This window comes from Streptomyces sp. NPDC045678, assembly GCF_056432085.1.
This window is the reverse complement of sequence record NZ_JBWKJS010000002.1, coordinates 621,209-678,879: the sequence shown is the minus strand read 5'-3', so window position 1 is coordinate 678,879 and position 57,671 is coordinate 621,209. Positions and strand designations below refer to the sequence as shown.

At 71.7% G+C, this 57,671-nt stretch carries 47 protein-coding genes (2 of these 47 running past the window's edge); 28 read left to right on the top strand and 19 right to left on the bottom strand.

From position 1 onward, the window contains the following. From AC07DO_RS09495 to AC07DO_RS09460, 8 genes are all read left to right on the top strand, one after another. Positions 1 to 505, top strand: the 3' portion of a protein-coding gene (locus AC07DO_RS09495) for an esterase (protein ID WP_479058133.1). 974 nt of this gene lie to the left of the window's left edge; only the last 505 of its 1,479 coding nucleotides appear in the window; the start codon falls outside the window, past its left edge; it ends in the stop codon at positions 503 to 505. A gap of 360 nt (positions 506 to 865) precedes the next feature. Continuing rightward, positions 866 to 1,906: a phytanoyl-CoA dioxygenase family protein gene (locus tag AC07DO_RS09490; RefSeq protein WP_479058131.1), complete on the top strand. Its 1,041-nt coding sequence runs from the start codon at positions 866 to 868 to the stop codon at positions 1,904 to 1,906. After that, complete coding sequence (locus tag AC07DO_RS09485; protein WP_479058129.1) at positions 1,888 to 3,207, top strand: DUF6271 family protein; 1,320 nt, start codon at positions 1,888 to 1,890, stop codon at positions 3,205 to 3,207. The genes AC07DO_RS09490 and AC07DO_RS09485 overlap by 19 nt, the downstream gene beginning before the upstream one ends. Then, positions 3,204 to 4,403, top strand: coding sequence for a type III PLP-dependent enzyme (locus AC07DO_RS09480; protein WP_479058127.1), 1,200 nt, complete (start codon positions 3,204 to 3,206; stop codon positions 4,401 to 4,403). The genes AC07DO_RS09485 and AC07DO_RS09480 overlap by 4 nt, the downstream gene beginning before the upstream one ends. Continuing rightward, complete coding sequence (locus AC07DO_RS09475; protein WP_479058125.1) at positions 4,400 to 4,981, top strand: GNAT family N-acetyltransferase; 582 nt, start codon at positions 4,400 to 4,402, stop codon at positions 4,979 to 4,981. The genes AC07DO_RS09480 and AC07DO_RS09475 overlap by 4 nt, the downstream gene beginning before the upstream one ends. Continuing rightward, positions 4,959 to 6,134, top strand: coding sequence for an MFS transporter (locus AC07DO_RS09470; RefSeq protein ID WP_479058123.1), 1,176 nt, complete (start codon positions 4,959 to 4,961; stop codon positions 6,132 to 6,134). The genes AC07DO_RS09475 and AC07DO_RS09470 overlap by 23 nt, the downstream gene beginning before the upstream one ends. Positions 6,135 to 6,320: 186 nt before the next feature. After that, entirely contained in the window at positions 6,321 to 7,235 is a 915-nt protein-coding gene (locus tag AC07DO_RS09465) for an AurF N-oxygenase family protein (protein WP_150182210.1), read from the top strand. Between the two features lie 45 nt (positions 7,236 to 7,280). Then, positions 7,281 to 8,942: an FAD-dependent oxidoreductase gene (locus AC07DO_RS09460; RefSeq protein WP_479058121.1), complete on the top strand. Its 1,662-nt coding sequence runs from the start codon at positions 7,281 to 7,283 to the stop codon at positions 8,940 to 8,942. Between the two features lie 39 nt (positions 8,943 to 8,981). On the opposite strand, the gene AC07DO_RS09455 is transcribed toward AC07DO_RS09460, so the two are convergent. The 7 genes from AC07DO_RS09455 to AC07DO_RS09425 form a co-directional block, all read right to left on the bottom strand. Beyond that, on the bottom strand, positions 8,982 to 9,710 hold the full coding sequence (locus AC07DO_RS09455) for a hypothetical protein (RefSeq protein WP_479058119.1): 729 nt from the start codon (positions 9,708 to 9,710) through the stop codon (positions 8,982 to 8,984). A gap of 295 nt (positions 9,711 to 10,005) precedes the next feature. Then, positions 10,006 to 11,385, bottom strand: a complete 1,380-nt coding sequence (locus AC07DO_RS09450; protein WP_479058576.1) for an aminopeptidase P family protein — start codon at positions 11,383 to 11,385, stop codon at positions 10,006 to 10,008. A 164-nt stretch (positions 11,386 to 11,549) separates the two neighbouring features. Beyond that, complete coding sequence (locus AC07DO_RS09445; RefSeq protein ID WP_479058117.1) at positions 11,550 to 12,062, bottom strand: glycine-rich domain-containing protein; 513 nt, start codon at positions 12,060 to 12,062, stop codon at positions 11,550 to 11,552. 32 nt (positions 12,063 to 12,094) lie between these two features. Beyond that, on the bottom strand, positions 12,095 to 13,315 hold the full coding sequence (locus tag AC07DO_RS09440; protein ID WP_479058116.1) for a phenylacetate--CoA ligase family protein: 1,221 nt from the start codon (positions 13,313 to 13,315) through the stop codon (positions 12,095 to 12,097). 168 nt (positions 13,316 to 13,483) lie between these two features. Next, positions 13,484 to 13,657 (bottom strand): hypothetical protein, encoded by a 174-nt coding sequence (locus AC07DO_RS09435; protein ID WP_268775972.1) that lies wholly within the window; start codon positions 13,655 to 13,657, stop codon positions 13,484 to 13,486. Positions 13,658 to 13,777: 120 nt separating this feature from the next. Continuing rightward, positions 13,778 to 15,322: a SulP family inorganic anion transporter gene (locus AC07DO_RS09430; protein ID WP_479058114.1), complete on the bottom strand. Its 1,545-nt coding sequence runs from the start codon at positions 15,320 to 15,322 to the stop codon at positions 13,778 to 13,780. Positions 15,323 to 15,375: 53 nt separating this feature from the next. Continuing rightward, positions 15,376 to 16,017: a carbonic anhydrase gene (locus AC07DO_RS09425; RefSeq protein WP_479058112.1), complete on the bottom strand. Its 642-nt coding sequence runs from the start codon at positions 16,015 to 16,017 to the stop codon at positions 15,376 to 15,378. A 423-nt stretch (positions 16,018 to 16,440) separates the two neighbouring features. Here AC07DO_RS09425 and AC07DO_RS09420 point away from each other — a divergent pair, with 423 nt between their 5' ends. The 3 genes from AC07DO_RS09420 to AC07DO_RS09410 are packed head-to-tail and all read left to right on the top strand — an operon-like array spanning position 16,441 to position 18,694. Next, positions 16,441 to 16,989, top strand: a complete 549-nt coding sequence (locus AC07DO_RS09420; protein ID WP_479058110.1) for an AAA family ATPase — start codon at positions 16,441 to 16,443, stop codon at positions 16,987 to 16,989. An 11-nt stretch (positions 16,990 to 17,000) separates the two neighbouring features. Continuing rightward, entirely contained in the window at positions 17,001 to 18,200 is a 1,200-nt protein-coding gene (locus tag AC07DO_RS09415; RefSeq protein WP_479058109.1) for a 4-hydroxybenzoate 3-monooxygenase, read from the top strand. Between the two features lie 56 nt (positions 18,201 to 18,256). Continuing rightward, complete coding sequence (locus AC07DO_RS09410; RefSeq protein WP_479058107.1) at positions 18,257 to 18,694, top strand: DUF4190 domain-containing protein; 438 nt, start codon at positions 18,257 to 18,259, stop codon at positions 18,692 to 18,694. A gap of 71 nt (positions 18,695 to 18,765) precedes the next feature. On the opposite strand, the gene AC07DO_RS09405 is transcribed toward AC07DO_RS09410, so the two are convergent. Then, a complete protein-coding gene (locus tag AC07DO_RS09405; RefSeq protein ID WP_479058105.1) occupies positions 18,766 to 20,541 on the bottom strand; it encodes a coagulation factor 5/8 type domain-containing protein in 1,776 nt (591 codons plus the stop codon). A 394-nt stretch (positions 20,542 to 20,935) separates the two neighbouring features. Here AC07DO_RS09405 and AC07DO_RS09400 point away from each other — a divergent pair, with 394 nt between their 5' ends. The 3 genes from AC07DO_RS09400 (at position 20,936) to AC07DO_RS09390 (ending at position 25,046) form a co-directional block, all read left to right on the top strand. Continuing rightward, entirely contained in the window at positions 20,936 to 22,012 is a 1,077-nt protein-coding gene (locus AC07DO_RS09400) for a DUF1996 domain-containing protein (RefSeq protein ID WP_479058103.1), read from the top strand. A gap of 131 nt (positions 22,013 to 22,143) precedes the next feature. Continuing rightward, complete coding sequence (locus AC07DO_RS09395) at positions 22,144 to 23,904, top strand: discoidin domain-containing protein (RefSeq protein ID WP_479058101.1); 1,761 nt, start codon at positions 22,144 to 22,146, stop codon at positions 23,902 to 23,904. Positions 23,905 to 23,975: 71 nt separating this feature from the next. Next, positions 23,976 to 25,046 carry a LacI family DNA-binding transcriptional regulator gene (locus AC07DO_RS09390; RefSeq protein WP_479058099.1) on the top strand — a complete coding sequence of 357 codons (1,071 nt, stop codon included), beginning with the start codon at positions 23,976 to 23,978 and terminating at the stop codon, positions 25,044 to 25,046. 187 nt (positions 25,047 to 25,233) lie between these two features. Here AC07DO_RS09390 and AC07DO_RS09385 read toward each other — a convergent pair whose 3' ends face one another. The 3 genes from AC07DO_RS09385 to AC07DO_RS09375 form a co-directional block, all read right to left on the bottom strand. After that, positions 25,234 to 26,238 (bottom strand): YdcF family protein, encoded by a 1,005-nt coding sequence (locus tag AC07DO_RS09385; protein WP_479058098.1) that lies wholly within the window; start codon positions 26,236 to 26,238, stop codon positions 25,234 to 25,236. Positions 26,239 to 26,247: 9 nt separating this feature from the next. Beyond that, entirely contained in the window at positions 26,248 to 26,826 is a 579-nt protein-coding gene (locus AC07DO_RS09380) for a dihydrofolate reductase family protein (RefSeq protein WP_479058096.1), read from the bottom strand. Between the two features lie 89 nt (positions 26,827 to 26,915). Continuing rightward, positions 26,916 to 27,062 carry a hypothetical protein gene (locus tag AC07DO_RS09375; RefSeq protein WP_479058094.1) on the bottom strand — a complete coding sequence of 49 codons (147 nt, stop codon included), beginning with the start codon at positions 27,060 to 27,062 and terminating at the stop codon, positions 26,916 to 26,918. A gap of 139 nt (positions 27,063 to 27,201) precedes the next feature. On the opposite strand from AC07DO_RS09375, the gene AC07DO_RS09370 reads away from it, so the two are divergent. The 12 genes from AC07DO_RS09370 to AC07DO_RS09315 all read left to right on the top strand — a co-directional run bounded on the left by AC07DO_RS09370 (position 27,202) and on the right by AC07DO_RS09315 (position 47,024). Beyond that, the gene (locus tag AC07DO_RS09370) at positions 27,202 to 27,768 is read left to right on the top strand and encodes a DoxX family protein (protein WP_479058093.1); all 567 of its coding nucleotides are present in this window, start codon (positions 27,202 to 27,204) and stop codon (positions 27,766 to 27,768) included. A gap of 88 nt (positions 27,769 to 27,856) precedes the next feature. Continuing rightward, positions 27,857 to 28,633 carry a heparin lyase I family protein gene (locus tag AC07DO_RS09365; RefSeq protein WP_479058091.1) on the top strand — a complete coding sequence of 259 codons (777 nt, stop codon included), beginning with the start codon at positions 27,857 to 27,859 and terminating at the stop codon, positions 28,631 to 28,633. Positions 28,634 to 28,683: 50 nt separating this feature from the next. Continuing rightward, the gene (locus AC07DO_RS09360; RefSeq protein WP_479058089.1) at positions 28,684 to 28,956 is read left to right on the top strand and encodes a hypothetical protein; all 273 of its coding nucleotides are present in this window, start codon (positions 28,684 to 28,686) and stop codon (positions 28,954 to 28,956) included. Between the two features lie 63 nt (positions 28,957 to 29,019). Beyond that, entirely contained in the window at positions 29,020 to 30,411 is a 1,392-nt protein-coding gene (locus AC07DO_RS09355; protein WP_479058087.1) for a mycothione reductase, read from the top strand. A gap of 185 nt (positions 30,412 to 30,596) precedes the next feature. Then, positions 30,597 to 30,836 carry a phosphopantetheine-binding protein gene (locus AC07DO_RS09350; protein WP_471429886.1) on the top strand — a complete coding sequence of 80 codons (240 nt, stop codon included), beginning with the start codon at positions 30,597 to 30,599 and terminating at the stop codon, positions 30,834 to 30,836. Beyond that, complete coding sequence (locus AC07DO_RS09345) at positions 30,833 to 31,684, top strand: siderophore-interacting protein (protein WP_479058085.1); 852 nt, start codon at positions 30,833 to 30,835, stop codon at positions 31,682 to 31,684. Before AC07DO_RS09350 ends, AC07DO_RS09345 begins: the two co-directional genes overlap by 4 nt. A gap of 103 nt (positions 31,685 to 31,787) precedes the next feature. After that, positions 31,788 to 32,783, top strand: a complete 996-nt coding sequence (locus AC07DO_RS09340; RefSeq protein WP_479058083.1) for an ABC transporter substrate-binding protein — start codon at positions 31,788 to 31,790, stop codon at positions 32,781 to 32,783. Next, positions 32,780 to 33,805, top strand: a complete 1,026-nt coding sequence (locus AC07DO_RS09335) for a FecCD family ABC transporter permease (protein ID WP_479058081.1) — start codon at positions 32,780 to 32,782, stop codon at positions 33,803 to 33,805. Before AC07DO_RS09340 ends, AC07DO_RS09335 begins: the two co-directional genes overlap by 4 nt. A gap of 74 nt (positions 33,806 to 33,879) precedes the next feature. Further along, positions 33,880 to 34,821: a FecCD family ABC transporter permease gene (locus tag AC07DO_RS09330; RefSeq protein WP_479058575.1), complete on the top strand. Its 942-nt coding sequence runs from the start codon at positions 33,880 to 33,882 to the stop codon at positions 34,819 to 34,821. Further along, a complete protein-coding gene (locus tag AC07DO_RS09325) occupies positions 34,818 to 35,603 on the top strand; it encodes an ABC transporter ATP-binding protein (RefSeq protein ID WP_479058079.1) in 786 nt (261 codons plus the stop codon). Before AC07DO_RS09330 ends, AC07DO_RS09325 begins: the two co-directional genes overlap by 4 nt. A 1-nt stretch (position 35,604) precedes the next feature. Then, complete coding sequence (locus AC07DO_RS09320) at positions 35,605 to 45,609, top strand: amino acid adenylation domain-containing protein (protein WP_479058077.1); 10,005 nt, start codon at positions 35,605 to 35,607, stop codon at positions 45,607 to 45,609. Beyond that, entirely contained in the window at positions 45,606 to 47,024 is a 1,419-nt protein-coding gene (locus AC07DO_RS09315; RefSeq protein WP_479058075.1) for an MDR family MFS transporter, read from the top strand. Before AC07DO_RS09320 ends, AC07DO_RS09315 begins: the two co-directional genes overlap by 4 nt. A 12-nt stretch (positions 47,025 to 47,036) precedes the next feature. On the opposite strand, the gene AC07DO_RS09310 is transcribed toward AC07DO_RS09315, so the two are convergent. From AC07DO_RS09310 to AC07DO_RS09290, 5 genes are all read right to left on the bottom strand, one after another. Then, positions 47,037 to 48,560, bottom strand: coding sequence for a catalase (locus tag AC07DO_RS09310; RefSeq protein WP_479058073.1), 1,524 nt, complete (start codon positions 48,558 to 48,560; stop codon positions 47,037 to 47,039). Between the two features lie 129 nt (positions 48,561 to 48,689). Beyond that, entirely contained in the window at positions 48,690 to 50,273 is a 1,584-nt protein-coding gene (locus AC07DO_RS09305) for an FMN-binding glutamate synthase family protein (protein WP_479058071.1), read from the bottom strand. Next, positions 50,270 to 50,845, bottom strand: a complete 576-nt coding sequence (locus AC07DO_RS09300) for a cysteine hydrolase family protein (RefSeq protein WP_479058069.1) — start codon at positions 50,843 to 50,845, stop codon at positions 50,270 to 50,272. The genes AC07DO_RS09305 and AC07DO_RS09300 overlap by 4 nt, the downstream gene beginning before the upstream one ends. Continuing rightward, entirely contained in the window at positions 50,842 to 52,026 is a 1,185-nt protein-coding gene (locus AC07DO_RS09295) for an alcohol dehydrogenase catalytic domain-containing protein (protein WP_479058067.1), read from the bottom strand. The genes AC07DO_RS09300 and AC07DO_RS09295 overlap by 4 nt, the downstream gene beginning before the upstream one ends. Before the next feature lie 70 nt (positions 52,027 to 52,096). Continuing rightward, positions 52,097 to 52,423 (bottom strand): plasmid stabilization protein, encoded by a 327-nt coding sequence (locus tag AC07DO_RS09290; protein WP_362720154.1) that lies wholly within the window; start codon positions 52,421 to 52,423, stop codon positions 52,097 to 52,099. Positions 52,424 to 52,659: 236 nt separating this feature from the next. Between AC07DO_RS09290 and AC07DO_RS09285 the strand changes: the two genes are divergently transcribed. After that, on the top strand, positions 52,660 to 54,057 hold the full coding sequence (locus tag AC07DO_RS09285) for an FAD-dependent oxidoreductase (protein WP_479058065.1): 1,398 nt from the start codon (positions 52,660 to 52,662) through the stop codon (positions 54,055 to 54,057). On the opposite strand, the gene AC07DO_RS09280 is transcribed toward AC07DO_RS09285, so the two are convergent. Both AC07DO_RS09280 and AC07DO_RS09275 read right to left on the bottom strand, forming a co-directional pair. Beyond that, positions 54,023 to 54,652: an alpha-ketoglutarate-dependent dioxygenase AlkB gene (locus AC07DO_RS09280; RefSeq protein ID WP_479058063.1), complete on the bottom strand. Its 630-nt coding sequence runs from the start codon at positions 54,650 to 54,652 to the stop codon at positions 54,023 to 54,025. The genes AC07DO_RS09285 and AC07DO_RS09280 overlap by 35 nt on opposite strands. Before the next feature lie 113 nt (positions 54,653 to 54,765). Continuing rightward, the gene (locus AC07DO_RS09275; RefSeq protein WP_268769525.1) at positions 54,766 to 55,026 is read right to left on the bottom strand and encodes a GlsB/YeaQ/YmgE family stress response membrane protein; all 261 of its coding nucleotides are present in this window, start codon (positions 55,024 to 55,026) and stop codon (positions 54,766 to 54,768) included. A 188-nt stretch (positions 55,027 to 55,214) separates the two neighbouring features. On the opposite strand from AC07DO_RS09275, the gene AC07DO_RS09270 reads away from it, so the two are divergent. After that, the gene (locus AC07DO_RS09270; RefSeq protein ID WP_479058062.1) at positions 55,215 to 57,260 is read left to right on the top strand and encodes a SpoIIE family protein phosphatase; all 2,046 of its coding nucleotides are present in this window, start codon (positions 55,215 to 55,217) and stop codon (positions 57,258 to 57,260) included. A gap of 37 nt (positions 57,261 to 57,297) precedes the next feature. On the opposite strand, the gene AC07DO_RS09265 is transcribed toward AC07DO_RS09270, so the two are convergent. Then, positions 57,298 to 57,671, bottom strand: partial view of a cellulose binding domain-containing protein gene (locus AC07DO_RS09265; protein ID WP_479058061.1) — the 3' portion only. Its footprint extends 1,048 nt past the window's final position; 374 of the gene's 1,422 nt are visible here — the last part of the coding sequence; its start codon lies off the right edge, out of view; it ends in the stop codon at positions 57,298 to 57,300.

The window sequence follows — 57,671 nt, the reverse complement described above, 5'->3', positions numbered from 1 at the left end:
CGAGGACGGCCTCGTGAACGAGGCCAAGTGGTGGACGCAGGATGCCGAGGGCGTGCCGGGTGTCGCCGAGCGCGGGGACGGCTGGGGCGCCGACCTGTCGGTCGCGGACACCGACGGCGACGGCTACGCCGACGTCGCGATCGGCGCGCCGGGCGAGGACATCGGGACGGTCGCCGACGCGGGCGCCGTCTGGGTGCTGCGCGGCTCGGAGAACGGGATGACGGCGAGCGGCGCCAAGTCGTTCGACCAGAACTCCGCGGACATTCCCGGCGACGCCGAGAAGGGCGACAAGTGGGGCGCGCAGGTGCGGCTCACGGACCCGAACCGCGACGGCCGCTTCGGGCTCCTCGCGGCCGCGCCCGGTGAGAACGCCGGGGACGGCGTGGTGTGGGTCCTGTCCGCGAACTCCGGCGGGGTCACCGCCGCCGGGTCCTGGACGTACGGCGCGGGCTCGCTCGGGGCGCCGGCCACGGGCGCGGCGTTCGGCGCGGCGATCGACGAGTAACAGCAGGCCCCCGAGGCGGGTCACCCCTGCCCGGGATTTCGAGAGGCGTCACCGCGTGCGGTGGCGCCTCTTTCGTTTTGGTCGGGACCAACTACCCGTCGGTAGACCAGAGTTGAGCTGCGGGATCTTTGCCGAATCCACATATGACGGGCGAGTGAACTGGGGGTAAATGTCGCGTTTTTGCCCCTCAAGGCGCCCAATTCAATTGTTGACACGAGGAGTTGGTCTAGTCCATTTTGGTGGGACGCAAGTTCGACAGGGGGCGGGTGTGAACGCGCTGCCCCGGCGGGCCGGCACGACCCGGCCCAACCGGCGTGGAGACCTGCCGCCGGAGATGAGAACCGATCCTTGGAGCACCACATGTCAGCGAGCGACCGCTACCTCCATCGAGCCCCCTCCGACGTCCCGTACTTCAGCTCGGACGCCGACACGTACCTGGCACAGACCCAGCTGCGCGACCTCAAGAAGACCCGGCCCCTGCGCGTCCTCTCCGAGGAGGACTTCGCCCACTGGCAGACGTACGGCTACATAGTCGTGAAGCAGGCGATCCCCCGCGAGGCCGCCAAGGACCTCCTCGACTTCGCCTGGGAGTTCCAGGGCCTGGACCGCGGCCGCCCCGAGACCTGGTACGAGGACCGCGAATTCCGCTCCGACCTGGACCGTGAGCTGCACGTCTACGGCTTCGTCGAGGCCTACCACCACCAGCTGATCTGGGACAGCCGCCAGTCGCAGCGGGTCTACGACGCCTTCGTCGACGTATGGGACTGCGAGGAGCTCTGGGTCACCCTGGACCGCCTCAACCTCAACCCGCCCAACGTCAAGAACCGCTCCCGCTCCCTGATCGCGCCCACCGAGCGCGGCTTCGACATCAACCTCCACTGGGACGTCGACACCACCCTCGGCGTGCTGCCCCAGCGCGTGCAGGGCATCATCGCCCTCGACGACACTCGCGAGGACCACGGCGGCTTCCAGTGCTGCCCCGAACTGTTCCGGCAGTTCGACCGGTGGAAGGCCCTCCAGCCGGACGGCCGCGACCCCATCCGCCCCGCGATCGACCGCGACGAGATGCCCGTCGTCCGGCCCGAGCTGGAGGCCGGCGACCTGCTGATCTGGAACGGTCTGCTGGCCCACGGCGTCGCGCCCAACACCTCGAAGGACGGCGTCCGGGCGGTCCAGTACCTCTCGATGATGCCCGCCCTGGAGTCCCACGAGGAGCTCCGCCGCTCCCGCGTCGACTCCTGGTCCAACCTGAGCACCCCCGAGTGGAACGCCACGCTGCTCGGTGACGCCCACAAGCACGAGTCGCTGCGGTACGGCACGGCCGCCCTCAACGACCTGGGCGCCAAGCTGCTCGGCCTCAAGTCCTGGAACGGGGAAGCCGCATGCGACGCGTCTGCCTGACCCTCCCCACCAACCGTTCCTGCCCCCGGACCATCGCGGCGATCGCCGAGGAAGCGGCGTACGCCGCCGCCCGCTTCGGCGTCGAGGCACACCTGCTGATCCTGGACTCCTCCGACACCGCCACGTTCGCCGACCACACCCGGGCCGTCGCCGCACTGCCCGACGTGCCCCACGTCGTCGTGCACCACCTCGACGAGGCGGCGCAGCGCGCCTTCCTGCGCGACGTGATCGACCGGGCCGAGGTCGCCAAGCCCGAGCTGATCCTCGACCTGATGCTCCCGGACCGCCTCTCCTACGGCGCCTGCACCAACCGCGCCTTCCTCGTCGCCGGCGCGCTCGGCTGTGAGTCCGTCCACCGCAGGGACTCCGACAGCCGCTACCAGAGCGTCGACGGCGAGCCCGTCTTCCCGGTGCACCACGAGCTCATGTCGCTCGGCAAGCCCGCGCGGGAGGCGGCGCACGGCGTCACGGAGAGCGCTCTCGAAGCGCGCCACGCCGACCGGCGCGTGGCCATGGTGGGCAGCTCCTTCGTCGGGGAACTCTCCGTGGACATCGGCGAGATCCAGCGCATCGACCCGGACGTCTACTACGACGTGGTCAGCCTCTGGGCGCCCGAGCACTGGTCCGACGCCGAGAAGCGGGCGCTGGTCGATGACTCCTTCCGGGGCGCGGGCACCGACCCGTTCGAACGCGACCACGCACTCCTCGGCCTCGTCGACCCGATGCGCGTCGACATGTGCAACATCAGCTTCCACGAGGTGCACGAGCGCGTGCCGCTGCCGCCCGCGACCGACACCATCGGCAGCGACTACTTCCTCATCCACCTGGTCCACGACGCCGCCCTGCCCGGCGTCCTGCACAACCGGAACATCGTCAACTACTACACCGGGGAGCGCAGGACCGACGCCGGTTTCCTCGCGTACCAGACGCGCTACGCGAAGTTCCTCCTGTCGATGCTCTACTTCAACCACATCTACGACCGCATGGCCGAGGCCGGCGAGGACCTGCTCGACGACAAGGGCCATGTGCGCCCGTCCGTCATCGCCGAGTTCGCCCGGCAGAGCACCACGCTCGACCAGGCGGAGAACGTCCGGCGCCTCGACCGCCTCGACGCTGCGCACCGCAAGCTCGGCGGCCGCTACGCGGACGTCGCCGACCACCTGGCCGCGCACCGCGAACGCCTCCTCGACGAGGCACGCGGCGACATCGAGGACTTCGCCCTGCTGACCGAGGCATGGCAGCCCCTGATGCGCGCGGCCCAGGACATCGGCCCGCTCCAGGCGACGGGAAGCCCCGCGTGAGCACCACGACGACGACGTACGAGCCCGACAGCGCCTCGCTCCTCGACGCCCTCGCGGCCGCCGCCGAGGACCAGATCGTCTTCGACCTCCCCGGCATCGAGGAGGGGTACGACACGCTGGTGCGCGAACTCCCCGGAGTCGCCGTCCGCTTCGCCATGAAGGCCTGCCCCGTCGACGAGGTGCTCGCCCTCCTCGCCCGGCGCGGCTCCGGCGTCGACGCGGCGAGCCCCATCGAGGTGGAGCAGGCGCTGCGGGCGGGCGTACCCATCGGGCGGGTGCACTACGGCAACACCGTCAAGTCCGACCGGAACATCGCCGACGCGTTCCGGCTCGGCATCAGGGACTTCGCCACCGACAGCCTGGAGGACGTTCGGGCGGTCGCGGACCACGCCCCGGGCAGCCGGGTGTTCTGCCGCCTCGCCACCACCGGCGAAGGCGCGCTCTGGGGCCTCAGCAACAAGTACGGGTGCTCGCCCGAGGACGCCCTCACGATCCTGGAGACGGCACGCGACCTGGGGCTCACGCCCGCCGGCCTCTCCGTGCACGTCGGGTCGCAGCAGATGACCGCCGACGCCTGGAACGGCGCGTTCGACCGCATCGCCGACGTCCTGACCGCCCTCGCGGGCCGGGGCATCGCCCTCGACCACGTCAACCTCGGCGGGGGCCTGCCCGCGCTCGGCTACCGCGACAAGCACGGCAGAAGCCTCGAACCGCCGATGGACAAGATCTTCACCGTCATTCGCGAAGGCATGGCACGCCTCGGCGCGCTGCCCGGTCACGACCTGGGCTTCGTCATCGAACCCGGCCGCTACCTCATCGCCGACCACGGCGCCATCCGCGCCCACGTCTCCCGGCTCTCGGCGCGCCGCGGGCCGGACGGCGAGCGCCAGTACTGGCTGTACCTCAGCTGCGGCAAGTTCAACGGCCTCTACGAGATGGACCAGCTGCAGTACCGGCTCGTCTTCCCCTCGCACCGCGACGCCGAGTCCGTGCCCGCCGTGGTCGCCGGGCCCACCTGCGACAGCGACGACGCCTACTCGCACGAGGACGGCCTCGTGCCGGTGCCCAAGGCGCTCGCCTCGGGCGACCCGGTCTGGGTGATGTCCTGTGGCGCGTACGCGACCAGCTACATGACGCAAGGCTTCAACGGCTTCAGCCCGCTCCCGTACACCTGGATCGACGGCGAGGCGGCATGAGCGAGGTCGTCCGCATACGCCGCATCGCCGACGGCGACTGGCAGGGCATCGTGGAACTGGAGTCCCGCGCCTACGCGCCCCTCGGCCTCTCCGAGGGGCGGGAGGCGCTGGAGTCCCGGGCCGACGCGTCGCCCGGCACGTGCTTCGCACTGGACCTCGGACAGGAGCTGGCGGGCTACCTGCTGGCCCTGCCGTACCCGGAGTCCGCGTACCCGGAGCTGGACGGGGTCGAGCGCGGGGTGACGCTCCCGTCGCGCAACCTGCACCTGCACGACATCGTCGTCGCGGAACACCTGCGGCACCGGGGCCTCGCCCGGCACCTCCTGCGCCACCTCATGGCGACGGCCCGCGCGCACGGGTACGAACAGATCTCCCTCGTCGCCGTGGGCGGCAGCGAGACGTTCTGGTCCGGCCGCGGCTTCACCGCACACCCGGGCCCGCCACCGGTCGGCTACGGCCCGACGGCCGTCTACATGTCGAGAACCACGGGCCCGTCGACGACAAGAACCACACGGCCGGCGATCGTACCGGCGGGAGAACCAGAGAAGTGGGCTGATGCGGGTGCTCCGCGTGCGTGATCCTTTCCATCGGAGCCAGTTGGCGATCGCGGCACTGTTCTGCTCGCTCGGCTTCCAGTACGCGACCTGGGCGTCGCGCATCCCGGCCATCAAGGAGGACCTCGACCTGTCCGCGGCCGAGGTCGGCGTGCTCCTGATGGCCGCCGGCATCGGCGCGGCCGTGTCCTTCCCCCTCGTCGCCGTCCTGATGCGGCGCCTCGGCTCGCAGCGCCTCGCGCTCCTGTCGGCGCTCTGTCTGGCGCTGCTGCTCCTGGCGCTGGCCGGGGCGCCCAACTACCCCGTGGCGCTGCTCGTCATGTGTGTCGACGGCGTTCTCGTGGGCTGTCTCAACGTGGCCATGAACGCGCAGGGGGCCGAGCTCGAGAAGCGGTACGAGCGCAACGCCATGGCTCGCCTGCACGCGACGTTCAGCGGCGGCTCGCTGCTCGCCGCGCTGCTCGCCTCCGGCATGAACGCGATGACCTCGTCGGTCGCCGCGCACTTCGGGGCGGCCGCGTTCTTCCTCCTCCTGCTGGTGGTCTGTGCCCGCACGGGGCTGCTGACGGAGCGCCCGGCGGCCGGTGAGGAGCCGGGTGCGGCGCCGGAGAAGAAGAAGTCCAAGTGGACGGTGCCGTCCCGGGTGACGCTGTGGATGTGCGTCGCCATGGCGTTCGGCACCGTCACCGAGGGCGCCATGAACGACTGGTCGGCGCTCTATCTGGAGGACGTCGCCGAGGCCTCCGCCGAGCTGGCGCCGCTGGGCATCGCCGTCGTCTCCGGAATGATGGTCGTCGCCCGCCTCTTCGCCGACGGCTGGCGCAGCCGCTGGGGCGACGGGCGCGTCGTCCTGACCGGGAGCGTGCTCGCCGGGGCGGGTCTGGCGCTCGCCCTGCTGACCGGGGGCCTGGTGCCCGCGCTGCTCGGCTTCGCCTGTGTCGGCCTCGGCATCGCGGCCGTCACCCCGTGCGTCTACGTGGCCGCGGCCGGACAGGGCTCGGACTCGCTGACCCTGGTGGCGGCCATGGGGACGACCGGTCTGCTGGCCGGGCCGCCGCTCATCGGCTTCATCGCCCACGCCAGCAGCCTGGTCTGGGGGCTGGCCGCCGTCGCCGCGTCGGCGCTGGTCGTCTCGGCGTGCAGCACGCGGATCCGCTGGCCGGCCACGACCGGCTGACCTGCGAGGCTCCACGGCTTCACCGGCTCTGCCCAATTCGTTGCTTACTCGAGGGTAGGCGTACCCGACCCCGTTGTTATACGTTCTGTCTAACAACGGGGTCGCGGCCTGCCGTGTGACGAGGCGCCGCGCCCGCTGCCTGGACGTCGTCGGAGCCGACGCGTCACCGAGCCAAGGAGCCGCAGCATGGCAAGCAGCACTGTTCGGCCGAGCACACAGGGCAGTTCCCCGGAAGGCGATGTCGCCCGGCGGCTGTTGGACTCGGCCGCCGTGCTGGCGTACGACCCGGCCGTCGAAGTCGACTGGGACACCCCCCTCGACCGTGACTGCCACGGCGCCAGCCCGGAGTGGAGCACGCTCTACGGCACCGCCTACTGGCAGGAGATGACCGAGGAGCAGCGCAAGGAGCTGACCCGGCAGGAGGCCGCGTCGGTGGCCAGCACGGGCATCTGGTTCGAGATGATCCTGCAGCAGATGGTGCTGCGCGACGTCTACGCCAAGGACCCGACCAGCACCGAGGTGCAGTGGGCGCTCACCGAGATCGCCGAGGAGTGCCGCCACTCCATCATGTTCGCCCGCGGCGCCGAGAAGCTCGGCGCCCCCGCCTACCGGCCGCGCCGCTGGGCGACCGAACTCGGCAGGGTCTTCAAGTCCGTCGCCTTCGGCGAGGCCGCGTATGCCGCGATCCTCGTCGCCGAGGAAGTCCTCGACGTGATGCAGCGCGACTGGATGCGGGACGAGCGCGTCGTGCCCTTCGTCCGCACCATCAACAACATCCATGTCGTCGAGGAGTCGCGGCACATGAAGTTCGCCCGCGACCAGACGCGCAAGCAGCTCGCGGGCGCCGGCCGGGTGCGCCGCGAGATCAACTCCCTCATCATCGCCATCGCGTCGTACGTCATCGTCACCAGCATGGTGAACCGCAAGGTGTACGCGAACGCCGGACTCGACGAGGAGCGCGCCGTCGCCGAGGCGAAGGCCAACGAACACCACAAGTCCATGATGCGGTCGAGCTGTTCGGGCCTCATGGAGTTCCTCGCGTCGTGCGGCCTGCTCACCAAGCCGGCCCTGGTCTTCTACAAGCGCGCCCACCTCATCTGAGGCGTCCCGAGCCGAGCCGATCCGACCCGAGCTGAGCCGACGAACATGACCTACGCCATCACCCAGACCTGCTGCAACGACGCCACCTGCGTCGCCGTGTGCCCGGTCAACTGCATCCACCCCACGCCACAGGAGCGGGCGTTCGGCAGCACGGAGATGCTGCACATCGACCCGAGGACGTGCATCTCCTGCGGCGCCTGCGCCGACGCGTGCCCCGTCGACGCGATCTTCCCGGTGGACACCCTGCCGGTCGCGCAGAAGGAGTACGCCGCGATCAACGCGGCCTACTACGAGGACGCGACGGCGGACGACGCACCCGAGCCGGACCCGGAAGGACCCAACTTCCACGCCTGGGGCGAGCCGTCCTTCCCCCGCGTCCTGCCCGCGGACTTCGCGCCGCTGAAGGTCGCCGTCGTCGGCACGGGCCCCGCCGGGATGTACGCCGTGCAGGACCTGCTGCTCCACACCAGCGCCGAGGTCACCCTCATCGACCGGCTGCCGGTCGCCGGCGGACTCGTGCGCTACGGCGTCGCGCCCGACCACCCCGCGACCAAGAAGGTCGGCGAGACCTTCGCCCGCTTCCACGCGCACCCGCGGGTCCGGATGCACCTCGGCCTCGACGTGGGCACCGACGTCACCCCGGAGGAGATCGCGGCCCACCACGACGCGGTCGTCTACGCCGTGGGCGCCTCGGCCGACCGGCGCCTGTCGATCCCCGGCGAGGAACTGCCCGGCAGCATCTCCGCGACCTCGTTCGTCGCCTGGTACAACGCCCACCCGGACGCGAAACCGGACGGCATCGACCTGTCGGCGGAGCGCGCCGTCGTCGTCGGCAACGGCAACGTGGCCCTGGACGTCGCCCGGATCCTGCTCGCCGACCCCGACACCCTCGCCCGCACCGACATCGCCGACCACGCGCTGCGCGCCCTGCGGGACAGCAAGGTCCGTGAGGTCGTCCTGCTCGCCCGGCGCGGGCCCGAGCACGCCGCGTACACCAGGTCCGAACTCCTGGCCCTGAAGCACCTGCAGGGCGTGGAGCTGGTCGTCGACGACCACGATCCGCGCGTCGCGGACGCCATCGACGCCGCGGGCGCGCAGGACAAGGCGGCGGTCCTGCGGGGCGTCACCCGTGCGCGGCCGGACCGGGCACGGCAGCCGGAGCCCGGCCGCAGGATCGTGCTGCGCTTCCACTGCGAACCCGTCGAACTCCTCGGCACCGAACGGGTCGACGCGGTGCGCGTGGCGACGGCCGCGGGGGAGGAGACGATCCCGGCGGGTCTGCTCCTGCGCGCCATCGGCTACCGCGGCACGCCCGTCGCCGGACTGCCCTTCGACGAGACCGGCGGCACCGTGCCCCACGAGGGCGGCCGGGTCGAGGGCCGGCCGGGCACCTACGTGGTGGGCTGGATCAAGCGCGGCCCCAGCGGCGGCATCGGCGCCAACCGCACCTGCGCCGCCGAAACGGTCTCCACCCTCCTCGCCGACGCGGTCGCGGGTGCGCTGCCCGCCCCTCGCCACGCCACGAAGGCATTCCACCGGCTGGCGCGCCGCCGCAACCGCCAGGTGGTCGACGCGCGCGGGCTGGCCGCCATCGAACGGGCGGAGGTGACCCGGGGCGCGAGCACGGGCCGCCCGCGCGTCAAGATCGCCACGGTCGCCGAACTGGTCTCCACGGCACGGTCGGGCCGTACGGGCCTGCTGCGCTGACCGGCACGCCAGGACCGCGCAGAGTGCGGAGACCGACCCTCAGTCCACCGACGACGTCTCGTCGACCTCGTACGCCTCGAGACCCGGGGCCGCGAGGATCTCGGCGACGCATCGCGCGGAGCCGCCGACGTACGTGCTGACGAGGCCGACGTCGCCGCCCACGCACCACGCACGGTCCTCGGGCCACCACAGGTCGGGGAGTTCGGGCACCCCGTCGAGGGAGCCGGGCGCGGGCGAGTCGGCGTCGTCGAGGGAGCCGGAGAGCAGGATCTCCTCGCGGCCCGGCGTGCTGAAGGCGGGCACGTCGTCCCAGTCGATGTGCCCGTATCCGGCCCACAGCCCGTACCAACAGCGCTCGGGCGTCCCGGTGTGCCGGGCCAGGACGGGAATCAGGGTGCGGGCCACATCACCCGGCGTCGGCCCTTCGTGTGGGTGCTCGTCCCAGACGCCCGGGACGGCCGGGGTGTCGTCGTTGCGGTAGAGGAGGCGGTCCTTGGCGCGGATCAGTTCGTGCCAGCGTGTCGCCGCACCGACCGTCGCGCCGTACGAGGCGGCGGCCCGGTCCCACCGCACCGGTGCGGTGCCGAGCCGCGCGGGGTGCAGGATGCGCGCGTACGCCTCGAACCCGGGGGCGCACACGGCGGCGACCGTCCCGAACCCGTCCGCGCCCGACGGGCGTTGCTCCAGCCAGTGGGCGGGGGACAGGTCGTGGCGCTGGACGCGGAGGCGGCCGTAGACGTGCGGGGGCGGAAGACGGTCGACGAACATGGCCCCAGTGTCGCCCGCCGTGCGAAGGGGAGCGGATGCGGGGTGCGCGTACGCGGAAGGCCCCGGTCTCCGTGAGGGAGACCGGGGCCTTCTTTCGCGAGCGCTGGGCAGGCCTTGCACCTGCATCTCCCCACAGGAAGTGGGGCGCCTTTCCTTGGACCACCAACGCGCGGGCCCTGCGCCGTCGTTCCGGCGTCGAGCACATGATCGACTGTACCCCATGGAGCGGCCGGGAGAGAAATGCGCGGTTGCCACCGTAGGGCGCCCTTTCGTCGTACACCTGACCGCCCGGCGCTCAGGCGTGGGCGTCGAGCAGTGTGCCCATCCACTCCTCGACGCCCGCGACCGTGCGCGGCAGCGCGCCCGACATGAGACGGGCGCCTTCCGCGGTGACGACCAGGTCGTCCTCGATCCGGACGCCGATGCCGCGCAGCTCGGCGGGGAGCGTCTCGTCGTCGGGCTGGAGGTAGAGGCCTGGCTCCACGGTGAGGACCTGACCCTCCTCCAGGACGCCGTCCAAATAGGTCCCCGCACGCGCCTTGGCGCAGTCGTGCACGTCGAGCCCGAGCATGTGGCCGCTGCCGCACAGGGTGTAGCGGCGGTGCAGGTCGCCCCGCGCGTCCTTCAGCACGCCCCACTCGACGAGCCCCTCCGAGATGACCCGCATGGCCGCCCGGTGGAAGTCGCGGAACCGTGCACCGGGACGCAGCGCCGCCATGCCCGCGTCCTGGGCGGCGAGCACCAGCTCGTACACCTGGCGCTGGACGGGGGAGAAGCGGCCGGAGAGCGGCAGGGTGCGGGTGATGTCGGCGGTGTAGAGGGTGTCCGTCTCGACGCCCGCGTCGAGCAACAGGAGGTCGTCGCTGTCGAGGCGCCCGTCGTTGCGTATCCAGTGGAGCACGCAGGCGTGGGCTCCGGAGGCCGCGATGGTCTCGTAGCCGGTGCCGTTGCCCTCGGCGCGGGCGCGCAGGCCGAACACCCCCTCGATCCAGCGCTCCCCGCGCGGATGCGCGAGCGCGCGCGGCAGCGCACGGACCACGTCCTCGAATCCGGCGGCGGTGTGGTCGACGGCCAGCTGGAGCTGCTCGACCTCCCAGGCGTCCTTGACGAGCCGCAACTCGGAGAGCGCGGCGGCCAGTTCGGGATCGGTCGTGGCGCTGCGCCCCGTCGGTGTCCCCAGGGAGTCCAGGTGGGCGCAGTGGATGCCGGTGAGCCGTTCCGCCTCGGTGAGGTCGGGGCGGCGGCCCACCCAGAACTCGCCGTAGCGCCGGTCCCGGTAGAACTCCTCGTCGCCGTCGACACGCGGTGAGCGCGGCCGCAGGTACAGCACCGCCTCGTGCGCGTGCGGTCCCGAAGGCTCCATGACCAGCACGCCGCCGGCCTGGTCCTCGCCGGTCAGGCCGGTCAGCCAGGCGTACGCGCTGTGCGGCCGGAAGCGGTGGTCGCAGTCGTTCGAACGGACCGTGAGCTCGCCCGCGGGCACGATCAGGCGCTCGCCGGGGAAGCGGGCGGACAGCCGCTCCCGGCGGGCCGGGGTGACGGCGTGCGCGGGGACCCGCGCGGAGTCGGGCAGGGCGGACGGGGCCCAGCCCTCCGCCATGAAGCGGGAGAGCTCGGCGGAGGCGGGCAGGTCGTGGCTACCGGTGTGGAGGGGGGAGGCGGCGGATTGCGGCATGCCGGATGCGGTCACGAGGGCTCCCTGGGGACGACGCACGGACGGAGGCGCGGAGACGCGGAGGCCGATCAGTGAAATGTCACATTACTATGGCGCGGGCCATGGGCAATCCGTCGCGCGGCATCAAATGCGGTGTCCCGACGCCCAGTTGGCGTGCGTGAAGGTCAGCCTTCCGAACTCTCCGCCAGCGCCGCGATCTCCGTCAGGGACAGCTCGAGCACCTCGTGGAGGAACCGCACGACCGTCCAGTGCGGCAGGGCGTCCTCGTCGAAGGGGCCGAACGCGGCGGTGTAGAGGGGAATCCACCGCAGCGCCTCCTCCGCCGCCGTCTCGCGCCCCGGCTCCTGCTGGTAGGTGTCGTACGACACGCTCCGGTGGTGGATGAAGTGGCCGCCGGGCAGCCGCTGTTCGCACAGTTCCCGGTACTCGCGGGTCTGCAGGATCAGGTAGTGCCAGATCTCGTCGATGTCCTGCTCGACGGGGAGGAAGAGGCCGGCGAGGCGGTCGGGGTGACGGGAGACCAGGTAGAGGTAGCGGAGGCACTCGCGGACCTGGTGGGTGACGTACGCGACGTCCGGCGCGTCGGGCTTGGCCGCGAAGTGCCGTACGACTTCGGCGTGCAGATCGGCGCCGAGGAGCTCCTCGGCGGTGGGGGCGTGCGTTACGGAAGTGTGCATGATGGCTCCGGTCCGGTGGGTCGACTTCGCTGTCACTGGGGCGCGGCCAGCCAGGCGTACTTGCCGGAGCGCCCGATCGGCACGTGGCCGCGGTGCTCCACGTGGCAGACGCGCCCCGTCAATGCCCGCACGTTTGACGCGAGTTCGGCGGTCTCCTCGGGTGCGAGCGGTTTCCCGTCGAACGTCGTGCACCACAGCTCGCACCGGCCGTCGCCGGTGAGGTGCAGCTGGTGCAGGAAGACGCGCGGCGAGACTGCGCCGACCCGGGCGTCGAGGTCGGCCTGGGCCACGGGGCCCTCGGGAGTGGCGAGCAGTTCCTTCTCGCGGCCGCAGAAGGAGACGATCCGCTCCGGGTCGGTGCTGCCGTCGGAGGTGCGGACGCAGTCACCGGAGCGGTAGCGGACAAGCGGCATGTACGGGTTGCGGACGCTGGTGACGATGAGGCTGTGGATGCCGCTGCCCGGCTCCACCGGGATCAGTTCCACGCTCATGTCGTGGAGGTAGGGGCGGTAGCGTCCTTCGCCCTCGCTGTAGAAGAGATAGCCCAGTTCCGTGCTGCCGAAGAGGTCGACGATGGGGCAGTCGAAGTGGGTGCGCAGATACGCGCGTACGTTCAGCGGTGTGTACTCGTACGCGTGGATGATCCCGGCCGGACGCGGGAAACGGTCCCACAGGTCCCACTCGGTAACCTTCCGGGCCAGGTGTGCCAGGTGGTAGCTCGAGCAGTCCAGGAGGTACGCCCCCGTGGGGTGCGCGGCGCTCACCTCGCGGATCTCGGCGAGCATCCGCTCCACCTCGTCCCGGCCCCAACCGTCAGGGTCCAGCCGCCTGTTGAGGTAGAGCGTCCGGTCGTCGAGCCAGCGTTCACCCGGTGTCGCGCCCGGCTTGCGGGCGTTGACGCGGGCGACGTGCTCGGTGGCGAGGACGGTGGTCAGCGAGATGCGCCGCGCTCCGGCGTGCCAGAGGGCGCCGAGCTCGGGGTGCTCGCTCCACAGGCGGTAGTAGGAGCGGAGCAGGAAGTACGGCGGCCGGATGAGCTGCATGCGGGCGTGGTTGGTCCCGGTGGACAGCACGAACTCGGCGTCGCCCGTCTCCAGGGCCCGTTCCAGTTCGGGGGTCATCCAGTTGGCGGGGAAGTCCCGGGCGATCTCCGGCTTCTCGAGGACGGGGAAGTCGCCGCGCTCGACGGACGCGCGGTACAGGGGGATGTCCCGGACCCGGTCCAGGACGTCGGCGCTCGGCAGGCGGTTCAAAGGGGCTCCGGTGCTCGGCGGGGTGGGGCCGGACGGGGTCGACGGCCGGACGGGATGCACGGGCGGGACGGGATGCACGGGCGGGGCGGGGTGGACGGCGGGGCGGGGCGGTGGCGACCGCGGCTCGTGCCGCCGTCGTCACCGCCACCGCCCGCCGCGTCGGCGCTCCTAGGAGATGCAGCCGGTCTTGCCGGTGGCGCTGATGCAGCCGCTCTTCGGCGTCGCGCTGATACAGCCCTCCTTCGCGCCCGCGCCCTGGGCCGAGTTGACCGCGACCCACTTCTGCCAGACGGACTCCTGCGTCATGCGCTTGATGAGCTGTTCCACGGTGAAAACCTCCATGGCTGATCGGCACTCCGTGCCGAGGGGTTGGGTGGGACACCGGGGGCCGGCCCCGACGTTCTGGGTCCGGCCCCCGGAGCAGGGGGGAAACGGTGAGCGGCGGACGGTGGGTGAGGGCCGTCAGGCCTTGGCTTCGGCCTTGGCCTCGGCTTCGGCCACCGGAAGCGTCTTCATCCGTACGGCTTCCGTGCCGCTGTCGTTGTGCCGCAGCGCCCAGTTCTCCAGCGTCGTGCGGCAGGCGTGGTCCAGGTGGCGCACGGCCGTCAGGTCCAGCTCGATGGGGCGGTCCTGAGGCATGGCCTCCAGGGTCTCCAGGATGCGGGGGAGCCGCAGGAACGTGGCGTTGCCGGTGAGCGTCACCACCATCCGTCCGTCGGTCAGCTCCCTTACGTCCAGGTGGACATGAGAGGTGTCCCAGGCGGACTTGGCCACGGCGAGCACCAGGCCGAGGATGACGCCCTCGAACATGTTGGTCACCACGATGGCGATCGCCGTGACGGCGAGGACGACGGCCTCGCCGCGATGGGTGCGGGCGAGCGGCACGATCTCCTTGACGGGAATCAGCTTGCAGCCCGCGTGCACCAGGACACCGGCGAGTGCCGCGAGGGGGATGATGCCGAGCGCGGCCGGCAGGAGCACCGCGAACAGCAGGAGCCACGCGCCGTGCAGGATCCGCGAGAGCGGGGTGCGGGCACCGGCCTGGACGTTGGCGGAGCTGCGTACGATCACCGCGGTCATCGGCAGGGCGCCGAGCACGCCGCACACCGTGTTGCCGACGCCCTGGGCGACGAGCTCCTTGTCGTAGTGCGTGCGGGGACCGTCGTGCATGCGGTCCACCGCGGCCGCGCTGAACAGCGACTCGGCCGACGCGATCAGTGTGAACGCGAGGACGGTGCCGAGCACCGCCACGCTGCCCAGCTCCGCGAGGTCGCCCAGGCCGGGCGGCTGGATGGCGTCGACCATGCCGCGCACCGACACGTTCGCCACGTCGAGGCCGAACCCGGCGGTCACGGCTGTGGCGAGGGCGACGGCGGCCAGCGGGGCGGGCACCACACGCGCGGCCGACGGCAGCTTCGGCCACAGCACGAGGACGGCGATCGTGCCGAGTCCGACGGCTGCCGCGGTCAGCGCCGTGGTGTCACCGACCGTGTCGGCGAGCAGCCCGGGCAGCCCGGTGATCTTGTCCATGCCGGAGAGCGGCTGCTTCGCCCCGGCCATGGTGTAGAGCTGGCCGAAGATCAGCACGAGGCCGATGCCGGCCAGCATGCCCTGGACGACGGAGACCGATATCGCGCGAAACCACCGGCCGCAGCGGAGCAGGCCGAGGGTGATCTGGAGCGCACCGGTCAGCAGCACGATCGCGCCGAGCATGCTCAGCCCGAACTCGCGCACGGCTTCGAAGACGAGCACGGTCAGCCCGGCGGCCGGGCCGCTCACCTGGAGGGCGCTGCCCGGCAGGCAGCCGACGACGAGGCCGCCGACGATGCCGGTGACCAGGCCGAGTTCGGCCGGAACGCCGGAGGCGACCGCCACGCCGACGCACAGCGGCAGGGCCACGAGGAAGACGACGAGCGAGGCGAGGATGTCCCGGCGCAGCACGCCCGGTTCGCGCAGGGCGCGGAAGGGCGAACGCAGGGGGGAGGGAGAAGGGGGAGTGGAGGACATGGGGGTAGGGGTCCTGTCGTGGGAGCGGGCCGGTCAGAGAGGAGCGGCGGTGCTCACAGCGGACTGAACGACGGTCGGCCGGTGTCCGACGGTCGATGGGTGCTGACGGTGCCCGTGTGCACTTCGTAGTACCAGGCGTGCAGCGTGAGGGAGTTGTCGGCGACGCGCTCGCGGACGCACGGGTACGCGCGCAACCTCTCCACCTGCGCCAGTACGTGGGTCTGGACGGCCTCCGCCACGTCGGGCGAGGTCGCGGCCAGTGAGCGCAGGGTGGCGTCGGGGCCGACGGAGTGGTCCAGCCAGTCGCGTACGGCCGGTACCGCCGACAGGTCCTCGCGGCGCACCAGCGCGCCGACGGCGCCGCAGTGGGAGTGTCCGCAGACGACGATGTCGCGGACGCCGAGCACGCACACCGCGTACTCGATGGTGGCGGCCTCGCTCATGGGGCCGTCGGCGCGGCCTTCCGTACCGGCCGCGGGGTAGGGCGGGACGACATTGCCCGCCGTACGGAGTTCGAAGAGCTCACCCGGCCGGGCCCCCGTGATCAGGGCCGGGACGACGCGCGAGTCGGAACAGGTGACGAACAGGGCTTCGGGTGACTGTCCGGCTTCGAGAGCCCGGAAGGCCGCTGCGTTGTGGGGGTCCGCCACGTGTGTCGCGGCGAACGAACGGGCGTTGTCGATCAGTGACTTCAAGGTGGCCTGCCTCCTGCGTCGCTCCGGCGGGGCCGGGACGCGGTGTGGTCGGGTCGATGGTGACGGCGGGGCGGCACTGGCCCGCCATGACGGTGGGCGGCTGTCGCCCTGGAGACAGCCTGGTCGGCCGTCGTGACCATCACTTTGCCATCGCATTACCGACTGATGACAGAGCAAAATCCTGCCAAAGATTGAGTAATTACCGCCCCTGAGCTGAGAATTGGTCCAGCAATCAACCGTTGGGTAAAGATCGCGGTGGAGAATGTGTGGGCGATGTGAAGCACTTTCGTTCACCGTGTGTTGCAGTCGCATCGAGGGAGGGAGGAGCGCAGTCGCACCGAAATGGGGTGAACGGTTCGTGTGCCACACATAGGCTGGCTGACGCTGTCGCACCGAGTCGTGAACGTCGGAGAGTGGGGAAGCATGCCGGACACCTCGTTCCAGGGGCAGATCGTCGATACGGAACCGGCGCCGCACGTGTTCCTCGTCGTCGGCATCCCGGGGTCGGGAAAGAGTTCCGTGTCGGACGGGCTCGCCCGCAGGTTCCCCCTCGGCGCGCACATCGAGGGCGACCACCTCCAGGAGCTGATCGTCTCGGGCAGCCACCTCCCCAAACCCGAGGAGGACCTCGAAGCCGACCGTCAACTGCTCCTGCGCGCACGCAACGCGGCGGTCCTCGCCCGCAGCTTCCACGCCGCCGGAGTCGTCCCGGTCATCGACGACGTGGTCGTCCGCCGCGCGCACCTGGAGTTCTACCGGGAGCACCTGAAGGACCTGCCGCTGCGCCTGATCGTCCTTGCCCCGTCCATCGACGTCGTCTCACGGCGGCTCACCGCGCGGGACAAGGTCCTCGCCGAGGACTGGTCGTTCCTGGACGACGCGATGCGCGCCGAACTCCGCGGCGAGGGCGGGTGGTTCGACAGCTCCGGGCTGACGCTGGACGAGACGGTCGACGCCATCCTGGCGATCTGAAGGGACGGGCCGTGCCCCGAGACCTCACGCGCACCACGGTCGGCATCGTCGGCGCGGGCCCGGCCGGCCTCATGCTCTCCCACCTTCTGGCCCGCGAGGGCATCGACTCCGTCGTGGTCGACCACCGCACCCGGGCACGGATAGAGGGCACAAGCCGGGCGGGCATCCTGGAGGCGGACAGCGTCCGGCTGCTGACCGACACCGGAGTCTCCGACCGCGTACTGCGCGACGGGCAGCGGCACGACGGCATCGAGCTGCGCTTCGAGGGCACCGGCCACCGCGTCGACTTCCAGGGACTCGTCGGGGAGAGCGTGTGGCTCTATCCGCAGACCGACGTGTTCACCGACCTCGCCGACGCCCGCGAGCGCGACGGCGCCGACCTGCGCTTCGGCATCACGGGCACCCGGGTCGTCGACCTGACGACGGAGCGGCCCGGCATCCTGTTCGACGGCGCCGACGGGCGGCCCGCCGAAGTGCGGTGCGACATCCTGGTCGGCGCCGACGGGGCGCACGGCGTGTGCAGGACCGCGGTCCCCGAAGCATCCCGTACGCACTACTTCCGCGCCTACCCGTTCGCCTGGTTCGGCATCCTCGTCGAGGCACCACCCAGCGCCGCCGAACTCGTCTACACGCACTCCGAGCGGGGCTTCGCCCTCATCAGCCAGCGCACCGACACCGTGCAGCGCATGTACTTCCAGTGCGACCCCGACGAGAATCCCGCGGACTGGTCCGAGGACCGGATCTGGACGGAACTCCAGGCCAGAGTGGCCGGACCGGACGGTTTCTCCCTCAAGGAGGGGCCCGTCACGGACCGCTCGGTCCTCGGGTTCCGCAGCCTGGTGTGCGACCCGATGCGGTACGGCAACATGCTCCTGGCCGGGGACGCCGCCCACACCGTCCCGCCCACCGGCGCCAAAGGGCTCAACCTCGCACTGGCCGACGTACGGGTGCTCGCCGAAGCGGTGGAGGCCGCGGTGCGAACGGGTGACCGCGCCGCCCTCGACACGTACGGGCCCCGGGCGCTGCGCCGCGTCTGGCGGGCCCAGCACTTCTCCTACTGGATGACGTCGATGCTGCACCGGCTGCCCGACGCCACCGACTTCGACACGCGCCGCCAGCTCGGCGAGCTGGCCGCCGTGGCCGGCTCCGCCGCCGGGTCCACGTACCTCGCCGAGGCCTACACGGGGTGCGGAGCCCCGTCCTCTCTGTGAGGATGACCGAAGGTCATGATCGTCGGCTGGGGTCCAGGAAAGGCGAGGTCAGCGCTATGGCGGCTTACGACGGCTCGCACCCGCAGGGATGGCAGCAACCGCAGCAGCCCCCGCCCGGAGCGGCGCCGGGCCGCGGCCTCGCCGTCGCGGCGCTCGTCCTCGGCATCCTCGCGTGCGTGCTGTTCTGGACGGTCGTGGGCGGCGTCCTGCTGGGGCTGCTCGCCGTGATCCTCGGCATCGTCGCCGCGGTGCGGGCGCGCCGTGGGAGGGCGGGCGGCCGGGGCATGGCCATCGCCGGAGCGGTCCTCGGACTGCTCGGACTGATCGCTTCCGCGCTCATCATCGCCCTGGGCGTGTCGATCCTGAACTCGGACTCGGCGCAAACCTTCAAGGAGTGCATGAAGGACGCCAACAGTCAGGACGACCGCCGCGACTGCGAGAAGAAGTTCAAGAAGGAATTCGAGAAGGATTGGGACCGGGAAGTCGGGAACTGATCGTTCCGCTGCCCCCCGGTCCCGGGCAACGCCACGTCCCGGATCACGGGTCACGGGTCACGTATGACGGCTCACGGGTAGGAGACCACCGTCGACGGCACCGTGGAGCTGCCCGACGTGGCGGAACCGGTGTCGTTGATGACGTGCTCGTACTGGCCCATGCCCCCGAGCGACACGACCAGCAGGTCGTGGAACCTGACGCCCGGCGTCCGCGGGGCGGCGAACCCGTGGTCCTGACGGATCGACGGATCCGACGTGTAGTTGCAGTAGCTGCCGAGGCCCCAGCCCTCGTGGGACGTCACCGAGCTCGCGACCTTGTACGCGGCGAAGCCCTTCACGTTCCCGTCCTGGACCGCCGCCTGGTTGGGCGCGTCGTACGCCTTCTCGTTCTGGAAGAAGATCGTGCGGCCCCGCTGTCCCGACCACTCCACGTCGTACTTGTTGAAGTGCTCCACGAACAGGCCGGTCGCCAGGACGTCGTCACCGCGGACGTGCACTCCGTAGTCCGCCCGGTTGGTCTCCCAGCCCACGCCCGCACCGTGGTCGGCGCGCCACACCCAGGTGTGGTCGATGATCGTGTGCCTGCTGTTGACCTCCATGCTGAGCGTGGCCTTGCCGGGTCCCGCGCCGCCGATCCTGATGAAGACGTCCTGGACGGTGATCGGGTTGGCGGAGTGGTCCCTGGCCGAACCCCGCGGCCCGACCTGGAGCAGCACGGGTGAGTTGACCGGACCGGCGTCGATGAGGAACCCGGCGAGCCGCACCCCGTCCACGTCGGCGACCTTCATCGCGGAGGCGCCGCCGTCGGGCACGAGCGTGGCGTAGCCGAGGCCGAGCACGACGGTATTGGCGCGGTTCACCTCGATGGCACGGTCGATGTGGTAGATGCCGGGCGTCAGGAGCAGGTGAAGGCCCTGGGCGAGTGCCTCGTTCATCGTGGCGGCGCTGGTGCCGGGCTTGGCGACGTAGAACTGGCCGAGCGGCAGCGACGTACCGCGAGGAGTCCCGTTCCCCCACGTCGTGCCGCGCGCGTTGGTCCGCTTCTCCGGCAGGAACACCCGGTAGTCCGCGCCGTCCAGGTACAGGAAGGGCTTCTCGCGCGAGATCGGCGTGGTGTCGAGTGTGGTGTACGGGGGGTTCGGGAAGCTCTGGCCCGGCGCGCCCTGGACTCCGGAGAACACCATGTTCCACACGGCGTTGACCCAGCCGCCCACGGAGCTGTCGCGGGTGTACCACTGCTGCTGCGAGTACGGGCCGACACTGCCGTCGATCCTGCTGTCGGCGATGTAGCCGCCGCTGGCCCAGCCGTATCCGTTGGGCGCGAGGTTGAGCCCGCCTCTGATGTGCATGCGGCGGAAGGGGGCCGCCTGCGCCACGGCCCACCGATTGGTGCCGTTGACCGGGGTGAGCGCGAGATTCTCCGCGGAGCGCCAGAAGTTTTGCGTGGCGTTGCCGTTGAACCAGCCGGCGTCGACCGTCACGTCACCGTTGATCGATGTGTCGTCGGGGGACAGGCCGAGCCCCGCTATCGAGGTGTAGAAGCCGAGTTGGGCGTTGAGGCCGTTGTACGTGCCCGGCTTGAACAGGAGCGCGTAGCGCCCGGTGCCGAACTGGGCGCTCTCCTGCTGCTTGAAGATCTGGTCCAGCTTGGCCTGGATGCCCGAGGTGGAGGGCGAGAAGACGATCACGTTGGGCCCGAGGTCGCCGCCGCCCGGCAGACGAGCGGCCCGGGTCCGTGTCGCGGCGGGCGAGGCGGTCGCGGGCGGGGCGGTGGCGGCGAGTCCCGCGGTGGCGGCCGAAGCGGCGATGGCGCCCAGAACCGTGCGGCGTGTGGGGGTGGTTGGCATGGGGCTCTCCTGTTTCAGGAAGTGAACGATCGGGAGCCGGGGGAGCGCTCTCTTGACCGGGAATAGTTCATCCGCGTGAGGGGCGCGTCAAGAGGTCGCACGGTAGTTGCTGGTGTTGTCTCTGATTGGACATCAAGAAATGCCTGTACAGAGCCAGTTAGCGCAAGGCGGGCAGGCGGATGGGTCCTCGCGCGGGAGCAGGAGTGCCGTGATGCGGGGGTGGCTCGGAAGCGTTCACTTTCTATTGACACGCTCACACCGGGACCGCAACACTCCGGAACGGGAGAGCGCTCTCGCAACGCCACTCCCGACGAACTGACCCATCCATCCGAACTGCGCGAACTGACTGATCCGACCCATCCAACCGATCCGGCTGACTCGGCAGGAGGTCTCCATGGCGCGGAGATCGAAGATCATCTCAGGGTTACTGATATCCGGCGCGCTCCTGGTGACCTCGCTGGGCGTGAGCGGCATGGCGGCGGGCGCCGACTCCGCCCCCGACTCCGCCCCCGCGCACCACCAGGGGCACACGATGGCGGCGTCCACCGTCGCCGCCGCCGAGGACCGGGACGGCGACGGCACCATCCCGGCGAAGTCGCAGGTCACCGGCGCGAAGCCGTCGGTGAAGGGGCCGCCCCACCGCTATTTCCACGAGTTCCAGGCCAACTGCTCGGTGGCGCACACCAGGCCGGACGACCCGATCGTCTACCCGGGCCGGCCGGGCAAGTCCCACGACCACACCTTCATGGGCAACACGACGACGGACGCGCACAGCACCACGGACTCCCTGAAGCGCGGGAACACCGCGTGCAAGGCGCCCGGCGACAAGTCGGCGTACTGGATGCCCACCCTCCTGAAGGCCGGGCAGCCGGTCCTTCCGGTGGGACCGCAGGTCATCTACTACAAGGCGGGCGTCACCGACTACACCAGCGTGCGCCCGTTCCCGGAAGGCCTGCGCTACGTCGTCGGCAGCCCGATGCAGAGCGCCGAGGAGTTCCGCCGCCACCCCGGCTTCGTCGAGGGCTGGGAGTGCGGTGAGAGCTACTTCAACGTCGACATCCCCAAGAACTGCCCGACGTCGGCGGACACGCAGCTCAACATCCGTTTCCAGGCGCCGAGTTGCTGGGACGGCAAGAACCTCGACACGCCGGACCACCAGAGCCACATGTCGTACCCGAAGGTGAAGGAGGGGACGAACGACAACATCTGTCCGGCGTCCCACCCGGTGGCGGTGCCGATGATCGAGTTCAAGATGGCGTTCCCCGTCAACGGCGACCTCTCGCAGGTGAAACTGGCGAGCGGCGCGGGCCACTCGTTCCACTACGACTTCTTCAACGCCTGGGACCCCGCGACGCTCAAGGCCCTGGTCGACCACTGTGTCGTCGGCGGGCTGCAGTGCAACGCCCGCGGGTACGACGAGACGCACCCCGAGGCGGGCGCGGCACTCGACGAGAACTACGAACTGCCCTGAGCCCCGCCGCCCCACGCTCCAGGCCCGGCGCCTCAGGCCCCACGCTTCAGGCCCGGCGCACGCGTCGGGCCTGACCGGCGCCCCGCCCCCCATCCCACCCCACCCCACCCCACGCCCGCAGGAGATCCCGCATGCCCACAGTCCGCACCCCCCGCCCACCGACGAGACGGCGCCTCGCCGTACCGCTCACCGTCGCCCTGCTCGCCTCCGGCGCCCTCGCGCTGCCCGCCCAGCAGGCCGGTGCCGCCGGCAGCGTGGTCAAGGTGACCGGCTCGCAGGGGAACTGGCAGCTGACCGTGAACGGCTCCCCCTACCAGGTCAAGGGCCTGACCTGGGGGCCGAGCGTCGCCGACGCCGACACGTACATGCCCGACCTCACGTCCATGGGCGTCAACACCATCCGCACCTGGGGCACCGACGCCTCCAGCAAGCCGCTGTTCGACTCGGCGGCCCACCACGGCGTCAAGGTCATCGCGGGCTTCTGGCTGCAGCCGGGCGGCGGCCCCGGCAGCGGCGGCTGCGTCAACTACCTGACCGACACGGCGTACAAGAACCAGATGCTCGAAGAGTTCCCCAAGTGGGTGCGGACCTACAAGGACCACCCGGGCGTCCTGATGTGGAACGTGGGCAACGAGTCGGTGCTCGGGCTGCAGAACTGCTACACCGGCGCCGAGCTGGAGCGCCAGCGCGACGCCTACACCACCTTCGTCAACGACGTCACCAAGAAGATTCACGCCGTCGACCCCGACCACCCCGTCACCTCGACCGACGCATGGACCGGCGCCTGGCCCTACTACAAGAGGAACGCCCCCGACCTCGACCTGTACGCCGTGAACTCCTACAACGCGGTCTGTGACATCAAGTCCACGTGGGAGCAGGGCGGTTACACCAAGCCGTACATCGTGACCGAGACCGGGCCCGCGGGGGAGTGGGAGGTGCCCGACGACGCCAACGGAGTGCCCCAGGAGCCCACCGACCGCGCCAAGGCCGAGGGATACACCAGGGCCTGGAACTGCGTCACCGGCCACAAGGGCGTCGCGCTGGGCGCCACGATGTTCCACTACGGAACCGAGTACGACTTCGGGGGCATCTGGTTCAACCTGCTGCCCGCGGGCCAGAAGCGGCTCGCGTACACCGCCGTGAAGAAGGCGTACGGCGCCGACACCTCCCGGGACAACACCGCCCCCGTCATCTCCTCGATGAACGTCGAGGGCGACGCCGGCAAGGTGCCCGCGGGGCGCGCGCTCACCCTCACCACGCAGGCGGCCGATCCCGACGGGGACGCGCTGAGCTACGAAGTCCTCGCCAACAGCACGTACATCGACAAGGACAAGAACCTGACGCCCCTGCGCCACACGAACGAGGGCAACGGGCGCCTGAAGGTCACCGCTCCCGACCGCACGGGCGTGTGGAAGATCTACGTCAAGGTCACCGACGGCAAGGGCAACGTCGGCGTGGAGACACGCTCGGTGCGCGTGGTCGCCCCGCCGGTAGACGGCACGAACATCGCACTCGGCAGGACCGCGAAGGCCTCCTCCGAGCAGGCCGGCGGCGGAGACTGCCCGTGTACCGCCGCGGGCGCGGTCGACGGCAAGGTCACGACCCGCTGGGCCAGTGACTGGAGCGACCCGCAGTGGCTGCAGGTCGACCTCGGCTCACCCCAGTCGTTCCGGCACGTCCAGCTCAACTGGGAGACGTCGTACGCGAAGGCGTACACGATCCAGACCTCCGACGACGGACAGAACTGGCGGACCGTCCACGAGGTGAAGGACGGCAACGGCGGCATCGACGACTTCGATGTCAACGGCACGGGCCGCTACGTACGGATCCACGGCACCGCGCGCGGCACGGGCTGGGGCTACTCGCTCCACGAGTTCGGCATCTACCGCTGACCCGGCGGCCCCCGGGAGCTGGTGGGAGAGCGCTCTATCACTGTGCTGTGCAGGGAAGTTAGAGTGCACGCATGGAGAGACAGTCGCTGACGCTCGAGGACGTGGCACGGGAGGCGGGGGTCTCCCGTGCCACGGTGTCACGGGTGATCAACGGAGTGCGCAACGTCGACCCGGCCATCCGGGACGTGGTGCGCGAGGCGATCGAGCGCACCGGGTACGCACCCAACCGCGCGGCACGCTCCCTGGTCACCCGGCGCACGGAGACCATCGCCCTCGTCATCTCGGGCGCGGGCGAGGAGCAGGACGGCGAACGGGACGACGGCCGTCCCGGCGACGGCGCGCAGAACGCCTTCACGGCCCGGGTGTTCGCCGACCCGTTCTTCGGCCGCGTGATCAGCGGTGTGGTCGGCTTCCTGCGGCCCCGGTCCATGCATCCGGTCCTGATGGTCGCCGAGAGCGCGGCGGCCAGGAAACAGGTGACGGAGTTCCTGCGACAGGGCAGCGCCGACGGGGCGCTGGTCGTCTCCACCCACGCGGAGGACCCGCTTCCGGCCCAGCTCGTCGCCGAGGGGGTGCCCGCCGTGTGTTTCGCGCGGCCCGCGCTGCCCGTCCCGATCAGCTACGTCGACCTGGCGCACCGCGAGGGCGGACGGCTCGCCGCGGAACACCTTCTCGCGCGGGGCCGACGGCGGCTCGCGACCGTCACAGGACCACTGGACCTGCCGGCGGGGCAGGAGCGTCTCGCGGGTTTCCGTGAGGCGCTGGAACGGGCGGGGACGGCCTACGTGCCGATCGCGGAGGGTGCCTTCACCCGGGAGAGCGGCGCCTCGGCGATGGCGGAACTCCTGGCCGGGCACCCCGGCCTCGACGGAGTGTTCGTGGCCAACGACCTCATGGCGCAGGGCGTGTGCGAGGTGCTGCGCGAGCGGGGCGGGCAGGTGCCGCAGCAGGTGGCGGTGGTCGGCTTCGACGACTCCAGCGTGGCGCTGACCTGCCGGCCGCCGCTCACCACCGTCCGCCAGCCGGTGGAGGAGATGGCGGCGGCGATGGCGCGGCTGCTCCACGAGCACGTGCGGGGCACCCGGACGGAACCGACGTCCCTGATCTTCGAGCCGGAGCTGGTGGTGAGGGACTCGACGTGATGTGGATGATTCCCATGGGCGGGATCGTGTGTACTCGCCCGAGCCGTGGGCACGCGACTGGTGCAGGGGTGACATCCTGCCGGAGCCGCTGACCGGTCAGTGGGCGGCTCCACCTCCGAGCTGAGCGGCCGCGCCTTCGTGGGACAGGGACGCGGCCGCTCATGCGTTCCACCTCTCCGGACGGGCCCTAGCGGGCCGCCCACGCCAGGACGCCGCCCAGGACGAACAGCAGGCACATGGCGATGTTGATCCGCTTGTAGGCGACGAGGACGGCCACGAACTCGCGGATCGTCGCGTTGGGCCAGAAGTACGCAGCCGTGGTCGAGCCGACCACCTGCCCCCTGACACCGGCCCGGCGGGCCATGAGCGCCGCGCGGAAGGCGTGGTAGTTGTTCGTGACGACGACGCACCGGTAGTCGGCGCCGGTCTTCTCCATGATCGCCTTGCTGAACCGCAGGTTCTCCTCCGTCGTCGTCGACCGGTCCTCCCGCTCGATCAGGTCGGCGGGGAAACCCCGCTCCACCAGGTAGTCCGCCATCGCGTGCGATTCCGGCAGGTCCTCGTCCGGGCCCTGTCCGCCGGAGGTGATGAGCACCGGTGCGGCGCCGCGCCTGCCGAGCTGGGCGTGCACCTGCCGGGCCCGCTCGAGGCGGCTCGCGAGGAGCGGCGGCACCGTGGACCCGCCCATGAGGCCGGAGCCGAGGACGACCACGTAGTCGGCCTTGCGGCGGATGCGCATGCGGCCGTAGAGAAACGCGTACACGACGAAGCTGAGGAACAGGAACGAGAGGTATCCGGTGAGACCGAGCGCCGCCGTCCCCACGCCGATCAGCACCGGCGTCCGCAGCACCGCCGCCGTGACCACGAGGGCCACGACGCCGATGATGCACAGGGCGCCCATCAGGGACAGCAGGTTGGAGGGGCTTCTGCCCTCCTTGCGCACCATCTGGAGCCCGTTGAGGAAGAGCAGGCCCACGAGCACGAGGATGCCCACGCCTCCGAGGGCGAGCAGCGTGGAGGCGATGACGAGCCCGGTCGTCGAGCCGGACGAGATCAGCTGGTACATCCAGGCCGCGAGGGCGCAGAGCGCGGCCAGGCCGAGAAGCACCGCATTGCCGAACCGGCGGCGCTCGCGCACCATCCGCCAACAGAAGACGAGGAAGAGCAGGGCCGCCGGGGCGTAGAGCAACATCCACACAGATTACGGTCGGTGCAGGACGTCGAACACATTCTTCTGCAGGCCGTTGGCGTAGGCCTCGTGCTCGACGAGCCGCAGCTTCTGGACGTCCTTGTCCGTGGCGCTGAACAGACGCTTGCCCGCGCCGAGGAGGAGCGGGAAGACGAGCAGGTGGTAGCGGTCGATCAGACCGGCGTCCGCGAGGCTCCGGTTCAGGGAGGCGCTGCCGTGGACGATGATCGGGCCGCCCTCGGTCTTCTTCAGCGCGGCGACGTCGTCGAGCGAGCGCAGGATCGTGGTCTCGCCCCAGTTGTCGACGAGGTCGCCCTCGCGGAGGGTGGTGGAGACGACGTACTTTGGCATCACCTTGTAGTCCGCGAAGTCCTCCATGCCCGGCCAGACGGGGCTGAACGCCTCGTAGCTGACCCGGCCCAGCAGCATCGCGGCCGCCTCCCGCTGCTCCCGGCCCTTGATCTCGTACGCCTCCGGGAGGAAGTCGACGTCCTTGAAGGTCCATCCGGAGTTCCGGTAGCCGGGTTCACCGCCCGGAGCCTCCACGACGCCGTCGAGCGAGACGAATGCGGTGCTGATCAAGGTACGCATGTGAGTTCTCCCGGAGGTCTGGGGTGTGCGGCAACTATCGCTGAAGACCGCCGCATCCGCGGGAACTCATCGGTGGCCAGGCTTCCGGTTCAGTGGCGTCCCCGCAGCCGGGAGAGGAGCGAGCGGGCCTGCGCGCGCTTGCGCGGATCGGCCGCCGCGCGGCGCGCCGATGCGGCGGTCCGTCGTCCCTGAGGGGTGCGGCTGTAGGCCCTGATGCGTGAGAGCAGTCCGGCCATGAGGTCCTCCTTGATCCGTCCCGCCGTCCCGCCGTCGCGGCGGGCGTGCGGTCGTGGGCGTTCGGTCGGTGTTCCGGTACCCGAAGCGGCCCGCCTGATGCGCCGGACTGACCGCGCGCATTACGGGCAGCCGAAGGGCATGGCTGTTCTCAGGAAATGCGCACGCCCGATGCTCGCCTCCGTCTTCGTCACGGGCGGGCTGCACACCCTTCGGGACCCCCAGCGCGTGGCCCCCGCCGCCGAGCCCGTGACCACGCCCCTGGCCTCCCGGATCCCCTGGCTCACGGAGGACCCCGAGCGGCTGGTCCGCATCAACGGCGCGGTGCAGCTGGGCGCCGGGCTGATGCTGGCTACCGGCCGCGTCCCGCGCGTCGCGGCCCTCGCGCTCGCCGGCACGCTGGTGCCCACGACGCTGGCCGGGCACGCGTGGTGGAAGGAGAAGGACCCCGAGCAACGGGCGGCCCAGCGCACGCAGTTCACCAAGAACCTCTCGCTGCTCGGCGGCCTCCTGATCGCGGCGGCCGACACCCACGGCAAGCCGTCCGTCGCCCACCGCACCCGCACCGCTGCCACGACCGGCCGCCGGGCGGCCCGCCGCACCCGCCGCGACGCCACGAAGGCGCTGAGCGGAGCGGCGGGGGACGCGGCGGAGACGGTCCGCTCGCTGACCGGGAGCGCGCGGGACGCTGTCGCACACCGCCTCTGAAACCTCTGTCGGGCAAGCGCTTGCTGTTGTGGTGGGGGTGGTGGCACCCTCGTGGCCGCCCCACCCCCCCACCTCGCAGGAGCACGCCGTGAACCGGACAGCGAAGACACTCACCTCGGCAGGCGGCCTCGTCGTGACCGGAGTTCTGGCGTGGGCCGTCGCCGTGCCGCACGGCGCCGACGCCTCGGCGCACGACAGCGACAGGAAGGCCGAGCGGGCCGAAGGCGCCAAGAGTGTGCTGTGGGACGGTGACGCGTCCAACGGGCTCGGTGTCTTCGGAACCACCCTGTGCGACGCGCCCGGCAGCGTCACCGTCGACAATTGGGGCACGGCCCGCGGCGACTTCTTCAAGTTCAACAAGCCCATCGGCGTGCCGCGCTGCGAGGCGCACAACGTGCGGACCGGGAGTGGCGAGTACGCCTTCCGCGACGGGCGCACGTACTGGTTCGGGTGGGACTCGATGACGAAGACGGGGGAAGCGCAGACCGTCTTCCAGTGGAAGTCCAACGGCACCAACGACCAGCACAGCCAGAACTACCCCGTGATCATGAAGGTCGAGGGCGGCAGGCTGAAGGTCTGGTACGTCGCCCCCGGCGAGGAGTGGATATCCATCGGATCGGCCCCGTGGTCGGCCGGTGCCTGGCACTCCGTGCAGCTCGGCATCACCACGAGTTCCGGCAGCTCCGGGAAGCTCTCGGTGTACATGGACGGCAAGGAGATCGCCTCCCGCACCGGCGCCCGTACCTGGGACGACCTCGGCAACAAGCCGCGGTGGGGCACCTATTGGGGCACCGACTCGAGCACGGCGGCCATCAACTGGATCGACGGCCTGGCGATGGGGGAGTCCAGGGCGGACGTCGACTGATCCCGGTGCGGGGCTGGTTCGCCCGCGGAGTCGGGGGCATTCGGCGGAGTATGACGACACGTGACGAGCACAGCAACCCGTCCGGCATGGGCGAGATGGAGCGCGGTACTCCGCAGAGACTCGAGGCGCGGCAGCGCATGCGGACCCTGGCCTGGGGCGCCCTGTGCGTCCTGCTCGCCGTGTGGTCGGTGGCCTGGGGCGTCGGCGCCGCCACGGGCACGGCCAACGCGTGGGCGTACTTCGTCCCCGGGGTCGCCCTCCTGGCGATCGCGCTGTGGGCGCGCCGCTCGGCCGTCCGCAACAGCCCGCCGCGGCACCTGTGAGTTGCGTGGGCGCGGGCGCGGCTCCGGAGGTGTGGCGGTGCCATATGTGGATACTCTCCGTATATGCGACACCATGATCTCCTCGTCCTCGGCGCCGGCTCCGGAAACGTGCTGATCGACGACCGCTTCTCCTCTCTGGACGTCGCCGTCGTGGCGGAGGGGCCCTTCGGCGGCACCTGCCTCAACGCGGGCTGTATCCCCAGCAAGATGCTCTCCGTGACGGCCGAGGTGGCCGATGGCGTACGGGAAGCGGACCGGCACGACGTGCGGGCGACGTCGGACGGCGTCGACTGGCCGGCCGTCCAGGAGCGCGTATTCGGCCGCCTCGACGCCGTGTCGCGGGACGGCGAGGACGACCGCCGCGCCTCGGACTTCGTGACCGTGTACCGGGGCCGCGCCCGGTTCACCGGAGAGCGCGAGCTCCTGGTGGAGGCGGCCGACGGGACCGCGACGCTCAGCGCGGACCGGATCGTCGTCGCGGCGGGCGGCCGCCCTGTCGTCCCGCCCCCGGTGGCCGACTCCGGTCTGCCGTACGAGACGTCCGACACCGTGATGCGCCTCGACGAGGTGCCCGAGCGGATGGTGGTCCTCGGCGGCGGCTACATCGCCGCCGAACTCGCCCACGTCTTCCACACGGCGGGCACCTCCGTCACGGTCGTCGAGAAGAAGGACACGCTCCTCGCCGAGCAGGACGAATCGGTCGCGTCGGCCTTCACCGACATCGTGCGCGACCAGTACGACCTGCGGCTCGGCCGGGAGCTGGTCCGTGTCGAGGGAAGTCCCGGACAGTTGCGGCTGACCCTCGACGACGGCTCGGTCGTCGAGGCGGACACGCTGCTCGTCGCCGTGGGCCGCGAGCCGAACAGCGACACGCTCGACCTGGACAAGGCGGGCATCGAGTGTGACGACCACGGAATGATCGAGGTCGACGCGCAGCTCCGTACCGGCGCCGACGGCGTCTGGGCGCTCGGCGACATCATCCCCGGACCGCCCCTGAAGCACGTGGCCAACCGAGAGGCCGAGGTGGTGGCCCACAACCTCCTGCACCCCGACGAGCCGCGCACGATGTCGTACGACGTGGTGCCCGCGGCCGTGTTCACCCGCCCCCAGATCGCCCAGGTGGGGCTCACCGAGCAGGAGGCCCGCGAGCAGGGCGAGGAGTACGTGGTCGGCACGCGCCGGTACGAGGACGTGGCGTACGGCTGGGCGCTGGAGGAAACCCAGGGTTTCTGCAAGGTGTTGGCGGACCGGGGGACCGGGCGCCTGCTCGGTGCGCACGTGCTCGGACCGCAGGCCGCCACCCTCATTCAGCCGCTCGTCCTCGCGATGACCTTCGGGCTGACGGCGCGGGACGTCGCCGAGCGCCCGCTGTGGGTCCACCCGGCCCTGACCGAAGTGGTCGAGAACGCCCTGCGCGACGTGGAGTCCCAGCGGCGGAACCGCGCCGCCGGGTGAGAGTCCCACGGCGGCGTCACAGCGGCATGTGACGCCTCGGCACACCGTGCGCGGCGCGGAAAAACGGGAGGCCTTCGAACAGGCCTCCCGTTTTCACGTGATCACCAGCTTAAGTTAGGTTAGCCTTCCCTGAGTGTGGACCGGGGCAGGAGAGTCCGCGCTGTGTGTTTCTAAGGAGCCGTCCGATGAACCAGAGCTTGTCGCCCGAGCGTGTCCGCGCCGACATCGCGGAGCTGCTCGACTGCGACCCCGCCGAGATCGCTCCCGACGAGGATCTGTTCGACCTCGGTCTCGACTCGGTGCGGATCATGACCCTGGTTCAGCGGTGGCGCGCCGCGGGGGCGACCACGCTGGAGTTCCCCGACCTGGCCGAGCAGCCCGAACTGGGGCACTGGACCGCTCTCCTGACGGAGCGTGCCGCGTGACCCGGGTCGACCACCGTCACCGCCACCTGGACCGGATCGCGGAGGTCCGCGAGGGGCCGCACGCCGAGAAGGTGGGCTACCCGATCGGCATCCGGGAGACCGAGGTCGTCCGCACCGCCAAGGTCGGCGAAGGCCTGCTGCGGCTGACCCTGGGGGGACCCGGCACCGAGGGATTCGAGGCGCACGCCCCGGACGAGCACGTGAAGCTCATCTTCCCGGAACCGGACGGCGAGCTGCGGCTACCCGAGCGCAACGGGGCGATGCTGCGCTGGCCGCGGCCCGCTCCCACCTCGCGCGAGTACACCGTGCGCCGCTACGACCCCGTCACGGGCGAACTCGACATCGACATCGTCCCGCACGACGGCGGCCTCGCGTCGGACTGGGCGCACGCGGTCGAGCCCGGTGCCGTCGTGCACGTCGCGGGACCGCCCGGCGGCCTGATCGTCCCGCACACCTACGACCGCTATCTGCTCGCCGGTGACATCACGGCCCTGCCCGCCATCGCGCGTTGGCTGGAGGAGCTCCCGCGCACCGCGAAGGGCTGGGCGTTCGTCGAAGTGGCCGACGCCGGCGAGGAGATCGAGCTGTCCGCTCCCGAGGGCTTCGAGGTGCACTGGCTGCACCGCGGCAAGCTGCCCGCCGGAACGGGTGGCGCGCTGGAGCGGGCCGTGACCGCGGTGACCGTGCCCGAGGGGGAGCGCGTCTACGTGTGGGTCGCCGGCGAGGCGGGGCAGATCAAGCCCCTGCGCCGCTGGGCCCGCGACGAGTTGGGGCTCGCCAAGGCCGACCACGACATCACCGGGTACTGGAAGCGCGGCGTAGCCGACTTCGACGAGGACGACCACTGACAAACCGGCAGGAAGGGCGCGCGAAATCGTTGCGCGCCCCGATTGACCTGCCGCAAGGAACATCTACTAAGGTGAGCCTTACCTAAGTAACAAGGAGCGAAACATGTCCATACGCAGATCGTCGGGCCTGGTCGGTGCCGTGGCGCTGGCGCTGATGGTGACCGGGTGCGGATCGTCCGACGGAGGATCGGACGACACCGGCAAGGGCAAGACGCGGGTGTTCGCCGCCGACAACGGCAAGATCACCATCCCGTCCGACCCGAAGCGTGTGGTGGCCACCGGATACGCGGTCCCGGCCCTGATCGAGGGCGGCGCGCCCCTCGTCGGCATCTCGTCCTGGAAGCGGGGCGAGCCGATGATGAGCAAGCAGGACCTCGCCACGTACAAGAAGACGCCCAAGGTGGCGGGCGAGCTGGCGACCGAGACCAACTACGAGGCCATCGCCGAGGCCGAGCCCGACCTGATCGTCATCGGCGTCCCCGCCCCGGTCCTCGGCGACATCGACGTCAAGCGGCTCGAAGGCATCGCCCCCGTCGTCGCGATCGGCCCGACCGTGCCGTCCGCCTGGCGCAAGCTGGCCCACAAGCAGTCCGACGCGGCCGGCGCGCTGAAGAAGTTCGACGCCGCCAAGGCCACGTACGAGGCCAAGGCCGACAAGCTGTCCAAGAAGTACGAGGACGTGCTGCCCAAGCTGAAGCTCGGCCACGTCGGCGCGTACGGCGAGACCGCGAAGGGCACGTTCCAGCGCGAGTTCGGCGGGTCGTGGGGCACCAACATCGCCGAGGACGTCGGCGCGAAGTACTACGGCAAGGTCAAGAAGCCCGGCCCCGGCTCGAAGGCCGTCAGCGAGTACCCCTCCATCGAGGAACTGCCGGACGCCCTCGGCGAGGCCGACGCCATCACCTACTCGGTCAACCCCGACGGCAGCGTCCCCAAGCCGGTCAAGTACGTCATGGACTCCAAGCTCTGGAAGAACCTGCCCGCCGTCAAGGCCGGCAAGACCTTCCCGATCCGCTACACCGAGGCCGCGACCTACGGGCAGGCCATGCAGACCCTGGACGCGATCGACAAGTCGTTCGCTCCGCTCCTGAAGCGGTGACCGTCGCGGGCCGCGCCCGTGAGGCGGCCGCAACCAGAAAGGCCGTCCCGCGGACCGGCCTGCTCGTCGGCGGCCTCGCACTGCTCGCCGTCGTCGCCGTGCTCAGCATCGGCATCGGTGCCCGCCCGGTCGCGCCCGGCGAGGTCGTGCGGGCCCTGTTCGACTATCAGGGCAGCAACGACGACCACGTGATCGTGCGGGACGTCCGCGCACCGCGCGCCCTGCTCGCCATCGCGGTGGGCGCGGCCCTCGCGGTGGCGGGCGCCCTCATCCAGACGCTGGCCCGCAATCCGCTCGCCGAACCCGGCATCCTCGGGGTCACCGCGGGCGCCGGATTCTCCATCACCATCGGCTCGGCACTCGGACTGACGGTCAATCAAGCCGGTGAGCTGGGCTTCGCCGTCATCGGCTCGGTCGTCGCCGCGCTCCTCGTCGTCGCGGTCGGACGGCACTCGCCGCTGCGCCTGGTGCTCGCGGGCGTCGCCCTCACCGCCGTACTGAACGGCGTCGCCCTGGGACTGCGGCTGATGCTCCCCGACACCTTCGACGCGTACCGGTTCTGGTCGGTCGGCTCCCTCGCGGCCCGCGAACAGGCCCCCATGGCCCTGCCGATGACGGTGATCGCCCTCGCCCTGATCGGCGCGCTGCTGCTGAGCCGTGCGCTCAACGCCCTGGCGCTCGGCGAGACCGTCGCGCACACGCTGGGCGCGAACGTCGGCCGGGTACGGATCGCCGCACTCGTGCTGATCACCGTGCTCAGCGGCGCGGCGACAGCGGTGGCGGGACCCATCCTGTTCGTCGGCCTGATCGTGCCGCACCTGGTCCGCAGGCCCGCCGGCGGCTCCGTGCCGTGGCTGATCCTCTACACGATGGTGCTCGGCCCGATCCTGCTCCTCGTCGCCGACATCGGCTCGCGCGTCCTGCTGCCCACCGGCGAGGTGCCGGTGGCCATCGTGACCGCGTTCCTCGGCGGCCCCATGCTCATCTGGGCCGTGCGCCGCTACGGGGCGGGGGCGCTGTGAACACACTCGTGACGAAAACCGTGCACACACTCATACCGAGAACCGAACGCCGCACGGTGGTCCTCGTCGCCGTCATGACCGTCCTGATGCTCGGCCTCGGCCTGCTCGGACTCTGCTACGGCACGTCGTGGTCCACCCCCGGCGAGGTGTTCGCCTCGCTGACCGGCACCGACCGCTCCGTGGTCATCTCCGACTGGCGGCTGCCCCGCGTCCTCGCCGGACTGGTCTTCGGCGCCGCCCTCGGCGTCGCCGGTGCCCTCTTCCAGAACCTCACGCGCAACCCGCTGGGCAGCCCCGACGTGATCGGCCTCGACGCGGGCGCCTACACCGGCGCCCTCTTCGCCCTCACCGTCCTCTCGGGCACCTCCGCCCAACTGGCCACCGGCTCGGTGGTGGGTGGCCTCGTCATCGCCGCCGTGATCTACCTGCTCTCGTTCGACCGCGGCTTCTCCGGACTGCGCCTCGTCGTGATCGGCATCGCCGTCAACGCGATGGTGACCGCGATCAACTCGTGGATCGTGCTCCGCGCCGACCTGGAGGTGGCGATCGCCGCCGTCGGCTGGAGCGCGGGCTCCCTCGCCGGCGTCGGCTGGGAGGACCTGGGCATCCCCTTCACGGTCATCGCCGTGCTCCTCGCCCTCATGGCGTCGCGGGCACACGCCATGCACCAGGCGGCCCTCGGCGACGCGATCGCCGTGACCACCGGTGTCGGGCTGGGCAGGCTCCGGCTGCTGATGGTGCTCGTCGGCGTCGGCTGCACCGCCACGGTGACCGCGGTCGCCGGACCGATCGCGTTCATCGCCCTCGCCGCCCCGCAGATCGGCCGCAGGCTCGCGGGCGCCGCCGGCGTACCGCTGCTCCCGGCCGCGCTGACCGGCGCGGTACTGCTCCAGGGCGCCGACCTGATCGCCCAGATGCTCCTCGCACCCGTCGCCCTGCCGGTCGGCGTGGTGAGCACCGCGATCGGCGGCTGCTATTTGATTTGGCTGCTCAGTAAGGAGGTGGCGCGCGCGTGACCGCACGCCTGACCGCGCGGGACATCACCCTGCGCTACGGAGACCGGGTGGTCTCCACACGGCTGAACCTGGACGTCCCCGACGGCGCGTTCACCGCCATCGTGGGCCCCAACGCCTGTGGGAAATCCACCCTGTTGCGCGCGCTCGTGCGACTGCTGCGCCCCCACGAGGGGCACGTGGAGTTCGACGGCCGCGAAGTCGCCGGCTACCCCGCCAAGGCCCTCGCCAAGCAGCTCGGCTTCCTGCCGCAGGACCCCCTCGCCCCCGAGGACATCAAGGTCCGCCAGCTCGTGGCCAGGGGCCGCTTCCCGCACCAGTCGCTGCTCGCCCTGCGGTCGCCCGGCGACGACGCGGCCATCGACGAGGCGATGGTGGCCGCGGGCGTCGAGGACCTCGGCGACCGGCCGGCGCAGGAGCTGTCCGGCGGACAGCGCCAGCGCGTGTGGATGGCGATGGTCCTCGCCCAGGAGACGCCCTACCTCCTGCTCGACGAGCCGACGTCGTTCCTCGACATCACTCACCAGTACCAACTGCTCGGCCTGCTCGCCAGATTGCGCAACGAGGGCCGCACCGTCATCGCCGTACTCCACGACATCAACCAGGCGTGCCGCTTCGCCGACCACCTCGTCGCCATGAAGGACGGCCGGGTCGTCGCCGAGGGCGACCCCGGGGACATCGTGGACGCCGCGCTGATCAAGGACGTCTTCGACCTGCCGAGCGTCATCGTCCCCGACCCGGTCACCGCCACGCCGATGGTCGTCCCCACCCTGCAAGGAGAGTAAGTTGAGCACCGCAAGCGTCTCCTCGGACGGCCTGCTGCCCCTGACCGGCGCCCAGCTGGGCATCTGGAACGCGCAGCGCCTCGAGCCGGACTCGCCGTACTACGTGGTCGGCGACGTCGTGGAGATATCCGGCGGCGAACCCGTCGACATCGACGCGCTCGTCGAGGCCGTCCGGGCGACCACCGAGGAAGCCGAGACGCTGCGGCTGCGCGTGTACGACACTCCGGAAGGGCCGCGGCAGACGGTTTCCCAGGATCCCGTCGCCGCGCCCGAGGTGATCGACGTCAGCGGTGACCCCGACCCGGTGGCCGCCGCGCACGCGCTCGTCGACGCCGAACGGGCACGGGCGGGCGCCGCCTGCCGGGGCATGGTGGACCGGCCGCTGTATGCGCGTACCGTCATCCGGCTCTCCGACCGCGAGGTCTGGTACACCCAGCTCGGCCACCACCTGATCTTCGACGGCTACACCGCCGCGATGCTCGCCCGCCGCACCGCCGCCCGCTACACCGCCCTCGTCAACGGCACCGAGCCGCGCACGTCGACGTTCGGCGGGTTCGCCGCCCTCGTCGAGGCCGACCGCGCCTACCGCGAGAGCGACCGCTTCACCGACGACCGCGCGTACTGGGTCGAGCGGTTCACCCCGCTCCCCGAACTCGGCGACCACGCCGACACCGACGGCACCGGCGGAGCGCCCGACAGCACGCTGACCGCCCGCGCCGCCGTCACCCCCGAGGAGACGGCCGCGCTCCGCGCGTTCGCCGACGCCGAGGGCGTCACCTGGGGCGAGGCGCTCATCGCCTGCTACGCCGCGTTCCTGCACCGCATGCTGGGCCGCACCGACGTCGTCTTCGCGCTGCCGCTCATGTGCCGCACGGGCTCGGTCGAGCTGCGCACCCCCGCCATGGCCGTCAACGTGCTGCCGTTGCGCGTCACCGTGCGACCCGGCGACGGACTCGGTGAGTTGAGCCGCCGCGTCGCCACCGCCATGAAGGAGATGCGGGACCACCAGCGCTACCGCGGCGAGGACCTGCCCCGCGACCTCGGCGTGCCCGGCGCGGGCGCGCTGCTGCACGGGCGCGGCATCAACCTCAAGGCCTTCGACCTCGCCCTCGACTTCGCCGGCGCCAGTGGCGTGATGCGCAACGTCGCGGGCGGCCCGCCGGAGGACATGGGCCTGAGCGTCCTGCCGGCCCGCGACGGGGGACTGCTGCTCGGCTTCGAGGTCGACGCCAGGTCCCAGGACCAGGCATCCGTGGACGGGCTGCTTGCCGGCCTGCGCGCCCTGCTCGCCGGACTGATCGACGGCCGGCCCGTCGGGCGTATCCCGCTCGCGGGCAGCGCGCAGGACACCGAGCGCCTCCTCGCGGCCTGGTGCCCGCCCGCCCTGCCCGGCGCACCCGCCGACATCCCGGCAGCGTTCGACGCGATGGTCGCCGCCGACCCCGGGCACACCGCCCTGGTGTGCGGCGACGACCGGCTGACCGCGGCCGAACTGGCCGACCGCGTGCACCGGATCGCCCGCGCCCTGCGCGCCCGCTCCATCGGGACCGACGACGTCGTGGCCCTCGCGCTGCCCCGCTCCGCCGACTCGGTCGTCGCCCTCCTCGCCGTACTCGACGCGGGCGCCGCCTTCCTGCCCCTGGACACCGCGTACCCCACCGAGCGGCTGCGCGGGCTCATCGACGACACCCGCCCCGCGCTGGTGCTCACCGCCGCCGACGACATCGACGGAGTGCCGTGGAGCACGCTGCTCGACGAGGCCGCCCCCCTGTCCGGCGCACCACTGACCGCCGACGAACTGGCCGCGCCCCGCCACCCCGAACACCTCGCCTACGTCATCCACACCTCCGGATCGACCGGCCGCCCCAAGGGTGTGCTCGGCCGGGCCGGCGGACTCGCCGCGCTCCTGCACCACCAGCGTTCGACGGTCGTCGCCGAGGCCGAGGGCGCCGCGGGCAGGCGGCTGCACGTCTCCCACACCTATTCGTTCGCCTTCGACTCCGCGTTCGACCACCTGATCTGGCTGCTGTGCGGGCACCGCCTTCACGTGTACGACACCGAGACCGCCCGCGACGCCGACGCCCTGCTCGCCGCGTACGCCCGCGACGCCATCGACATCGTCGACACCACGCCGTCCATGGCCACGCCGCTGATCGACGGTGGCCTCCTCGACCGCGGGCTCACGCTCCTCGTCCTCGGCGGCGAGGCCACCCCGCCCGCCCTGTGGCGGCGCGTCGCCGAATCCGGCATCACCGCACGCAACATGTACGGCCCGACCGAGGCCACCGTCGACGCCACCACCGCCCGCATCGACGGCGGCGACCCGACCATCGGCCACCCCCTCGCCGGCACCCGCGTCTACGTCCTGGACAGCGCGCTGCAACCCGTCTCGCACGGCCGCATGGGCGAGCTGTACCTCGCGGGCCCGCACCTGGCCCGCGGCTACCTCGGCAGGCCCGGCGCGACCGCCGACCGGTTCGTCGCCGACCCCTTCGGGCCGCCCGGCGCGCGCATGTACCGCACCGGCGACCTCGCCCGCTGGATACCGGGCCGCGGCCTCACCTACCTGGGCCGCGGCGACGGACAGGTCAAGATCCGCGGTCACCGCGTGGAGACCGGCGAGGTCGAGGCCGCACTCGGCGCCGTGCCCGGCGTCACCGCGGCCGCCGCCACCGTCCGCTCGTCCCGCCTCATCGGGTACGTCGTCTCCACCTCCGTCAGCGGCGACGCGGTCCGCGCCGAACTGGCCGCGCGGCTGCCCGAGCACATGGTGCCCGCGGCCGTGGTGGTCCTCGACGAACTGCCCGTCACCACCAACGGCAAGCTCGACCGGGCCGCCCTGCCCGCACCCGCGGCCTCCGGCGGCGGCCGCGAGCCGAGCACCGAGCGGGAACGGCTCCTGTGCGCCGTGCTCGCCGACGTCTTCGAGGTCGAACGCGTAGGAATCGACGACGACTTCTTCTCCCTCGGCGGCGACAGCATCACCGCGATCACCATCAGCAGCCGCCTGCGGGCGAAGGGCCTCGAACTGCGGCCGCGCGACCTCCTCGCCCGCCGCAGCTTCGCCGCGCTCGCCGCCTCCGCCACCCTCGTGGAGGACGTCGCGGGCCCGGTGGACGAGCCGGCCGGGCCCGTGCCCGCCCCGCCCATCGTGCGCGGCCTCCTCGACCCGCACCCGGACGTGGACACCGTCGCCGGGTACGCCCAGTGGACCGCCCTGCACGTCGACGACCTCGCCCACGGCGACCTGGTCGCGGGCGTACAGGCGGTCCTCGACCACCACGACGCGCTGCGGCTGCGCGTGGACGACGGACTCGAAGTGCTGCCCCGCGGCGCCGTGCGCGCCGTCGTCGACGAGGTCCACGAAGAGGTCCACGGCGAGGGCGTCACCGTGCTCGCCGAACGCCTCGCCGTTCAACTCGACCCGCGTACGGGCGACTTGGTACGGGCGGCGCTGCTCCGTGCCGCCGACGGCTCGTCGGACCGGCTGGTCGTCGTCGTCCACCACCTCGCCATGGACGGCGTGTCCTGGCGCATCCTCCTGCCCGACCTGCACATGGCCTGCACCGGCGCCGCCCTCGAACCGGCCGGCACGTCGTGGCGCCGCCACGCCACGCTCCTCGCCGAGCAGGGCGCGTCCGGCGCCCGCCGCCCCGAAATCGACCACTGGCGCACCGCCCTCGGCTCCGCGTCCCGCCTCGGCGCCCGCCCCCTCGACCAGAAGCGGGACACCGTCGCGACCGCTCGCCGGTCCGTCACCGTCGCCTCGCCCGAGGTCACCGAGGCGCTCCTCACCACGCTGCCCGCCGCCTACCGCGCCGGGGTCGACGAGGTACTGCTCGCCGCACTGGTGCTCGCCCTGCGCGCGTGGGGGCCTGCCGACGACGACGCGGTGACCGTCACGATGGAGGGCCACGGCCGCGAGCACCTCGACCTGTCGCGCACGGTCGGCTGGTTCACCAGCGAGTATCCGGTCCGCGTCCCCCGCGCCGACGGCGTGGGGCAAGTGCTGCGCGCGGCCAAGGAGGCCCGGCGCGGTGTCCCCGACGCCGGGATCGGATACGGCGTCCTGCGCCACCTCGACCCGGAGGCGGGCGCCGAGCTGGGTGCCGTCGCGCCGCCCGACGTCCTGCTGAACTACCTGGGCCGCTTCGGCTCGTTGCCCGGCACCGGCTGGCGCCTGCCCGAGCGCGACGCGTTCTCCGTCATCGAGCCCGACGCCAAGGCACTCGAACAGGTCCTCGCCCTCAACTGCTTCGTCCACGAGGAGGGCGCGCCCCGGCTCGCCGTCGAGTGGACGGCCGCCTCCGACGTGCTCGGTGCCGAAGCGGTCGCGGAGCTCCAGAGCGCCTGGGCCGCCGCGCTGGACGCGCTCGCCGAGCACGCGCGGCACACCTCCGGCGGACTCACCCCGTCGGACCTGCCGCTGGTCGACCTCGACCAGCACACCATCGACGCCCTCGAACGCACCGGACGCATCGCCGACGTCCTGCCCGCCACCCCGCTCCAGGTCGGGCTCTCCTTCCACACCCTGGTCCGCGACGAGCACGAAGCCGACGTCTACGTCGTGCAGGCCGTGACGACGCTCGTCGGCGAGGTGCGGCCCGAGCTGATGGCCGAGGCCGCCCGCGAACTGCTGCGCCGCCACCCCGCGTTGCGCGTGTACCTGGGCACGGCGGGCGACGACGTGGTGCAGGTGATCCCCGCCGACGTCAGCCTCGACTGGCGCGAGGACGACCGGTTCCCCGAGGCCGCCCGCGAGGACCTGGAGCGCCCCTTCGACCCGGCACGCCCGCCGCTCATCCGCTTCCTGCTGTCCCGCGTCGGACCCGACGAGCACAAGCTCGTCATCACCAACCACCACGCACTGCTCGACGGCTGGTCCATGCCGATCGTCGGCCGCACCCTCCTCGCCCTCTACGCCGAGCTGAACGGCGGCCCCGCCGCCCCCGTTGCCCCGCCGCTGTCGGAGTACTTCCGGTGGCTCGCGGACCGTGACCACGAGGCGTCGGTCGGCGCCTGGCGGGACGCGCTCGCCGGCGTCGACGACGCGACGCGCCTCGCCCCCGCCACGGTCGGCACCGCCGTCGAGCGGCCCGGCCGTGAGAGCGTCACGCTGGACCGCGAGTTCAGCGACCGGCTGCGCTCCTTCGCCCGCGAACAGGGCGTCACCCTCACCACGGTCCTCCAGACCGCGTGGGGCCTGCTCCTCGGCAAGCTCACCGGGCGCCGCGACGTCGTCTTCGGCTGCCCCGTGTCCGGGCGGCCCGCCGAGGTCACGGGCGTGGAGTCGATGATCGGCCAGCTCGGCACCACCATCCCGGTGCGCGTGCGGCACACCCAGGACCAGACGGCGAGCGACCTCATGGCGCACGTGCACGCCGAGAGCGTCGCGCTCGCCGAGCACCACCACGTCGGCCTGCCCGGCATCCAGCGGGCGGTCGGAGTCGGCGAACTCTTCGACACCATGCTGGTGATGGAGAACTTCCCGCTGTCCAGCAGGAAGCGCACCCCACTCGCCCCCGGACTCGACCTGACGGGCGTCGACATCACCGACGCCACGCACTACGCGCTGACCGTCATCGTCATCCCCGACGACGAGATCGCCATCGGCCTCGGCTACCAGCCGCGCGCCTTCGACGCGCACACCGTCCGCGACTACGGCCGCTGGCTGCACCACCTCCTGCGCGAGATCGTCGCCGACCCCACGCGCCCCGCCCTGCGGCTGCCCGCCCTCGGCGCCGACGAGCGCGAGCGGATGCTGCGCACCGGCACCGAGATCGTCCCCGCCAAGGCGCGCGGCCACTGGCTCGACGAGTTCGCCGCCCAGGTGCGGCGCAAGCCCGACGCCGAGGCCGTCGTCTGCCGTGACCGCAGCCTCACCTACACCGACCTCGACCGCGAGGCCAACCGCCTCGCCCACGCGCTGATCTCCCGCGGCGTCCGGCCGCAGGACCCGGTCGCGGTGCTGCTCGGCCGTGACGTCGAGATGACCGTGGCGCTGTTCGGCGTGGCCAAGGCCGGTGCGGTGTACGTGCCGATGGACGCGAGCTACCCCCGGGAGCGGCTCGCGTACATGTTCGACGACATCGCCCCTGCCGCCGTCGTGTCGACCGGCGCCGAACTGCCCGTCGACCGCGACATCCCCGTCCTGCGCCTCGACGACCCGGCCACCCTCGCCGCCGCGCCGGACACCGACCCGGCCGAGGCCCGCGCCCGGCTCACCGAGGACGCCCTCGCGTACGTCATCTACACCTCGGGAACCACCGGACGCCCCAAGGGCGTCGGCGTGACCCACCGGGGCGTGCCCGACCTGATCGCGCTGCAGGAGGAGGTCGTCGGCGTCACCGAGCACGACCGGTACCTGCACTTCGCGTCGACCAGCTTCGACGTCGCGTTCTGGCAGACGATGGTGCCGCTCCTCTCCGGCGGCACGTCCGTGATCGCCCCCGAGGAGGTGCGCGTCCCCGGCGACGAACTGCTCGACTACATCGTCGAGCACCGGGTGACGGGCGTGAACCTGCTGCCGTCGTTCCTCGCCGCGATGCCCGACGACCGCACCGTCGACCCCGACGTGTTCTTCGTCGTCGGCGCCGAGCGCCTCGACCCTGAACTGGCGCGGCGCTGGGGACAGGGCCGCCGGGCGCTCTTCAACGCCTACGGCCCGACCGAGGTCACCATCAACTCCGTGACCTGGCACTACGACCCGGACGACGAGGGCCCGCTGCCCATCGGCCTGCCCGACCCCAACGTCCGCGCGTACGTCCTCGACGGCGGTCTCCAGCCGACGGGCGTCGGCGTGACGGGTGAGCTGTACCTCGCGGGGCCCAGCCTGGCCCGCGGCTACCTGGGGCGTCCCGGGCTCACCTCCGAGCGGTTCGTCGCCGACCCGTTCGGGCCGCCCGGCGAGCGCATGTACCGCACCGGCGACCTGGTGCGGTGGCGGCCCGACGGACAGCTGGTGTTCCTGGGCCGCGTCGACCACCAGGTCAAGGTCCGTGGCTTCCGGGTCGAGCTCGGCGAGATCGAGTCCACGCTCACCGCGCACCCCGACGTCCGCGCCTGCGCCGTCATCGTGCGCGACGGGCGGCTCGTCGGCTACGTCATCCCGACCGACGGCGCCGATCTGGACACCGCCCGCGTACGCGAGTTCCTGGCCGGAGAGCTGCCCGACCACATGGTCCCGACCGCGCTGGTGCCCATCGACCGGCTGCCGCTGAGCCCCAGCGGCAAGCTCGACCCGACCGCGCTGCCCGCCCCCGAGACCGTGACCGCCGCACGCCGCGAACCGGCCACCGAAGCCGAAGCGGCCCTGCTCGGCGTCTTCCGTGACGTCCTCGGCACCGACGCCATCGGCCCCGACGACGACTTCTTCGCCATCGGCGGCGACAGCATCGTGTCGCTGCAAGTCGTCTCCCGCGCCCGCCGCCAGGGACTCGGCCTCACCGCGCGGGACGTCTTCGAGGGGACGACGGTCGCCGGCATCGCGGCCCGCGCCCGCACCCTCGACGACGGCGACGCACCCGCCACCGGCGACGCGCCGCTCACCCCGATCATGCGCGACCTGCTGCGCCGCGCGGGCACCGCCGCCGACGGCTTCTGCCAGTGGGTGGAGATCTGCGTCCCGCCCGGCGGCGACGCGGGGGAGTGGCAGGCCGTACTCGACGCGTTGCTCGCCCGGCACGACGTGCTGCGGGCCCGCCTCGGCGCCGACGTGCTGCACATCCCGCAGGCCGGCGCGGTCACCGGCGCCGACATCCTCACCGTCGTCCGCGCCGCCGACGGCGACCTGCGCACCCTGATCGACGCCTGCGTCACCGGCATCCGGGACGCGATGGACCCGCGCACCGGACCGCTGCTGCGCGCCCTGTGGGTGGACGCCGGACCCGACAGGCCGGGCAGGCTCGTCCTCGTCGCCCACCACCTGGTCGCCGACGGCGTGTCCTGGCGCATCCTCCTCGACGACATCGAACACGCCTACGCGGGCGGCGAGTTGACCCGGCACGGACAGTCCTTCCTCGGCTGGACACAGGCCCTGCGCGAGGCCGACCGCCGGGCCGAACTCCCGCACTGGCAGCGGATGACCGCCACCCCGGCCCTCACCGCACCGCTCGACCCCGCCAGGGACACCGTCGCCACCGCACGCCACCACGAGATCCACCTCGACACCGACGCGACCCGCGCCCTGATCACGACCCTGCCCGCCGCCCACCGCACCACACCGGACGCCGTGCTGCTCACGGCGCTCGCCCGCGCCGTCCGGGCCTGGCGCGGAACCCCGCAGGTACTGGTCGCGCTGGAGAGCCACGGCCGCCCGCAGCACGTCGACCTCTCCCAGACCGTCGGCTGGTTCACCGCGGTCCACCCCGTGCGCCTCGACGCGGGCGACGACGTGCAGACGGTCAAGGAGCGGCTGCGCGCCCAGGGCGACGGCCTCGGACACGGCATCCTCACCTCCGCGGGTCTCCTCGACCCCGTCACACCGGAGATCGCCTGGAACTACCTCGGCCAGTTCCCCGGCGCCCCCACCGACGAGACGCCGTGGCAGCCGTCACCGGACGCCGACCCGCTCGGCTCCGGCGGCACCGACGCCCTGCCCCTGCCGCACAGCCTGATGGTCAACGCCCTGGTGCGCGACGACGCACTCGGGTTCCGCATCACCTGGCCCGCCGCCCTGTTCACCGCCGCCGAGGCGGAGGAGCTGGCCGAGTGCCTGCGCACGGCCCTCCTCGAACTGGCCGCCGCGCCGGAGATCAGCGCACTCGACAGCGGCACGCCCGTCGCCGAGATCCAGCCGCTCACCCCGCTCCAGGAGGTGATGCTCCGGCACTCGCGCACCGAACGCCCCGACCCGTACACCGTGCAGTCGACGTTCACCCTCGAGGGGCCGCTCGACCTCGACGCCCTGCGCGCGGCGGGCGCCGACCTGATGGCCCGTCACCCGAACCTCGGTGCCGTGTTCCCCGCCGACCTCGCGGTGCTCCCCAAGTCGCCGCGGCCGGACTTCCGCGTGGTCGAAGGACCCGCCGACGAGGCGCTCGCGGCGGACCTGGCCGAGCCGTTCGGCCTCGCCGATGGCCCGCTCCTGCGCCTGACCGTCATCCGCGACGGCGCCGACCGGTCCCACCTCGTCATGACCAGCCACCACGTCCTCTCCGACGGCTGGTCCGCCCCCCGCATCCTCACCGAACTGTTCGACCTGTACACGGCGCGCACCCGCGGCGTCGCCCCCGACCTGCCCGCCCCCGTGCCGTTCGGCGATTACCTGCGCTGGCGCGCCGACCACGAACCGGACCTCGACCTCTGGGCCGCCGAGCTGGCCGGGCTGCCCGAAGGCGACTGCCTGAGCAGCGGCGAACCGGGCCCCGCCTGGCAGGAACCCACGCTCATCACGTTCGACGCGGACCTGGTCGACGCCCTCACCCGCCTCGCCGCGCGCCGCGGCCTCACCCGCAACACGCTGGTGCAGGGCGCCTGGTCGGTGCTGCTCGCGCGCCGCTCCGGCCGTGCGGACGTCTGCTTCGGCGCCATGGTCGCCTGCCGTCCCCCGGAGCTCGCGGGCGTCGAGGAGATCGTCGGACTCCTCGCCAACACCGTCCCGGTCCGCGCACGGCTCGCGGGCACCCTCGCCGAGACGCTCGCCGACCTTCAGGCCGGGCAGCGCGCACTGGTCGAGCACCACCACGTCGCCCTCTCCGACCTGGAGCGGCTGACCGGTCGGCGCAGGCTCTTCGACAGCCTCGTGGTCTTCGAGAACTACCCGGTCGACCCGGACCGCCTCCGCGAACCCGCCCCCGGCCTCACGGTCGTCGGCACCCGCTTCCGCGAGTCCACGCACCACCCGGTGACCCTGACGGTCATGCCGGACGGCGACGGCTGGACCGGCGTACTCGCCCACCGGGCGGGGGTGCGCGTCGACGGACTCGCGGACGAACTCCTCGACCTGCTCCGCACCCTGGACGCGCACCTCGACCACGACGTCCGTGACCTCCTGGAGGGCCGATGACAAGCGCTCCGGAAGGGCGGACGACGGAGGCCGCGCCACCCGCCGACCGGGTCGACGGACAGCTGCTGCGCATCGCGTTCATCCTGGTCCTCGGCACCTTCATGGCCACGCTGGACGCCACCATCGTCAGCGTCGGCATCGACCGCCTGACCGAGGAGTTCGACGCTTCGGTCGCCGACATCCAGTGGGTCAGCACCGCCTACCTCCTGGCCGTCGTCGCGGCCGTCCCCGCGTCCGGCTGGCTGGCCGACCGCTTCGGCGGCCGACGCACCTGGCTCGCCGCCGTGGGCGTGTTCCTGCTCGGCTCGGTGCTGTGCGCGCTGGCCTGGTCGGCGACCAGCCTGATCGTCTTCCGGGTGGTCCAGGGGCTCGGCGGCGGGCTGCTGCCCGCGACCGGACAGGCGCTGCTCGCCCGCGTCGCGGGCCGCAACCGCACCGGCCGTGTGATCAGCGTCGTCGCCGTCGTGCCCCTGCTGTCACCGGTGTTCGGCCCGCTGGTCGGCGGCGCCATCCTCAGCACGGCTTCCTGGCCGTGGCTGTTCCTCGTCAACCTGCCGATCGGCGCGCTCGCGGCCGTCCTCGCCCGCCGCTACGTGCCCGCGGTCCCGCCGTCGCCCCGGCGCACGGCGTTCGACCTGCGGGGGGCCGCGCTGCTCTCGCCCGGCCTCGCCGTCCTGGTGTACGGGCTCACCGAGGTCGCTCACGGCCGTGACCTGCCCGCGGCGCTCGGTGTGACGGCGGGCCTCGCGATGCTGGCGGGCTTCGCCGTGCACGGGCTGCGGACCCGCGCCACCCCGCTGGTCGACCCCCGGCTGTTCGCCCGGCCGCCCTTCGGGGCGGCGGCCCTCGCGCTGCTCGTCCTCGGCGCGTCGGTGTTCGGCACGACGTTCCTGCTGCCGCTGTACTTCCAGAGCGGCCGCGGCCTCTCGGCGTGGGAGGCCGGGCTGCTGCTCGCCCCGCAGGGCATCGGCGCGGCGGCCGGTTCCGTCCTGGTCAACCGCACCATCGACAAGGTCGCGCCACGGACCCTGGTCGTCGCGGGCATCGTCCTGATCCTCGCGGGGACGGTCCCGTTCACCCAGCTGGGCCACGAACCCCCGGACGCGGTGATCATCGCGTCCCTCGCGGTCCGCGGCATCGGGATGGCGATGATCGGCGCGCCCGTGATGAACATCGTCTACAGCCGCATCGAGCCCGAACAGCTCCCGCGCGCGGCGGGAGCGCTCAACCTGCTGAACACCGTGGGCGGTTCGGTCGGTACGGCCGCACTCGCCGTGGTCCTGGAGAACCGGCTCGCGGACCGGGGCCCTGACATCCCCTCGGCGTTCGCCGACACCTTCTGGTGGGTCCTCGGCTTCTGTCTGCTCGCCGCCGCGGGGGCGACGAGGCTGCCGAGGACCCGGCCCAGAGGGTGAGAGGGGGAGCGGTCAGGCCTTGTCCTGCATGCTGCTGCGCGCCGGGTTGGCCTGCTCCGCGGCCTTCGGGTCCTTCTCGCCCGCCTTGGCGCGCACGCCCTGCTCGATGCGCTCACCGATCGACTTGTCGATGTTCGACCAGTACTCGAAGGCCCTGACGAGGACGGGCTCGGTCACGCCGTTGAGCAGGTGCCCGACGACGTTGTCGACGAGACGGTCGCGCTCGGCGTCGTTGAGCACCTCGCGGACCATGGTGCCCGGCTGGCCCCAGTCGTCGTCCTCCGCGTGGTCGACATAGGCCGAACGGGTGATGTCGCCGTCCGCGTACCAGCTGGGCGGGGAGCCGTAGCGGGCCGTGTCGGCGGCCGGGCCGCCCTTGGAGTTCGGCGCGTAGACCGGGTCCTGGCGCTTGTGGATCGCCATCGCGCCGTCCTTGGAGTACGTGTGGACGGGCACGACGGGGGCGTTCACGGGCAGCTGCTGGTAGTTGGCGCCGATCCGGTAGCGGTGCGCGTCGGCGTACGAGAACAGCCGGGCCAGCAGCATGCGGTCGGGGCTCGGGCCGATGCCCGGGACCAGGTTGTTGGGCTGGAACGCCGCCTGCTCGATCTCGGCGTGGTTGTCCGTCGGGTTGCGGTCCAGGGTCATCTTGCCGACCTCGACCAGCGGGTAGTCGCCGTGCGGCCACACCTTCGTCAGGTCGAACGGGTTGAACCGGTACGTGGCCGCTTCGTCGTACGGCATGACCTGCACGTACAGCGTCCAGCTCGGGTAGTCCCCGTCCCGGATGTGCTCGAAGAGATCACGGGTGTGGTAGTCCGTGTCGGCCGCGGCCATCTGGTCGCCCTCGTGCTGGGTGAAGTTCTCGACGCCCTGGTCGGTCTTGAAGTGGTACTTCACCCAGAACCGCTCGCCCTGCTCGTTGATCCACATGTAGGTGTGGGACGAGTAGCCGTTCATGTGGCGCCAGCTGCGCGGAATGCCGCGGTCGCCCATCAGCCAGGTGACCTGGTGGGCGGACTCGGGGGAGAGGGTCCAGAAGTCCCACTGCATGTCGTGGTCGCGCAGGTTGTTGTCCGCGCGGCGCTTCTGCGACCGGATGAAGTGCTGGAACTTCATCGGGTCCTTCACGAAGAAGACCGGGGTGTTGTTCCCGACCATGTCGTAGTTGCCCTCGCTGGTGTAGAACTTCACCGCGAAGCCGCGCGGGTCGCGCCACGTGTCCGGGCTGCCGCGCTCACCGGCCACGGTCGAGAACCGGATGACGAGATCGGTGCGGGCGCCCGGCTGGAACAGCGCCGCCTTCGTGTAGCGGCTGACGTCGCCCGTGACCTCGAAGTGGCCGAAGGCGCCGCTGCCCTTGGCGTGCGGCTGCCGCTCGGGGATGCGCTCCCGGTTGAACTGCGCCATCTGTTCGATCAGATAGGAGTCCTGGAGGAGGATCGGGCCGCCGGCGCCGACGGTGAGCGAGTGTTCGTCACTCTCGACCGGTACGCCGGCGTCGGTGGTGGTCGCCTTACCTGTGACGTGGTTCATCAGCTACGTGTGCCTCTCCATGGTCGGCGTTCCCATCCTGCGACTGGTCACGTTCCGGGTGCCCGCGTTGTCGCGGGCGATACGTGGCGTCCCTCCTGTTTCCGGGCCCGCATGATCCAAACGCGTCAGTCAGGTGGCGAAGCGGTCCGGATCCGCCGCGTGCCAGTCGGCGGCCCAGCTCTCGGGCGGTGCGGCGAGCAGCTCACCGGGGGAGAGCCAGTCGTACAAGTCAGCGTATGACCGAAACCTCCCGTTGTCCTCGCGGCGCCGCACGAGGTGCGGGCCCAGGTCGGCGGCGTCGCGCACCCCCATCGCGGCCATGATCTGCAGCGCGCTCTCGACCGTGGCCTTCTGGAACCGGGTGACGCGCGCCGATTTGTCCACGACGTCGAGGGCACGGGCACGCCGCGGATCCACGGTGGTGACGCCGGTCGGGCAGCGGTTGGTGTGGCAGCGCTGGGCCTGGATGCAGCCGACGGCGAACATCATCGCCCGGGCGGCGTTCGTGTAGTCGGCGCCCATGGCCAGGCGCTTGACGATGTCGGAGCCCGTCGCCACCTTGCCGCTGGCACCGATGCGGATACGGTCCCGCAGCCCCGCGCCCGTGAGGGCGCTGTGGACCGTGATGAGCCCGTCGGTGAGCGGCATGCCGAGGTGGTCGGCGAATTCCAGGGGCGCCGCGCCCGTCCCGCCCTCCGCGCCGTCGACGACGATGAAGTCCGGGGTGATCCCCTCCGCCGCCATGGCCTTGCACACGGCGAGGAACTGGGTCCGTGACCCGGGGCAGAGCTTGACCCCGACCGGCTTGCCGTGCGCCAGCTCCCGCATCCTGGCCAGGAACCGGACGAGCTCGCGGGGCGTGGAGAACACACGGTGGTACGGCGGCGAGATGACGGTCTCGCCCTGCGGTACGCCGCGTACGGAGGCGATCTCGGCGTTGACCTTGCTGCCGGGCAGCACGCCTCCGATCCCCGGCTTCGCGCCCTGCGACAGCTTGAGCGACACGCAGCGTACGGCCGGATGGGCGGCCTTCTCGGCGAACTGCCGGGCGTCGAACTCGCCGTCCCGGGTGCGACAGCCGAAGTAGCCCGTCCCGATCTCCCAGACGAGGTCGCCACCGGGCCGCAGGTGATGGTCGGAGAGGCCGCCCTCACCGGTGTCGTGCGCGAACCCGCCCCGCGCCGCCCCGGTGTTCAGCGCCACGATCGCGTTGGCGGAGAGGGAGCCGAAACTCATCGCCGAGACGTTGAGCAGGGCCATGTCGTACGGCTGCTCGCAGTCGGGCCCGCCGACCCGGACGCGGGGCGGCTCCTGCGGGACCGGCGCGGGCGCCATGGACGGCACGAGGAACTCGTAGCCCCGGACGTCCATGTCGCGCTCGCTGCCGAACGGTTCCTCGGCGGCGACCCCCTTCGCCCGTTCGTAGACGATGCTGCGGGTGTCGCGGTCGAAGGGCCTGCCGTCGTAGTTGCGCTCCACGAAGTACTGCTGCAGCTCCGGCCGCAGCGCCTCCATGAAGAACCGCAGATGCCCCAGGACGGGATAGTTCCGCAGCACGGAGTGCCGTCGCTGGACGAGGTCGTACACACCGGTCAGCGCCACCACCGCGAGCGGCGCGGCGGCCGCCCACCACCAGGGTGACGTCAGTACGGCGAGCAACGCACCGCAGACCGCGCAGGCCAGCAGCGCGCCGACTGTGATGAAACGCGTCATGAGATGGTGCCGCCCCCGCCGAACTCGATGTCCTTGCCGTTGGCGATCCGGGCTCCGAGATTGATGCGCATCATCTCCAGTGCTGCCTCCGCGAGATGGGGGTGGATGTGGGCGACCGCGTCGGCGGCCACGGTCACGTCGAGGTGCCGGATGTGAGCGTCGAGCGCCGAGTACAGCACGCACTGCTCGGTCACCTGGCCGCACAGCGTCACCTTGCGGACGCCGAGCTCCCACAGCAGATAGGTCAGCGGCGTCTCGTAGAAGATCGAGTGCCGGGCCTTCACGACGAACAGCGAGTCGTCGTCCGGCCGCACCGGCCCGACCAGGTCCGCGTGCGGCCCCGCCATGGCGGCCTCGACCAGTTCCCCGTGGTGGGAGCGCCACTGGCCGAAGTTGTCGTTGACGTAGATCACCGGCGCCCCGCTCCCACGGGCGGCGGTGAGCAGGTCCTTGATGACCGGCACGACCTCGCGCACCGAAGGCAGCAGCTGCTCGGCGTCCTTGTGGTCGTACGTGTTGATCATGTCGATCACGATTAGGGCGCCGGGACCGTCGTCGTGCCGAGCGCTCATGGCCGCAGGAGCGTCTTGACCATGCCGTCCTCCTTGGCCTGGAACGTCGCGTAGGCCGAGGGGGCGTCCTTGAGCGGCAGGTGGTGCGTGGCGAACGAGTCGACGCCCAGCGGGTCGTCGTCCGTCAGGTGCGGGCGGATGTCCTCGATCCAACGCCACACGTTGGCCTGGCCCATGCGCAGCTGGATCTGCTTGTCGAACATGGTCAGGAGCGGCATGGGGCTCGCGGCACCGCCGTAGACGCCGCTGATGGACAGGGTGCCGCCGCGCCGGACCGCGTCGATGCCCGCGTGGAGAGCGGTCAGGCAGTCGATGCCGGCCTTCTCCATCAGCGGACGGGCCAGTTTGTCGGGCAGGAGCGCGGTGGCGCGCTGGGCGGCCGTCGCCACCGGCGCACCGTGCGCCTCCAGACCGACCGCGTCGATCACGGCGTCCGTACCGCGGCCGTCCGTGAGGTCACGGATGGCGTCGCCCAGGTCCTTGCCGTGCTCGCGCAGGTCGAGGGCCGTGGTGCCGTTGCGGCGGGCGCGCTCCAGGCGGGCGTCGACCAGGTCGACACCGATGACCAGCTCGGCGCCGCGCAGCCGTGCGATGCGGGTGGCCATGTCGCCGATGGGCCCGAGGCCGAACACCGTGACGCTGCCGCCCGGCGGGATGTCGGCGTACTCCACGCCCTGCCACGCCGTGGGCAGCACGTCGGACAGGTACACGAACCGGTCGTCCGGCGGGCCGTGCGGCACCTTGATGGGCAGCGTGTTGCCGAAGGGCACGCGCAGCAGCTCGGCCTGCCCGCCGGGCACCTGCCCGTAGAGCTTGGTGAACCCGAACAGCGAGGCGCCGCTGCCCATGGACTTGACCTGGGTCGTCTCGCACTGCGACTGCAACCCCTGCTTGCACATCCAGCAGGTGTTGCACGAGACGTTGAACGGAATCACCACGCGGTCGCCCACGGCTACCTCGGTGACGTCGGGGCCCGTCTCCGCGATGACCCCCATGGCCTCGTGGCCGAGGATGTCACCCGCGTCCAAGTAGGGCCCGAAGACCTCGTAGAGGTGCAGATCGGAGCCGCAGATGCCGGTCGACGTCACCTGGACGATCACGTCGTCGGGCTTCTCGATGCGAGGGTCGGGCACTTCGTCGACGCGCACGTCGCGTTTGCCTTGCCATGTCAGAGCACGCACGGGGACGCACCTTTCTGCTCGGCCCGCGCGGACATCACCGGGTCCGTGCGGGTGAACGGGGGGAGCCGGTTCAGCGCCCGACGGCGCGGGCCAGCTCCGACTTGTTCATGGACGAGCGGCCCTTGACGTTCTTCTTCCGCGCCTCGGCGTAGAGCTGGTCCTTGGTCGGGCCCTGTGAGCCCTGGTGAGAACGCTCGCCGCCACGTTGCGAGGCGGACTTCGGGTCCTTCGTGGACGTGCGGCTCGCGGTGCGGGACTCGCCGGAGCGCGCACGCTCCTTGTTGACCGTGCGGGCGGCGATCTCCTCCGCGCGGCCCGTGGACTCGCCGCGGTCCTTCGCGCTCTCCTTGATGTGCTCGTACTGCCGTTCCCTCTTGCGATTCGATCCTGCGGGCATGATCCGCTCTTTCTGCTGGGTTGCGTCTGGCCGGTGTGGGCCCCTCCCACGGTGCCCACACAGTCCGCCGGTCCGCCACACGGGCGATCGCGGCCTGTGACGAGTACCCAAGATCCTCGGCGTGAGACGCGGGAGGGAGGATCAAGTGCTTCCGTGCGCTCCCCGGAGGGTCTTGAGAACCGGGGCGCCGGACGGTGGAGTGGCGTGACGTCGCGCCCACAGGGAGGGGACCGGCCATGCCGGACAACCAGCACAGCTCGCCGCCCGCCGCCCGCTGGGAGCGGGCCGTCGTCGTAGGGGGCGGATACGCCGGTCTTGTGACCGCCCGGGTCCTCGCCGACCACTTCACCGAGGTGCTGGTCCTTGAGCGTGACCCGGTGCTGCCGGACACCGGCGTCCACCCGCACGTCCCGCAGGGCTACCACGCGCACGCGCTGCTCGCCCGCGGCGGCGAGGTGCTGGAAGCCCTCTTCCCCGGGCTGCGGGCGGAGCTCGCCGACGAGGGCGCGCCCGTCTTCGACTACGGCGAGCGGCTCAGCTTCCTCCTGCCCACCGGATTCGCGCCGACCGCCCCGGTGGGCGTCCGCATCCAGACCTTCACGCGCGACGAACTGGAGCGCCGGCTGCGGCAGCGGGTGTCGGCGCTCCCCGCGGTGCGCATCGTCCCCGACGCCCACTGCGAGACGGTCACCGCGAGCGCGCCCGGCCGCCTGGACCGGGTCAGGTACCGCACGGAGGAGGAGGACGCCACCGAGGTCACCGCCGATCTGGTCGTCGACGCGTCGGGCCGCTCCACGTCCGTCGACCGCTGGCTCACCGACGCGCGGCTGCCGGCCTCCCCCAAGAACGTCATCAAGGCGAAGATCACCTACACCTCCGCGTGCTACGTACGCCCGCCGCGGGACCAGCAGGACTTCGACGTCGCCTACCAAATGGCCTTCGCGCCCGACGTACCGCGCGGCGGCGTGGTCCTCGCGGTGGAGCGCGACCGCTGGATGTGCTCGCTGTTCGGCGTCGACGAACACGTGCCGCCCACCGACGAGGAGGGCTACCTCGGCTTCGCCCAGAGCCTCGGCACCCCGCGACTCGCCGAACAGATCAAGCGCGGCACCCGCGAGGGAGAGATCCACCGCTACACGAACCCCGGCAACGCATGGCGCCTGCACCACAAGAACGCGCGCTGGCCCGAACGTCTGGTCGCGGTCGGCGACGCGCTCTGCGTCTTCAACCCCGTGTACGGGCAGGGACTCACCGTCGCCGCACTGGAAGCGCAGCTGCTCGGCCGTCTCCTGGAACGCCACCGGTCCGGCGGCCTCGACGGGCTCAGCCGCGCCTACCAGCGCGCCGCGGCCCGCGTCATCCAGGTCCCGTGGACCATGGCCACCAGCTCCGACCTCATGTGGGCCCCCGACCGGCACCCGCTGTCCGCACGCTTCGCCCACTGGTACAACCAGCAGGTCTTCGCGCTCGCCGTGCACGACCCGAGCGTGTGGGCACGGTTCGTACGGGTCCTGAACATGACGGCACCGCCCACGCTGCTGTTCCGCCCCGCCGTGCTCGCCAAAGTGGTGCGCCACGCGCTCACCCGGCTGTTCGCCCTCACCGCACGCCGTGGGGCCGGAACTGGACGCTGATGCGTCCACCGGAGGCGCGCGCCGACTTGGGGACGGCGTGCTCCCAGGTGCGTTGGCAGGAGCCGCCCATCACGATCAGATCGCCGTGTCCGAGGGGCTGGCGGACGGTGGCGCCGCCGCGGCGCGGGCGGAGCAGCAGGTCGCGGGGGTCGCCCACGGAGAGGATGGCGACCATCGTGTCTTCGCGGGCGCCCCGGCCGATCCGGTCGCCGTGCCAGGCCACGCTGTCGCGCCCGTCCCGGTAGTGGCACAGGCCCGCTGTCGTGAACGCCTCGCCCAGCTCGTCGGCGTAGTGCTCGGAGAGAGCCCGGCGGGCCTCTTCGAGGACGGCGTGGGGGAGCGGTTCGCCCGCGCCGTAGAAGGCGAGGAGGCGGGGCACGTCCACGACCCGTTCGTACATCTGGCGCCGTTCGGCCTTCCACGGGACCTCCGTGGCCAGCTGTTCGAACAGGGCGTCGGCGCCGCTCAGCCAGCCCGGCAGGAGATCGATCCACGCGCCGTCGCCGAGGACCGTCCGGCGGATTCCGGCCAGGGAGCCCAGGCGTACGTCGTCGCTCTGATCGAAGAGCGATCCCTGGAGCTGGTGGGTTGCCATGCGGCCAGTGTAGCCGGGACTCGAACAAGTGAGCTAATGCGGAAGTGTCCGGAAACGCATCGGGGGCGCGCATCCGGCCGGATGCGCGCCCCCTAGGGACCTGCGGGTGGGGCCTACCGCTTCCCCGCGATCATGCGGTAGGCGAACAGAACGATCACGGAGCCGATGATGGCGGCGATCCACGTCGACAGGTGGAAGAACCCGTTGATGGAGTGAACCCCGAAGATCACCTTGCCCAGCCAGCCGCCGAGCAGCCCACCCACGATGCCGATCACCATGGTCACCAGGCAGCCTCCCGGATCCTTGCCGGGGGTGAGGGCCTTGGCGATGGCTCCCGCGATGAGACCGATCAGGATCCAGGCGATGATGCCCACGAGAACGTTCCTCTCTTTGTGCTCGGGTCGGCACTGGATCTCCAGGCCGACACAGAGCGAATGTCCCGACGATGACGACTCACACAGGACCAAGGTCACGTTTGCCGGGACCAATGGCACGCCGGACTCCGGCGGGCGGGTGACGCACGCGGAGCATATGGTGGCCGAGCGGCATACCGGAGACCACCATGACGTCAGCGAAGAAGACATCCGTCGATGTGGAACAGTGCCTGCTCCTCACCGGCGTGGGCGGTTTCGACTGGGACCTGGAGACCGGCGTGCTCGGCCTCGACGCGGGCTCCCTCGCGGTGCTCGACCTGCGCCCCGAGGAATTCAACGGCCTGGTGACCTCACTCCGGGGGCGCATCCCCCCTGAGGAGGCGGTGCGCATCAACTACGCCGTCACGGAGGCCGTCGCCTCCGGAGCGGACCGGTACGGCGTGTACTTCCGGGCCCGGCGCAGGGACGGCACGATCCACCTCGGCCACGCGCGCGGACGCATCGTCCGCGACGGCGAGGGCCGGGCCGTGCGCGTGCTCGGCGTGCTGCGGTCGGCGTCGGACGACGGGGCGGAACTCGCCGCCATCGACCCCAGGGAGGAACGCCGCCAGGGCATCGCCCTGATGGTGCAGGGCACCACGCAGGCCCTCTCCCGGGCCGTCACGGTCGACGACGTGGTCGCCGTCCTGTCCGGCGCGAGCGGCCTCGACCGGTTCGCCGCCGACGGGCTCGTCCTCGGTCTCGTCGAGGGGGACAAGCTGAAGCTGATCGCGCTGGTCGGCCAGACGATGCAGGCCCTCGACGAACTCAAGCTGCACAAGGTCGACGAGTCCCAGCCGCTCGCCGAGGCCGTCATGACGCGGCAGCCCCGGTTCGTCGCCTCGCTGCCCGACCTCGCGCGCCGCTTCACCCGCCTGCGGCCCTACATCGAGCACATGCGGCTTGACTCGGCGGCGTTCCTGCCGCTGGTCGCCCAGGACCGTGCCATCGGCGGACTCGGCCTCTTCTACCGCGGCCGCAAGGACTTCACCGACGCGGACCGCAACCTCTGCATCGGGCTCTCCGGCATCGTCGCCCAGTCGCTGCAGCGCGCCATGCTCTTCGACGAGGAACGGGACCTGGCCAAGAGCCTCCAGGCCACCATGCTGCCGCGCGGGGTCCCCGCCGTCGCGGACTGCGAGGTCGCCGTGCGCTACCACGCGGCGTGGGGCGGACGCGACGTCGGCGGCGACTTCTACGACGTCATCGCCCTGCCGCGCGGTCGCATCGGCCTGGCCGTGGGCGACGTGCAAGGGCACGACACGCACGCCGCGGCCATCATGGGCCAACTGCGCATCGCCCTGCGGGCCTTCGCCGGCGAGGGCCACCCGCCGGGCACCGTGCTCTCCCGCGCCTCCCGCTTCCTCGCCGAACTCGACACCGAGCGGTTCGCCACCTGCACGTACGCCCAGTTCGACCCCGCCACCGGCATCGTGCGCGCCGTCCGCGCCGGACATCTGCCGCCCCTCGTGCGCCACGTGGACGGCCGCGTGGGCGTGCCCCGGGTCCCCGGCGGGCTGCCCCTCGGCCTGGCCACCGAATTCGGCATGGAGGACTTCCCCGAGGTGCGCCTCGACCTGGTGCCGGGCGAGACCATGGTGCTCTGCACCGACGGACTCGTGGAGGACGCCGCCCTCGACGTCGACACCGGCATGGGCAACCTCGCCGCGGTGATGCGCGAGGGACCCGAACGCGCCGAGGCCCTGGCGGACCACCTCTCCCACGCCCTGTGGGAGAGGTGGAGCACGAGTGACGACGTGGCACTGCTGGTCCTGCGCAGACTGCCCGACCCCGGGACGCCCCAGGAGCCGCGCATCCACCGGTACGTCCACCAGGCCGACCCCGAAGGGCTCGCCGACGCGCGGGCAGCGCTGCGCGAACACCTCGCGTCGTGGGGGTTCGGCGCCGTCGCCGACGATGTGGAAGTGGCGGCCGGCGAGCTCCTCGTCAACGCCCTCGTCCATACCGACGGAGGAGCCATCCTCACCCTGGAGGTGCTCTCCGGGCCGCCGCGCCGTGTCCGGCTGTGGGTGAAGGACCGCTCCAGCGCCCGCCCCCGCAGGAGATCGCCCGCGGAGACCGCCACCTCCGGGCGCGGGCTGCTCCTCGTGGAGGCGGTCGCCTCCTGCTGGGGCGTCGAGCCGCGCGGCGAGGGCAAGGCCGTGTGGTGCGACTTCGCCGTACCGGACCCCTGACCGCCCGCCCCGCCGCTCGCGCCCCGCCCCGCCCCCGTCACGCCGACGGCACCGTGTCCTCGAACGCCGTGCCCGCGGCCCGGTAGCCGGCGACCTTCCCCGCGACCTGCGCCGGACTCAGCACCTGGTCCTTGACGTGCAGGACGTAGTCCACCTGCTGGTCGTACGAGCGCGGCGTGGTGCTGGACTGTCCCGCCAGGTCGATCAGCCACTGGTTGAAGTTGATCGACATCGGCCGCTCCGGCAGATACGCGGCGTCGTGCGTGCCGAACAGCTGCCCGTCGACGTAGTAGCGGATGGAGCTGTTGTCGATGGTGACCACCAGGTCGTGCCAGCCCGTGTAGCTCTGCCGGCTCTCGGTGTGCTGGTTGACGGCCTGCCACGGGTCCGGGTTGTAGGTCTCCCACGACG

Coding starts and splice junctions, on each gene's coding strand:
- AC07DO_RS09490 (WP_479058131.1), top strand. CDS start 866: ATGTCAGCGAGCGACCGCTACCTCCATCGAGCCCCCTCCGACGTCCCG.
- AC07DO_RS09485 (WP_479058129.1), top strand. CDS start 1,888: ATGCGACGCGTCTGCCTGACCCTCCCCACCAACCGTTCCTGCCCCCGG.
- AC07DO_RS09475 (WP_479058125.1), top strand. CDS start 4,400: ATGAGCGAGGTCGTCCGCATACGCCGCATCGCCGACGGCGACTGGCAG.
- AC07DO_RS09470 (WP_479058123.1), top strand. CDS start 4,959: ATGCGGGTGCTCCGCGTGCGTGATCCTTTCCATCGGAGCCAGTTGGCG.
- AC07DO_RS09465 (WP_150182210.1), top strand. CDS start 6,321: ATGGCAAGCAGCACTGTTCGGCCGAGCACACAGGGCAGTTCCCCGGAA.
- AC07DO_RS09460 (WP_479058121.1), top strand. CDS start 7,281: ATGACCTACGCCATCACCCAGACCTGCTGCAACGACGCCACCTGCGTC.
- AC07DO_RS09455 (WP_479058119.1), bottom strand. CDS start 9,710: ATGTTCGTCGACCGTCTTCCGCCCCCGCACGTCTACGGCCGCCTCCGC.
- AC07DO_RS09450 (WP_479058576.1), bottom strand. CDS start 11,385: ATGCCGCAATCCGCCGCCTCCCCCCTCCACACCGGTAGCCACGACCTG.
- AC07DO_RS09445 (WP_479058117.1), bottom strand. CDS start 12,062: ATGCACACTTCCGTAACGCACGCCCCCACCGCCGAGGAGCTCCTCGGC.
- AC07DO_RS09435 (WP_268775972.1), bottom strand. CDS start 13,657: ATGGAGGTTTTCACCGTGGAACAGCTCATCAAGCGCATGACGCAGGAG.
- AC07DO_RS09430 (WP_479058114.1), bottom strand. CDS start 15,322: ATGTCCTCCACTCCCCCTTCTCCCTCCCCCCTGCGTTCGCCCTTCCGC.
- AC07DO_RS09420 (WP_479058110.1), top strand. CDS start 16,441: ATGCCGGACACCTCGTTCCAGGGGCAGATCGTCGATACGGAACCGGCG.
- AC07DO_RS09410 (WP_479058107.1), top strand. CDS start 18,257: ATGGCGGCTTACGACGGCTCGCACCCGCAGGGATGGCAGCAACCGCAG.
- AC07DO_RS09405 (WP_479058105.1), bottom strand. CDS start 20,541: ATGCCAACCACCCCCACACGCCGCACGGTTCTGGGCGCCATCGCCGCT.
- AC07DO_RS09400 (WP_479058103.1), top strand. CDS start 20,936: ATGGCGCGGAGATCGAAGATCATCTCAGGGTTACTGATATCCGGCGCG.
- AC07DO_RS09395 (WP_479058101.1), top strand. CDS start 22,144: ATGCCCACAGTCCGCACCCCCCGCCCACCGACGAGACGGCGCCTCGCC.
- AC07DO_RS09390 (WP_479058099.1), top strand. CDS start 23,976: ATGGAGAGACAGTCGCTGACGCTCGAGGACGTGGCACGGGAGGCGGGG.
- AC07DO_RS09385 (WP_479058098.1), bottom strand. CDS start 26,238: ATGTTGCTCTACGCCCCGGCGGCCCTGCTCTTCCTCGTCTTCTGTTGG.
- AC07DO_RS09380 (WP_479058096.1), bottom strand. CDS start 26,826: ATGCGTACCTTGATCAGCACCGCATTCGTCTCGCTCGACGGCGTCGTG.
- AC07DO_RS09375 (WP_479058094.1), bottom strand. CDS start 27,062: ATGGCCGGACTGCTCTCACGCATCAGGGCCTACAGCCGCACCCCTCAG.
- AC07DO_RS09370 (WP_479058093.1), top strand. CDS start 27,202: ATGGCTGTTCTCAGGAAATGCGCACGCCCGATGCTCGCCTCCGTCTTC.
- AC07DO_RS09360 (WP_479058089.1), top strand. CDS start 28,684: ATGACGACACGTGACGAGCACAGCAACCCGTCCGGCATGGGCGAGATG.
- AC07DO_RS09355 (WP_479058087.1), top strand. CDS start 29,020: ATGCGACACCATGATCTCCTCGTCCTCGGCGCCGGCTCCGGAAACGTG.
- AC07DO_RS09350 (WP_471429886.1), top strand. CDS start 30,597: ATGAACCAGAGCTTGTCGCCCGAGCGTGTCCGCGCCGACATCGCGGAG.
- AC07DO_RS09340 (WP_479058083.1), top strand. CDS start 31,788: ATGTCCATACGCAGATCGTCGGGCCTGGTCGGTGCCGTGGCGCTGGCG.
- AC07DO_RS09330 (WP_479058575.1), top strand. CDS start 33,880: ATGACCGTCCTGATGCTCGGCCTCGGCCTGCTCGGACTCTGCTACGGC.
- AC07DO_RS09315 (WP_479058075.1), top strand. CDS start 45,606: ATGACAAGCGCTCCGGAAGGGCGGACGACGGAGGCCGCGCCACCCGCC.
- AC07DO_RS09310 (WP_479058073.1), bottom strand. CDS start 48,560: ATGAACCACGTCACAGGTAAGGCGACCACCACCGACGCCGGCGTACCG.
- AC07DO_RS09305 (WP_479058071.1), bottom strand. CDS start 50,273: ATGACGCGTTTCATCACAGTCGGCGCGCTGCTGGCCTGCGCGGTCTGC.
- AC07DO_RS09300 (WP_479058069.1), bottom strand. CDS start 50,845: ATGAGCGCTCGGCACGACGACGGTCCCGGCGCCCTAATCGTGATCGAC.
- AC07DO_RS09290 (WP_362720154.1), bottom strand. CDS start 52,423: ATGCCCGCAGGATCGAATCGCAAGAGGGAACGGCAGTACGAGCACATC.
- AC07DO_RS09285 (WP_479058065.1), top strand. CDS start 52,660: ATGCCGGACAACCAGCACAGCTCGCCGCCCGCCGCCCGCTGGGAGCGG.
- AC07DO_RS09280 (WP_479058063.1), bottom strand. CDS start 54,652: ATGGCAACCCACCAGCTCCAGGGATCGCTCTTCGATCAGAGCGACGAC.
- AC07DO_RS09270 (WP_479058062.1), top strand. CDS start 55,215: ATGACGTCAGCGAAGAAGACATCCGTCGATGTGGAACAGTGCCTGCTC.